Here is a 55,166-nt window from a genome sequence, read left to right on the forward strand (position 1 = left end):
CGTTCATGCTTTCTCCTGTTGGATTCGGCTGATCTCGGAGAGGACTTTCTCCGTATGCGGGCGCACCTGAGCCCGCAGTTCGTCGCTCCAGGTCTCCTCGGAGTAGCGACGGTTGAGATAGAGATCCCTGGCGTGCTTCAGGACGGGCCGGTGTTCCGGCGGGAGCCGGGCGAGAGCCCAGTCGGCTGCGGTGTCCTTCGGTGCGATCTCGCCGGTGACGAGCGTGGTCCAGATACGGGCGAGGGTCAGTACGACGTTACGGGTGTCGTCCTCCAACTCCTCGAGCAGATCGGGAATACCCGCAGTGCTCGCTCGCGCCAGGTCCCTGTGCGGTACGGGGTCGATTACCCGCGCGGGCGGCGGACCGATGAGGGGGCGGTCTCCGGCCAACACCGTGGTGAGCAACAGGGCCAGATCCGGCGCCGGCTCCGGGTGAGGCACCTCGCCGGCCTCGAACGCGTCGCGTAGCCACTCGCCGTACAGGAAATCGCCGGTCGGCGGGAATCGCCATGGGCGGATCTCGGACTGGACGACGACGCTGAGTTCGACCGGTCGGCGGGACTCGTCCGCTGAATCCACTGAGGCGGAGATCCCGAGCAGTCCTTCGGCAAGCGAGTGCCGCTCCCGTTCGTCCATGGTTCGCCGGGACAGGACGAGGAGGTCGATGTCGCTGGCCGGCCGGAGGCCTCCGAGTACGGAGGAGCCGTGGAGGTACACGCCGATGGCCGTGGAGCCCAGTACGCCTTCGACCAGTTCCACGGCCTCCTGGAGCTGACTCATCCCCGTGGCGTCCTCACTCGGGCGGGCGGTCAGGGCTTGGGGCGCGCCGGCGGCTCGGCTTCGCCGAGCTGCGGCCACCAGGCGTGTGCCTGTGCCTCCGAGCGCAGCAGGGCCAAGGTCGGCATGCCCGTCGGCTCGCCGTTGACCAGGAGGTCGGGCAGCTGGGGGACTGGGGCGACCGCCGCGGCGTTGTGGAGGATCAGGGAGAGTGGTGGGTCGAGCCGGCCGGCGGATGACCCTGCGGCCATGCGGCGGCCGTGCTCGACCACGCTTGCGGTGAGAGCCGTGAGGAGCGGCATCGTGCCAGGGGCACGGCGCGGGTCCTCGACGGTTTCGCCCACGACGTAGAGCGTTCCCCATTCGGCCGCAAAGGATTCCAGGGCGGCCGAATCCGTGCGCGGAGCCGTGCACGCGTTGCGGATGTGGAGTTGGGACAGGCAGGACAGGGCGCTTCGGACGGTGCGGACGGCGGCGTCCCGGCGCTCGGGGTGGGCGATCAGAGTCGCCTCCAGTTCGCCCGCCGCGCCGGACGCCGCCTTGGGGTGCGTACGCAGGATCCGGACGGCTTCCGAGGAGGATCCCTCCGGGGCGTTGGCCCAGCGGTGGACCTGGCGGAACGGCTCGCCGGCCACGGCGGCGGCGTGGAGCCAGCAGCCCAGGAGCGTCTCGGCGGCATCGTGGACGGCAGCGTCAGCCCGTGCGGGGCTGCGTACGGGGGCGAGCAGGGCCGCGGCCCGCCCGGCGGCGGTACGGCGGTCGTCGCAGCCGTGGTGGGGCGACCAGCGCAGCCGCACGGGGGCGTCGGTGAGCTGCCCCGGGTCGTAGACGTGGACGGGGCCGAGCTTGGCGCGGGCTCCCGCGGTCTCCGCCCACAGGGCGGGGTCGGCGGTCACGACGAGGGCGGCCCCGGGGGCGGCGCGCAGGGCGTCGGCGGCCCGGACGGTGTGAAGGGCGCCGTACTCGACGCCCGCGGGAGGGCCGGAGAACGCCTCGGGGACGGGACGGGCCCGTACGGCCGAGGGGGCCTGTACGAGCTCCCGAGGGGGCGCGGGGGCCACCTCCTCGGGGGGCGCGGCCTCCTGGGCGTCGGAGGCACCGGCGAGGGCTCTGCCGCCCTCGGGCGCTGCGGGAGAGGTGAGAGGCGTCGCGGCCGTCCCGTGGGGCGCGGGCGGGGTGTCCTTGTACGGGGCCGTCTGCCGGGCGGCCCGCCGCGCGGCGCGCAGGGCGCGGCGTCGGGCCACGGCGCCGGCGGCGAAGAAGCCCAGGACCGTCAGGACCATCGCCTGGCTGATGAGGATCCCCCAGAACAGGCCCGGCCCCGGCAGGGTTTCGGCCTGCGCGCCGGGCCAGGCGGCGGCCAGGTCGCCCGGTTCGGAGACCAGCGCGCGCATGGCCGCCGGGGTGCGGGTGAAGGTGACGCCCTGCGGCCATGCTCCGTGGGCGAGGAGGCCGGCCAGCCCGGCTGCCGTCCAGCACAGGACGGTGACGCCCAGCAGGAGGCCCATGAGGCCGAGCAGGAGGCCGTCGGGGATGCCCCTCCGCGGCGGGGCGCCCGTGCCGTCGCCCTGCGTTCCCGGTGCTCCGCCGTGGCCCCGGGCCACCGTCAGGCCACCGTCTCGTCGGCGCGTGCGAGCCGCTCCATCGCGGCGGCCCGGGACTCGGTCTCGGCGTCGAGTTCGTCGGCCAGGGTGTCCTTCACCGGCGAGTGCGGGGAAGGGGCGGGAGGAGACCCGGACGGGGAGTCCGGCGCGGAGGATTCGGTCATGGCGCGGTCGGTGAACACCAGCGGGCGCTCGGCCTCGGTGACCAGGTGTTTGACGACCTGGACGTTGCCGTTGACGTCCCAGACGGCGATGCCGGGGGTGAGCGTGGGGATGATCTCCACGGCCCAGCGCGGCAGGCCCAGCACCTTTCCGGTGGCCCGTGCCTCGTCGGCCTTCTGGGCGTAGATGGTGCGGGTGGAGGCCATCTTGAGGATGGCTGCCGCCTCCCGGGCCGCCGCTCCGTCGACGACGTCCGACAGATGGTGGACGACCGCGACGAACGACAGGCCCAGGCGCCGGCCGAACTTCAGCAGGCGCTGGAAGAGCTGGGCGACGAACGGGCTGTTGATGATGTGCCACGCCTCCTCGACCAGGAAGATGCGCTTCTTGCGGTCGGGGCGGATCCAGGTGTGCTCCAGCCAGACGCCGACGATGGCCATCAGGATCGGCATGGCGATGGAGTTGCGGTCGATGTGGGAGAGGTCGAAGACGATCAGGGGAGCGTCGAGGTCGATGCCCACCGTCGTCGGGCCGTCGAACATGCCGCGCAGGTCGCCGTCGACCAGGCGGTCCAGGACGAGGGCCACGTCCAGGCCCCAGGCGCGCACGTCCTCCAGGGCCACGTTCATCGCCTCGGCCGACTCCGGCTCCGGATGGCGCAGTTGCTCGACTATGTCGGTGAGGACGGGCTGGCGTCCGGTGACGGTGTCGTTGACGTAGGAGTGCGCGACCTTCAGCGCGAAGCCGGCGCGCTCGTCGAGACCGTGGCCCATGGCGACCTCGATGATGGTGCGCAGCAGGGCGAGCTGGCCGGTGGTGGTGATGGACGGGTCCAGCGGGTTGAGGCGGATGCCCTGGTCGAGGGCGGCCATCGGGTCCAGGCGGACGGGGGTGACGCCCATCTGCTCGGCGATCAGGTTCCACTCGCCCACGCCGTCCTCGCCCTGGGCGTCCAGGACGACGACCTGGCGGTCGCGGAAGCGCAGCTGGCGCAGGATGTACGTCTTCTCCAGCGCCGACTTTCCGTTGCCGGACTCGCCCAGCACCAGCCAGTGGGGGGCCGGGAGCTGCTGGCCGTAGAGCTGGAAGGGGTCGTAGATGTAGCCCTTGCCGCTGTAGACCTCGCGGCCGATGATCACCCCGGAGTCGCCCAGTCCGGGCGCGGCGGTGGGCAGGTAGACGGCCTGGGCCTGGCCCGTGGAGGTGCGCACGGGCAGGCGGGTGGTCTCGGTCTTGCCGAAGACGAAGCTGGTGAAGGCGTCGGTGACGGCGGTCAGCGGATCGAACGCGGCCATGGTGTTGCGCCTCCTCAGCGGCGGATGCCGGTCGCGAACGGCAGGGTGTTCACGAACGCACGGTGATGCTCCCGGTCGCACCACTCCAGCTTCAAGTAGCTCTTTCCGGCCGATGCCCGGATCGTGCGCTTGTCGCGCGCCAGGGCGTCGGGGTTGCGGGAGGAGACGGTGATGTAGCCGACGAGGTTGACGCCCGCGGCGCCGGAGGCGAGGTCCTCGCCGCGCTGGTCGACGCGGCTGTGGGCGGCCACGTCGCGCGGGTCGACGGTGCGGTTCATCTTGGCGGCGCGGCTGGCCTCGGCGGCGTCGTTGGTCTTCTCCGTCAGCATGCGCTCGATGGCGACCTCTGTCGGCTCCAGGTCCATGCAGACGGCGACGGTGCGGATCACGTCGGGGGTGTGGACCAGCAGCGGGGCGAGGAAGTTGACGCCCACGGGGGTCATCGGCCACTCCTTGACCCAGGCGGTGGCGTGGCACCAGGGGGCGCGGGTGGCGGACTCGCGGGTCTTGGCCTGGAGGTGGGTGGGCTCGGAGGCGTCCAGCTCGGCGGGCCAGGCGTTGCGGCGGCTCATGGCCTGGATGTGGTCGATGGGGTGGTCCGGGTCGTACATGGAGTGGATCAGGGACGCCATGCGGGACTGGCCCAGCGGCTGCCGCACCCGGATGTCGGCCTCGGCGAGGCGGGCGCAGATGTCGGTCAGTTCGCGGGCCATGACGACGGCCAGGCCCTCGTCGCGGGTGAGGCGGCGGCCCGTGGAGGCGCGGGTGGCCTTGGCGATCGCGGTGGCCTCCGCGGCCAGGTCGCGGGTGTAGTGCATGCAGGCCACCAGATAGGCGCGGTGCTGTTCGCTGGAGGTGGAGACCATCGACAGCAGCTGCTCGTAGGAGTCGCGCAGCCAGGGCGCGGCCCGCTCGTCGCCGCGCTGCGCGACGTCCTTGGCGTGGGCGTCGGGGTCGGCGGGGAGGGTGCGGGCGAGCATCTGGAGGCGGGTGACGAAGCCGTCGCCGTTGGCCACGTGCTTGAGGAGGGTGCCGAAGCGGTCGACGAGGGCCTCCTGGTCCTCGCTGTCGCGCAGGCCCACGCCCGGTCCCTCGATCTCGATGGCGGCGGTGACGGTGCGGCGGTCGGCGTGGAGCAGCACGGCGATCTCGTCGGGCCCGAAGGGTGCGGACAGCCAGTTGACCCGGCCGACGCCGGGAGGCGCGGGGACGTCCACCTCGGTGCCGTCCAGCCGGGTGCCGGCCTCGGCGGCGGCGGAGCGGTAGGTGGTGCCGCGGCGCAGCAGACGCCGGTAACTGCGTTTGATCTCGAACCACCTGTAGTACGTCCGGCCGTTGTAGGGGACGTACACCGCGGCCAGGGCGAGCAGCGGGAAGCCGACCAGCAGGGCGATGCGCAGCGACAGGACGGGGACGAGGAGCCCGCTCATCATGCCGAGGAAGGCGCCCGCGACGATCAGCGCGATCTCGCCCGTCTCCCGGTTCCTGCCGACGACGGCGTTGGGACGGGCGCGCCCGATCATGTACGTGCGGCGCGGAGCGACGGTGTGGGACGGGGTCGTCATCCGCGATCACCTCCGGTGCGGTTGCTGGTGGTGCCGCCGCCGCTGCCCGTACGGGGCGGGGGCGGCGAGGTGGGCCGGGAGGAGGCCCGGTCGCCGCGCGAGGCGTGGGCGGCCACACCGCCGGAGACCGGGTTGGCGGGCCGGGCGGCGGCGCCGGACTGCCCGCCGCCGCTGCCGCCCTCGGCGCCACCGCGGGCGCTGTGGGTGGTGATGCCCTGGCGGAGCATCGCGGCGGGGGAGGAGACCACGGCGGCGGCCGTACGGGAGGCGGGGTCGGCGCTGGCGTTGCGCTGGCGGACGATCTCGTCGCCGAAGCCGGGGACGAAGCGGTAGATCATGGCGCTGGCGAAGATGGCGAGCAGGATGATCGCCAGACCGGAGACGATCGCGGAGAAGGCGTTCGGGCCCTCGTCGGAGGCGAGCGCCCCGGCGAGGCCGAGGACGATGACGATGACCGGCTTGACGAGGATCACCGCGATCATGATGCCCGCCCAGCGGCGTACGTGGCCCCACAGGTTCTTGTCGACGAGCCCGGCGTAGACGACCGTGCCCAGCAGGGCGCCGACGTACAGCAGGGCGGCGCGGATGACGAGTTCGAGCCAGAGGACGCCGGCGGCGAGGACGGAGACGAGGGAGACGACGATCAGCATGATCGGGCCGCCGCCGATGTCGTCGCCCTTCTTCAGGGCCTCGGAGAAGGAGCCGAAGAACTTGTCCGTGTCGGATCCGGTGCCCGCGGCGATCACGTCGGTGACGGCGTCGGTCGCGGTGACCAGGGTGTAGAGGATCAGGGGGGTGAAGGCGGAGGCGAGGACCGTCAGCCACAGGAAGCCGATGGCCTCGGTGAGGGCCTCGGTGAGGGGGATGCCGCGCACGGCGCGCTTGGCGACGGCCAGCAGCCACAGCACGAGGGTGAGGATCGTCGAGGCGGCGAAGACGACGGCGTACTGGCGCAGGAAGGCGGGGTTGGTGAAGTCGACGGTGGCGGTGGAGGAGACGGCCTCGGAGAGCTTGTCGACGATCCAGGCGGCGGCCTCGGCGCAGCCCTGGGCGAGGGAGGCGAGGGGGTCGAGGGTGGACAGTGGGTCGGAGTCGGCGCCGCCGGAGCCGTCGGTGTCGCACAGCTCCCTGGCGGGGGTGTCGAGTTCCTCGCAGGGGTCCGGGCTCGCGGTCGGTGTGGGTTCGGCTGCCGCGCGGGCGGCCAGCCAGATCCCGGCGGCCTGCAGGCCCGCCAGGAGTCCGGCGAGCGACAGGGCGCGGCGGCCGGCTCGGTCAACGGGCATAGGTGAACCCTCCGTACTCCTCGACGGCCCTGCTGATGTCCTCGGCTGTGGAGGCCCGGAGGTCGCCCGGTACGGGGGCGGGGCCGTCCTTCTGGGAGTCCTCGGTGATCTTCCAGTCGGATCCGGCCCACCTCAGCCGGAAGGTCCAGGTCTTCCAGGTGGTGGTCACGGGGATGGTCGACTCCTCGCCGGCCATGCCGATCAGACCCGTGTACCAGACCTCGACGGTGGCGCCGTCCTCGGTGTACTCCGTCACGCTGGTGCCGACGGGGACGGTGCGTGAGACGAAGGTCGTGCCCTCGGGGGCCTCGCCCTCGGGTGTGAGCCCTATGCGCTCGAAGAGGGCCTCCGAATAGGCCCTGTCCTGCCGCTCCTTGACGCGTGCGGCGGCTTCGGGGGTGTAGAGGGTGTCGACGAGCATGTGCCGGTGCTCGGTCTCGAACATGCCCGTACCGCCCAGCGCCACCGCGTAGTTGGCCGCGGCGCTCTGCGCGCCCTGCTCGGTGCGGGGGAAGTCCGAGGGCACGCCGTTCGACCGCCCGGTGACGGGGCGTTCGCCGGTGGGGGCGGTGGGCCGGGCGTCCTCACGGGCCTGCGGGCCGCCGCCGCCCGGAGGGGTTTCGCCACCGCCTCTGTTGGCGAAGGCGATGGCGGCGATCAGCAGGACGACGACGCCCACCACCGTCACCATGCTGCGGCCCACCCGGACGGGCTGCCGCCGGGGCTCGTCGTACGCGTCGACGACGTCGTCCTCGTAACCGCCATCGCCGCCGATGCTCATCGTGCGCGTGCCCTCTCGGTCGCCCGGGCGCCGCCCGGTTGTCGTCGTGCCCTGCCCTTGACGTTAACTCCGCCGCGGCGGTTGTGGGACCGGTGTGTGCAGGATCGCTTCCGCACCGTGAGCGGTGGATCACCGGCCCCGGCCCTGCGGCGCCGCCCCGTGCCCTCCGGTCGTGTTCCGGTAGGGGAGGAGGGGGACCGGCCGGGGCGGGTGCGGATTCTGGGCTGGTGCATCGCTGCGGTGCTCTTTTTCCTGGTGGGGGGAGCGGTTCGACGGCTGCGGCCTTCGGGGGCGGTCGGGCCGGCGCCGGTGGTGTCCGCCTTCGGCCGCCGGTGCGGTGCCCGGTGGACGGGGGTGCCCGGCGCCACGGGTCGTTTTCGCCCGCGGCCGCGGGCGTGACGGTTCTCACGGGGCGTCAGACGCCCGCCGAACGGGGCGTGTACCGCCGACCGGCGGTGTAAGGGACGGTCCGGTCCGGTCCGCCCGCCGGGCACGCGGGCGCGTCCGGGAGCCGGACACCGGTGCCCGGGGGCCGGAGGGGAGGCGGGACGGCGCGCGGTTACACGGCCATGCCGTAGACGATCGTGAAGAGCGTGCCGAGGGATCCGATGATGAAGACCCCGGTCAGGCCCGCCACGATCAGCCCCTTGCCCTGTTCCGCGCTGAAGGTGTCGCGCAGCGCCGTGGCGCCGATGCGCTGTTTGGCCGCGCCCCAGATGGCGATGCCGAGGCAGAGGAGGATGGCGACGGCCATGACGACCTCGATCATCACGCGGGCCTCGTTGCCCAGGGATCCGAACGGGCCCCAGTCGGGGGCGATTCCGCCGATGATGGTGGTGATGTCGCCCTTTTCGGCTGCCAGAAACATGCTGTGTTCACCGCCCCGGTGAGGGTTGTCGAAAGTTGCGCTTCACTTGGATTCTGACACGGTTGCGGCCGAATCGGCAGTGAACTCCTTTCGGATGGGGGAGGGTTGAGGGGTGCGGAAGGCATGGGTGGCGATCGGGGTCGGTTTCGGGCTCGTCATGTGCTTGCTGGCGTTGCTCGTGGTGGGCACGTACAGCGCCGCGTCGAACCTGTTCGGGGGGAGGGGCGGTGCGGTCGCGCTGGCGAAGAACGCCGTGCCGGCGGCGTACCGGCCGCTGGTGCAGAAGTGGGGCAACTACTGCCCGGCACTCAACCCGGCGCTGCTGGCGGCCCAGCTCTTCCAGGAGAGCGGCTGGAACCCGAGGGCGCGCAGCCCCGCCGCGGCGCAGGGGATCGCCCAGTTCATCCCCGGCACCTGGGCGGTCCACGGCGTCGACGGCGACGGTGACGGCGACCGCGACGTGTGGGATCCGGCCGACGCGATCCCGTCGGCGGCCAAGTACGACTGCACGCTGGCGAAGAACGTCCGGGGGGTGCCCGGCGATCCGACGGACAACATGCTGGCCGCCTACAACGCGGGCCCGTACGCGGTGATGAAGTACGGCGGGGTGCCGCCGTACCGCGAGACGCAGAACTACGTGAAGGTCATCCGGAAGCTGGAGAAGAGCTTCGCGGCGCCCGCCGGGCGGCTGTCGCCGACGAAGCAGGCCGCCGGGGCGATCGACTTCGCGCAGAAGAGGCTGGGGACGCCGTACCTGTGGGGCGGGGACGGCACACCGGAGGACGGCGGGCGGTTCGACTGCTCGGGTCTGACGAAGGCGGCGTACGCGAGCGTGGGCATCGAGCTGCCGCGTGTCGCCAACGACCAGTGGAACGCCGGCCCGCACCCGAAGCGCAGCGAGCTGCTCCCGGGCGATCTGGTCTTCTTCGCGCACGACTTGACCGATTCGCGGTCGATTCACCACGTGGGGATCTACGTGGGCGGTGGCTATATGATCGACGCGCCGTACACGGGTGCGGTGATCCGCTTCGACCCGATCGACTCCCCCGACTACTTCGGGGCGACGAGGCCCACGGCATCGTGAACCCCGGGGTGGTAGCCGCCCCGGTGGCGCGGTGCGCGGCCGCGGTTCCCGGGCGCGGGTCACCCTCCGGTAACGTCCGGGTGATCGTTCGGTGGAGGTCGGAACGTACGGCCGGGGCAGGGCGTTTCCTTGTCCGGAACGAGCATTCCGCTACCACGGGGGTCGGCAGCGAAGAGTGAAGGGCAGCATTGCGATGGCCGAATGGGACAACCCCGACGTCGAGCTGCTCTACGACATCAACGGATTGGCCAGGGAAGCCCCCGACTGGGCCGACCACCTCATGGAGTACGTCGGCGAGTACGGCACGATCGTGGCGCTGGCGGTGCTGGGCCTGTGGGCCTGGTGGACGGCGCGGCGCCGCCCGGACGCGGTTTCGGCGGTGGCCGGGCTGGTCTGGGCGCCGCTGGCGGCCGGGGTGGCGGTGCTGGTGAACGTGCCGATCCGGGAGTTCGTGGAGCGGCCCAGACCCTTTCTGACCCATGACGGGCTGGAAGTGCTGGTGGAGGGGAAGAGGGACTTCTCGTTCGTCAGCGACCACGCGACACTGGCCATGGCGCTGGCCGTGGGGATCTTCATGGTCAACCGGCGGCTGGGCCTGGTCGGCATCCTGGTGGCGGTGTTCGCCGGGGTCTGCCGTATCTACATGGGGGTGCACTACCCCACCGACGTGGTCGGTGGTCTGGCGCTGGGCACGGCCGTGGCGCTGCTGCTGGCGCCGCTGGCGCTGGCGCTGCTGATGCCGCTGATGCGCGCGATGGCCGCTTCGCCGCGGATCGGCCGGCTGGTGAGCGTCTCGCCGGAGTCGGAGTCGGAGGCGCGGGCCGGGGAGCCGGACGCGGAGCGGCAGCCGCGGGACCGGGACCTGGTCGCCTGAGGGCGTCCGAGGAGGCTCACGGCCGCCGGGGCACACGCCCCGGCGGCCGTTCGCCGTCCTCGGCGCCGTCTTCCCGCCGGGCCTCACGCCCCGAGGGACCTCAGGCCTCCCGACGGGTCCTCACGTCTCCTGGTGGGCCGCGGCGTCCGCGCGGGCGCGCCCCCGGGCGCGCCGGGCCGGACCGCGCCACCCGCAACTGCAGGCGGCGCTGCAGAACGGACCCTTCTCCACGGTCGAGATCAGATGCTCCTGCGGTGGCGCCGGCCGCTGGGGCGGCACCCCCTGGCTGTCGTCCTGCTGCACACGGTCACGGTACCGGCCGTGACGGGGGCCCGGGGGCGTCGTTAGTCGGAACGGGTTCCGATACGCGTGCTTGGGGGTCGTCAGGCGATGGTGGTGCAACGGGGGCGGAAGGGCAGGACCGCGGCGGTCGGCGCGGTCTGCGCCGGGACGGCACTGGCTGTCCTGGCCGCGGCGGGCTGTTCCGGGCGGGGCGCCGCCGCCGCCGACGTGAGCGCCGCCGAGGCGCGGGCCGCCGTCCGGGAGGCGGCCGGGGCGCTGGCCGGATCGGGCACCTCCCGGACGCGTACGGCGGTGGAGATGACCAACGGCGGCACCCGGGTCACCATCCGGGGCACGGGCGTCTTCGACTACGGGAGGCGGACGGGGCGGCTGAGGGTGGTGCTGCCGGGTGAGGCCACCGGCGAGAGCGGGCGCCGCCGGGTCGTGGAGCTGGTCACGCCGGGCGCGCTGTACATGCGGAACAGGGGCGCGGGCGTGCCCGACGGCAAGTGGGTGCGCGTGGACACGGCGACCCTCCCCGACGGGAACCTGGTCACGGGCGGCGCCACCGACCCGGTCAGCGCCGCCGAGCTGCTGCGCGGTGTGCGGTCGGCGTCGTTCCGCGGCGAGGAGCGGCTGCACGGGGAGACGGTGCGGCACTACCGGGGCACGGTGGACCTCGCGGTGGCGGCGAGGGAGGCGGAGCCGCGCTCGCGCGGGCAGCTCGCCGCGGCGGCGGAGGGGCTCTCGAACCGGACGGTGGTCTTCGACGCGTACGTGGACGAGCGCGGGCGGCTGCGGAAGATCCGGCACCGCTTCTCCTTCCCGCGGGCGGCGGGCGCCCCGGGCGGGGAAGAGGACGCCGAGGTGGTCTCCACCACGTCGCTGTACGGCTTCGGCGTGCCGGTGGAGGTCGAGCTGCCGGAGCCGGAGGACATCTACACCGGGAGGATCGCCGCTCCGTAGGGAGTGCGGGAGCGCGGGAGCGCTGGGGTACGCCGGAGCGTAGCCGGGAGCGGCGGCGCGAAATGGTCCGGACGTGCCATGCGCGCGGGACGCGCTTCTTCCTACTCTGGAGTTCGGTTGCGTCGGAGGGGAGGCCGGAGGTGGTGGTGGGTGTGTCCGGGGAGCAGGGCGGTCCACTGACCGAGGACCACGTGGCCCTCGACGAGATCGAGCTCTACGGGGAGCTGATGATCGCGGCTTCGGCCGCGGTCGAGGACCGGCTCAGTCCCGCCCGCATCGACGAGGTGCTGCGGGTCGGGCGCGACCACGAGCGGAGGGGCCGGGGCCGGCCCTGACCGATGCCCGGCGGTCGTCCGCCGGCCTCCCGGACATGGCGGTGCGGGCGTCAGGTGCGCAGCAGCCGGGCGATGGCGGCCGTGGCCTCCTCCACCTTGGCGTCGACCTCCTCGCCGCCCTCGGTGGCCGCCTGGGCCACGCAGTGGCGCAGGTGCTCCTCCAGCAGTTGGAGGGCGAAGGACTGCAGGGCCTTGGTGGACGCCGAGACCTGGGTGAGTATGTCGATGCAGTAGACGTCCTCCTCGACCATGCGCTGAAGGCCGCGGATCTGGCCCTCGACGCGCCGCAGCCGTTTGAGGTGGGCGTCCTTCTCCTTGGCGTAGCCGTGCGGACCGTGGACGGTCTCTGGACGGGCGTCGGTGGTCGTCATACGGTCCTCCCGTGGTCGCCGTGAGGATCAATACCCCCACTGGGTATATGGTACCGAATTTTCCGTTCTGTGGTGATGGGGGCGTGGATCCCCGGGTACGGAGCGTGTGGTCCGATGGGTGACACTGAAGGACGCCGGTTCGATGGGACCGGATGATGCGCCTAGCATCATGAGACCGACAACGATGCACCTCGAGGAATCCCAGTGCGCTTTCGTCTGACCCCCAGGGAGACGAGCTTCTACGACATGTTCGCGGCCTCCGCGGACAACATCGTCACGGGCTCGAAGCTCCTGATGGAACTACTCGGGGCGGAGCCCTCGGCCCGGGCCGAGATCTCGGAGCGCATGCGTGCCGCCGAACACGCCGGTGACGACGCGACACACGCGATCTTCCACCAGCTGAACTCCTCGTTCATCACCCCGTTCGACCGTGAGGACATCTACCGGCTCGCGTCGTCGCTCGACGACATCATGGACTTCATGGAGGAGGCCGTCGACCTCGTCGTCCTCTACCAGGTCGAGGAGCTGCCCAAGGGTGTCGAACAGCAGATCGAGGTCCTGGCCCGGGCGGCCGAGCTGACCGCCGAGGCGATGCCGAACCTGCGGACGATGGCCAACCTCACCGAGTACTGGATCGAGGTCAACCGGCTGGAGAACCAGGCCGACCAGATCCACCGCAAGCTGCTGGCCCACCTGTTCAACGGCAAGTACGACGCGATCGAGGTGCTCAAGCTCAAGCAGATCGTGGATGTCCTGGAGGAGGCGGCCGACGCCTTCGAGCACGTGGCGAACACGGTGGAGACCATCGCCGTCAAGGAGTCCTGAACCACGTGGACACCTTCGCGCTCGTACTGACCGTCGGGGTCGCGCTCTTCTTCACCTACACCAACGGCTTCCACGACTCGGCGAACGCCATCGCCACCTCCGTCTCCACCCGCGCGCTCACCCCCCGGGCCGCGCTGCTGATGGCGGCGGTGATGAACCTGGCGGGCGCCTTCCTGGGCAGCGGAGTCGCCAAGACCGTCAGCGAGGGGCTGATCGAGACCCCGCACGGCCAGAGCGGGATGGCGATCCTGTTCGCGGCGCTGGTCGGGGCGATCACCTGGAACATGGTCACCTGGTACTTCGGCCTGCCGTCCTCCTCCTCGCACGCCCTGTTCGGCGGCATGGTGGGCGCGGCGCTGGCGGGCGGCATCGCGGTGTACTGGTCCGGGGTGTTCTCGAAGATCGTCATCCCGATGTTCGTCTCGCCGCTGGTCGGCCTGCTGCTCGGCTACCTGGTGATGGTGGCCATCATGTGGCTGTTCCGCAGGGCCAACCCGCAGCGCGCCAAGCGCGGCTTCCGCATGGCCCAGACGGTCTCGGCCGCGGGCATGGCACTCGGCCACGGCCTGCAGGACGCGCAGAAGACCATGGGCATCGTGGTGATGGCCCTGGTGATCGCGGACGTCCAGGACCACGGCCAGATCCCGGTCTGGGTCAAGGTCGCCTGCGCGCTGATGCTGTCGCTGGGCACGTACGCCGGAGGCTGGCGGATCATGCGGACGCTGGGGCGCCGGATCATCGAACTGGACCCGCCGCAGGGTTTCGCCGCCGAGACGACGGCGGCCTCGGTGATGTACACCGCCTCGTTCATGTTCCACGCCCCGATCTCCACCACTCATGTGATCACCTCCGCGATCATGGGTGTGGGCGCCACCAAGCGGGTCAGCGCGGTGCGCTGGGGGGTGGCGAAGAACATCGTGCTCGGCTGGTTCATCACCATGCCGGCTGCCGCGTTGGTGGCGGCGGTGAGTTACTGGGCGGTGCGGATGGTCGCGGGCTGAGTCCGCGTTCCGGTGTTGCGGGGGTGTCGGCCGGGGGTCCGGGGGTTGTCCCCGGGGGATGCTGCCTGGGCGGTGCGGATGGTCGCGGGCTGAGTCCGCGTTCCCGCGGCCCGAACGTGGGACGCCCGCCCCCCGGGAGCCGGGGGGCGGGCGTTTCGTCTTGCGGTGGCACCGCCATGCAGCACCGCAGACGGTCTGGACGGGCCGGGGCCGGCCGGATCAGCCGAAGCGGCCCGAGATGTAGTCCTCGGTGGCCTGGACCGAGGGGTTGGAGAAGATGCGCTCGGTGTCGTCGATCTCGATCAGCTTGCCGGGCTGGCCGACCGCCGCAAGGTTGAAGAAGGCTGTGCGGTCCGACACCCGCGCGGCCTGCTGCATGTTGTGGGTCACGATGACGATCGTGAACCGCTCCTTCAGCTCGGAGATCAGGTCCTCGATGGCGAGGGTGGAGATCGGGTCGAGCGCGGAGCACGGCTCGTCCATCAGCAGCACCTGCGGCTCGACCGCGATGGCGCGGGCGATGCACAGCCGCTGCTGCTGGCCGCCGGAGAGGCCGGAGCCGGGCTTGTTCAGGCGGTCCTTGACCTCGTTCCAGAGGTTGGCGCCCTTGAGGGACTTCTCGACGACGTCGTCGAGCTGCGCCTTCTTGTAGGAGCCGTTGAGCCGCAGGCCCGCCGCCACGTTGTCGTAGATCGACATGGTGGGGAACGGGTTCGGGCGCTGGAAGACCATGCCGATGGTGCGGCGGACGGAGACCGGGTCGACACCGCCGGCGTACAGGTCCTCGTTGTCGAGCGTCACCTTGCCCTCGACGCGTCCGCCGGGGGTGACCTCGTGCATGCGGTTGAGGGTGCGCAGGAAGGTGGACTTGCCGCAGCCGGACGGGCCGATGAAGGCGGTCACGGAGCGCGGCTCGACGGACATGGAGATGTCCTCGATCGCCTTGTGGGAGCCGTAGTACGCGGTGAGGCCGCTGACGTCGATGCGCTTGGCCATGGGAATCACTTCTCTTCTGCTCGTGCGGCCGGTCAGCGGCCGGTCTTCGGGGCCTTCCAGCGGGCTATGCCGCGGGCCACCAGGTTCAGGATCATCACGAAGGCGATCAGCACGAGGGCCGCCGCCCAGGCGCGGTCGTAGGAGGCCTCGTTGCCGTTGGCCCACTGCTCGTAGACGTAGTACGGCAGGGAGGACTGGGCGCCCTCGAAGGGGTTGTTGTTGATCGACTGGGCGCCGAACACCAGCAGCAGGATCGGCGCGGTCTCACCGGCGATACGGGCGACGGCGAGCATGACGCCCGTGGTGATGCCGCCGATCGCGGTGGGCAGCACGACCTTGAGGATGGTGCGCCACTTGGGCACGCCCAGCGCCAGGGACGCCTCGCGCAGCTCGTTCGGGACGAGCTTGAGCATCTCCTCGGTGGAGCGCACGACGATCGGCATCATCAGGATCGCCAGCGCCATGGCGCCGGCGAAGCCGGAGTAGCCGAAGTCCAGGATGATGATCCAGAAGGATAGGACGAACAGGCCGGCCACGATCGAGGGGATGCCGGTCATGACGTCGACGAAGAAGGTGACGGCCGTGGCGAGCTTGCCGCGCCCGTACTCGACCAGGTAGATCGCGGTCAGCAGGCCGATCGGCGCCGCGATCAGGGTGGCGATGCCGACCTGCTCGATGGTGCCGATGATCGCGTGGTAGATGCCGCCGCCGGGCTGGAGGGTGATCACACCGCTCATGGAGTGGGTGAGGAAGTACCCGTCCAGGACCTTGGTGCCGCGTGCGATCGTCTCCCAGATCAGGGAGGCCAGCGGGAGGACGGCGACCAGGAAGCTGACCCAGATCAGGCTGGTGGCCAGCCTGTCCTTGGCCTGGCGGCGGCCCTCGACGGCCGTGGTGAGGGCGTAGGTGGCCGCGACGTAGACGATCGCGGCGATCAGGCCCCACTGGACGCGGCTGGCCAGACCGAACGCCAGGCCGGCTCCGGCTCCGGCGCCTGCGGAGAGCAGGGCGAGGCCGGCGGGGGCCCAGCGCGGCAGACGGGGCTGCTTGAGGGTGTTGCCGGAGGGCGGCACGGTGACCGGGGGCTTGTCCATGACTGCGTTGCTCATCAGGCGTTCGCCCCCGAGTATTCCTTGCGGCGGGCGATGATCAGCCGGGCCGCGCCGTTCACCAGAAGGGTGATGACGAACAGGACGAGGCCGGACGCGATCAGCGCGTCACGGCCGATGTCGCCGGCCTCCTTGAAGCCCGCGGCGATGTTCTGGGCGAAGGTGCCGCCGCCGGGGTTGAGGAGACTGGCGTTGATCAGGAAGTTGGGGGACAGGACGGTGGCGACCGCCATCGTCTCGCCCAGCGCGCGGCCGAGACCGAGCATCGAGGCGCTGATCACACCGGAGCGGCCGAAGGGCAGGACGGCCATCCTGACGACCTCCCACCGGGTGGCGCCGAGCGCGAGCGCGGCCTCCTCCTGCATCTTCGGGGACTGCTTGAAGACCTCGCGGCTGACGTTGGTGACGATCGGCAGGATCATGATCGCCAGCAGGATGCCGACGGTGAACAGCGAGCGCGGGGCGCCGCCGTTGTAGGCGAAGACGCCGGTCCAGCCGAAGAACTGGTCGAGCCACTCGTACAGGCCGGTCAGGTGCGGCACCAGGAACAGGGCGCCCCAAAGGCCGTAGATGATGCTGGGGACGGCGGCGAGCAGGTCCACCACGTACGCCATCGGGGTGGCGATCCGGCGCGGCGCGTAGTGCGAGATGAACAGGGCGATGCCGACGGCCACGGGGACGGCCAGGACCATCGCGATGATCGAGCTGACGATCGTGCCGTAGGCCAGGACCGCGATGCCGAAGACCGGCGGGTCGGCGTTGGCGCTCCACTCGAAGGTGGTGAGGAAGTTGCCCTCGTTCTCGGCGAGGGCGACCAGGGTGCGCCAGGTGAGGAAGACCGCGATGGCGGCCATGATCACCAGCAGCGCGATGCCTGAGCCCCGGGAGAGGCCGAGGAAGATCCGGTCACCCGGACGGGTGGCGGAGTCCTTGCCGGAGGGGCCTTTCGGTGGTGGGTTCTTCGGCGCTGCGGAGGCGGTGGGTGCTATGTCCATGGTTTCTCCGGTCTGGTTAGGGGTGTCATCCCCTGGCGGCGGTGCACCGGATGGGTTGGTCGCGTGCGGAGCGGTTTTGTGTGCGGACGCGGCCGGGCGGCCGGCCCCGCTGGGGTGCGGGGCCGGCCGCCTGCTGCGTCAGGAGAGGGAGGAGATGGTCTCGCGGACCTTGGTGATGATCTCGTCGGGGATCGGGGCGTAGCCGGCGTCGGCCAGCGCGCTCTGGCCGTCCTCGCTGGCCGCGTAGGTCAGGAAGGACTTGGTCAGGTCCAGGGACTGCTTGTCGTTGCCCTTGTCGCAGACGATCTCGTAGGTCACCAGGACGATCGGGTAGGCGCCGTCGGCCTTGGTGGCGTAGTCCAGCTCCATGGCAAGGTCGTCGCCCTCGCCGACGACCTTGCCGGCGGCGATGGCCGCGGAGGCGTTGTCGACGGTGGCCTCGACGGGCTCGGCGGCGCCGGTGTCGAGCTTCACGGTCGGGATGCTGTTGCCGGTGGCGTAGGACAGCTCGAAGTAGCCGATCGCGCCGTCGTTGTTCTTGACGTTGGTGGCCACACCGGAGGAGCCGTCGGCCGACTGGCCGCCCTTGCCGGCCCACGCCTTGGCGGGCTCGTACTTCCAGGCGTCGGGCGCGGCGGCGTGCAGGTACTCGGTGAAGTTGTCGGTGGTGCCGGACTCGTCGGAGCGGTGGAAGGCCTGGATCTTGGTGGACGGCAGCTCGGCGTCCGGGTTCAGCTTCTTGATCGCCTCGTCGTCCCACTGGGTGATCTTCGAGTCGAAGATCTTGGCGATGGTCTCGGCGTCCAGGACCAGGTCGTCCACGCCGGCCAGGTTGTAGCCGACGGCCACCGGGCCGCCGACCATCGGCAGGTTGATGCCCTGGCCGCCCTCGCAGACCTCCTTGGACTGCTCGACCTCGTCCTCCTTCAGGGCCGAGTCGGAGCCGGCGAAGCCGGTCTTGCCCTGGAGGAACTCCTGGATGCCCGCGCCGGAGCCGGTGGGCTTGTAGTTGACCGCGGAGCCCTCGCAGGCCGCCTGGTAGTTCTTGACCCAGATGTCCATCGCGTTCTTCTGGGCGCTGGAGCCGGACGCGAGGAGGTTGCCCTCGCCGTCGCACTTGATGTTGCTGGCGGCCTTGGTGCCGCCGGCCTCGTTACCGCCCCCGGTGTTGTCGTCCGAGCCGCAGGCGCTCAGGACCAGTGCGCTGGAAACCACGGCGGCGCCGACGGCGAGCGTGCGGAGCCGGTTGGTGGGCTGAAGCTTCACTTCGTTCAGTTCCTTCCTGGGGCCCGCCGGTGGGGACGGCAAGCGGTGAGGTTTGTCCGGGTCTCGTGTTCAGCATGTGGGGCGGTCCGCGTCCGCCGGCGACCGGGCGCGCTCCCCATGAGGCCGAAATTAGGCAGGACAGGTGAAGCGCCCGACGGCCGAGGGTGAACGAGAGGTGAACCTCGGCGGACGGTGCAGTTGACGCGGCCGCCGACGCGCCGCGGGCGGGACGGCGGCCGTGCCCTCTGTCGCGGGAGTGGCCGACGTGGCACCATCCCCGGCTGTGGCTCGTTACGCGCGGGTAGGGGCCATGTGACGTGCGTGGACGCGCGGAAGGGAGAAGCGTGGAGCGGCAGGGGGGCGGCGCCGGTACGGCACGCCGTGGAAGGCCGTCGGCGGGCGCGGTGTCCGTGGGGGCGGCCGTCTGCGCACTGGTGTGCGCGCAGTTCGCGCTGCTGGTGGCACCGGCGGGAGCGGCCCGCGCGGAACCGGGCGGGCCGGGTGCGAAGGCGAAGGGCGGCGTCCGGACCTCGCCCGCGGCCCCCGGGCCCGGGAAGACGGAGGAGCCCGGGAAGACGCAGGAGCCCGGGGCGGCGGGAGGACCGGACGAGGCCGCCGGTGAGGACCCCACCGCGCGCCTGGAAAAACTCCGCAGGAGGATCGAGAAGCTCCACGACAGCGTGGAATCGGCCACCGAGGAGTACAACGCGGCCGATGAGAGGGCCGCGAAGCAGCGGCGCGAGATCGTACGGCTGGCCCGGGCGATCGTGCGGACCCGGGGGCAGCTGGACGATCTGAGGGACAGGACCGGGGCGATGGCCCGCGCGCAGTACCGCGGCGGCGGTCTGCCGCCCTCCGCGCGGCTGGTCCTCGGCGACGACCCGGAGGACTTCCTGCGCGACCTCGGCCTGCTCCACAAGGGTGACCAGGCGGCCAAGGGGCTGATCGCGAAACTGCGGACGGCCAACGAGGACCTCGGCGAGTACGCGGACGAGGCCACCGGCCGGTGGGCGAAGCTGGAGTCGGACCGCGAGCGGAAGGCCGAGGCGAAGAAGGACATCGAGGCCGAGCTGGCGAAGGCCGAGAAGCTGGAGTCGCGGCTGGAGGCCGACGAGCTGGAGCGGCTGCGGGAGCTGGAGGACGAGGCGGCCTGGGCCCGGCAGGCGCGCTGGCTGGAGTCGGGCGTGCTGGAGGAGATCGGCCGGCGGGCGTCGGCGCGCGGCAGGAAGGCCGTCGGGTACGCCATGGCCCAGATCGGCAAGGACTACGAGTGGGGCGCGGAGGGCCCGGGGACCTTCGACTGCTCGGGGCTGACACTGCGTGCCTGGGAGGCCGCGGGTCTGCGGATCCCGCGCACCTCGCAGGAGCAGTGGAGGCTGCTGCCGAGGGTGGAGATCACCGACATGCGCCCGGGCGACCTGATCGTCTACAAGGGTGACGCCAGTCATGTCGGCATGTACGTCGGCGACGGGGTGATGGTCCACGCGCCGCGGACCGGCCGGCAGATCACCACCGCGGGCGCGGGGTCGCTGCCGATCCTCGGGGTGGTGCGGCCCGACGCGTAGACTGCCTCGGCCGGTCACCCGTCGGCCATTTGGCATATGCCACAAGGCATTCCGTGCAGGGCCCCGGGCGGCTATGGTCGCCCGGGGCGTCTCCACCCTGACGCCTGTGTGCCCTCGGGGGGAGGGAAGAGGAATTCTGGCATGCCCGTATCGATGGGCGACGAGGTGATGACCGTGGCACTGCCGCGGCAGTCCACCGGCCCGAAGGCCGGTACTCCCGGGTCCCCCGGATCCGCGGGCGGGCTGACCCTGCTCGTCGTCGAGGACGACCCGGCGGGCTCCCTTGCCATCCCCGAGCTGCTCGACGCCTCCGGGGGCCGGGTGAGGGTCCGTACCGCCCGCAACCTCACCGAGGCCGAACGGCTGCTCACCGACGACGTCCACTGCATCCTGCTCGACCTGGCGCTGTCCGACGGCACCGCCGCCGCGGACGCCCAGGAGGAGAGCGGGGACGAGCTGGACATACTGCGCCGGGTGCTGCGGATGGCCCCCCGGCACGCGGTACTGGCGCTCACCGCCGAGGACGACGCCGAGCGCGCGGCCGAGGCCGTACGCGTCGGGGCGCAGGACTTCCTCTTCCGCGACGAGCTGGACGGACGGGTGCTGAGCCGGGCCGTCCGCTACGCGGTCGAGCGCAAGCGGGCGGACCTGGCCCAGCGCCAGCTCACCGAGTCACGGCTGCGGGCCCAGGAGAACGCCCGGCTGGAGCGCGGACTGCTGCCGACCCCGCTGCTGGGCGGCTCCGAGCTGCGGTTCGCCGCCCGCTACCGGCCCGGACGCTCCCGGGCGCTGCTCGGCGGCGACTTCTACGACACCGTGCGCACCGCGGACGGGACCGTCCACGCCATGATCGGCGACGTGTGCGGGCACGGCCCGGACGAGGCGGCGCTGGGAGTGGAGCTGCGGATCGCCTGGCGTGCGCTGACCTTCGCCGGGCTCTGCGGCGACCAGCTCCTGAGCACGCTCCAGCGGGTGCTGGAGCACGAGCGCTCCAGCGACGAGATCTTCGCCACGCTGTGCACCGTCGACATCGCGCCGGACGGCCGGCGGGCCGGGCTCTGCCTGGCCGGGCACCCCGCGCCGCTGGTGGCGGGCGGCGGGCGCGGGCCGCGGCTGCTGCCGCACCACCAGGAGGGCGGCGGCCCGGCGCTGGGCGTCCTGCCCAACGCCCGCTGGCCGCGCACCCAGGTGGAGCTGGGCGGTTCGTGGAGCCTGATGATGTACACCGACGGGCTGATCGAGGGCCGGGTCGGCCAGGGTGAGCACCGCCTGGGCCAGGAGGGCATGCTCGGGATCGTCGGCAACCGGATGGCCGCGGGGCTGCACGGCGAGGAGCTGCTGGACGCCGTACTGGCCGAGGTGCGCGAGCTCAACGGCGACGAGCTGACGGACGACGTGGCGGTGATGCTGCTCGACCGGGGCTGACCCGGACGAGCGGCGGCCGGGCCACACGGCCCGGCCCTGTGCCGGCGCCCCGATCCGCCCGGCGGCTCAGCGGCCGCCGTTGTACGGGCCGTAGGGGCCGTCGCTGCTGCTGCCGCGGCGGAAGCCGCCCTGGCCGCCCCTGCCGCCCCCGCCGACCTGGATGAGCGCGGGCCGCACGTCGACCATGTAGACGATGTTGGCGATCAGTCCGGCGATGGTCAGGAACAGCATCCCGAGGAAGAGGTTCACGGCCACCGTGATGCCCAGGATGATCAGCCAGAAGCCCTTGGTCTTCTTGTCCGCGGCACGGTAGGCGTCCTCACGGCGCAGTACCGCGTCCACGAAGCAGAAGATGCTGAAGATGAGCAGGCCCAGGAACACCCAGGACATCAGCCCGTAGAAACCGTCCAACAGCACGCTGGCCACCATCCTGTCCATGAGCCGGTCGTCGGCCCTCCACGCTACCGGCCCGGGGACCGGACACGAAGTGCGTGCCCGGTCCCGGCGGCGCTCACTCCTGCGGCTTGTCCGCGGGCAGCTTGTCCGACGGCGACGCGGCCTTCTGGGAGGAGGACTGCTTCGCCGCGGTCTTCCTGGCGGCGCTCTTCTTCGCGACCGTCTTGGGGGTCTCCCCGGCGGCGGCCTTCCTCGCGGCGCCGGCCCTGGAGGCCGTCTTCTTCGGTGCCGCGCTCTTCGATGCCGTGGTCCTCGTGGCGGAGGCCCTGCCGGGGGTGGCCCGGCGGGTGTCGCCCATCTTGGGGCGAGGCTTCTCCTCCTTGCCGCCCGCCTCGACGGTCACGGCCTCGCCGACCTTGCGCGCGCTCTTCACCGGGAGCCCGTGACCGGCGCCGGCGCCGGTCTTCTCACCGCCGTTCTTCTCGCCGCGCCACGTCCCCACCGCGCCGCGGCCGCGCTCGGCCAGCTCGCCGTATCCCTCGCGCGCCTTGACGGCGTACTCGGCGGCGAGCCCGACGCCCTGGAGTGCCAGGTGCTGGGCCTGCTCGCGCAGCTTCTTCAGATCGGTGTCGAGACCGGACAGCGCGGTGGTCAGCCGCGACTGGGTCTGCTTGGCCTGCTCGGCCAGGCGCTCCTGCACGGCCTTGTGGTCGGCGGCCTTGTCCTTGACCGCGGCCAGGCGCTCGGGCGCCGTCTCGCGGATCTTGTCGATCACGCCCGCCGCGAAGTACAGCGGGGTGGGGTCGGTCAGCGCCTTGCGGAGGTCCGCGGTCCTGTTGGCGGCCTCGTCGGCGGTCTTCTCGGGCATGAGGGTCCCTCCTGGGTTACGGGATCTTGGGCTTCGCGCCGGCGGAGGGGGCGTCCTCGGCCTCCGGCCCGGAGGCGTCCTCGGTGTGTCCGTCCTCGCTGTGTCCGTTCTCCTTGCGGAACGACCCGTAGATCTGGAGCAGCACCTGCTTCTGCTGCTCGCTGATCGACGTGTCGGCCAGGATCGCGCTGCGCACCTCCAGCCCCGCCTGCTCCTTCTCGTCGAGGATCCCGGCGCGGACGTAGAGGGTCTCGGCGGAGATCCGCAGCGCTCTGGCGAGCTGCTGGAGGATCTCGGCGCTGGGCTTGCGCAGTCCCCGTTCGATCTGGCTGAGGTACGGATTCGACACCCCGGCGGCATCCGCGAGCTGCCGCAGGGACAGCTGCGCGCTGCGCCGCTGCTCCCGCAGGAACTCGCCGAGATTGCCGACATGCAGTGAAGCCATGCCTCCACAGTGCCTCCCTGCGCTAACTTTTGCAAGCAAGTGCTTGCAGGAGTGTCGCCCTGTGTGTCCGCCGTATGCGGGAGCATGGGGCATGCGACCGGATGACCGGCACCTCACCGAAGACGTCGACGACTTCCTCACCCGGGCCGGGGACTTCCTGCGCTCCCGGCCCGCACGTCATGCAACTGACATGGGCCGAGAGAGTGCGAGTGCGCGGGAGCGCCGCGTTCGGCGCCGAGGCTCCCCTCTTCGGGGCGCTGGAGCGAGCCGGCGGGACCGTCGCCACCTTCTACCGCATTCCGCTCCGTGCTCTGGGCCTCTCCCCGCTCACGCCCGGGCAGGCGGACTCCCCCGCCGCCCGCCCGGCGCGCCTGGGGCAACCCCTCTCCCGCGTCGGCGCGGACCACGGCACCGCCACCGCCTTCGCCGAGGCCTGGCGGCGGCATACCGGCGCGGCGCCGTGGCTCCGCGACACACGGCCGCGTCTGTACGGCCTGGGCAAGCTCACCCCGCCGGATCCACTGCCGGAGGGCCGAAGCCGCGTCCTGGGCGAGCAGGACCTGGAGGAGACCGCGTTCTGGTGCGCGGAGTTCGCCGGGGCCGTCGGAGAGGACGTCCGCGTCGACGTCGAGTCCTGGGCGAGCACGCGCTACGCCGACAAGCGGTACACGCTCTGGGAGAGGCCGGACGGCGCCCCCGTCTCCATCGCGGGCATGAACCCGCTGATCGGCGGCCAGATCCAGGTGGACGTCGTCTACACCCCGGCCCGCCTGCGCGGCCGCGGATACGCGGGGGCCGCGGTGGCGGAGGTGAGCCGGGCCGCGCTGGACGCGGGCGCGGGGGACGTCGTGCTGTTCGCGGACCTGTCCAACCCCGCCAGTAACGCCCTCTACCGGCGCCTGGGCTACCGCACGCTCACCGACTGGTCCGTGTACGACTTCCCGTACGCCGCGCCGGCGGCCGGTTGAGCGCCGCGCGACTATCCGGTGCGGGGCACCTGCGGCGAGACCGCACGACCGGCCGCCACGTCCACGACGCCCTCCGGGCGGCCGCGCCCAACCGCGCCCCTTTCGCGGTTTCAGGCCCCTGACGTGCCGCTGCGTGCCACCATGAGGGCGGGACGAAGGGGACCATGGCGACCGGACGAGTCTGGCTGGACGTTCCGTTCTCCGAGAAGAACGAGGCGAAGCGGCACGGGGCCCGCTGGGACCCGTCGGCCGGGCGCTGGTACGCGCCGCGCCCCGGCATGGACGCACTCGGGCGGTGGGCGGCCGCCCCGGACGTCCCCGACCTGCTGCCCGGCGAGGACCGGACCCTCGGCAGCGGCCTCTTCGTCGACCTGGTCCCCAGTACCTGCTGGTTCACCAACGTCCGCTCCTGCGTGGCGGAGAGGGACTGGGAGCGGCTCCGGCGGATGATCACCGGGCGGGCCGGGCGGCGCTGCGAGATCTGTGGGGCCGCGGAGGACCGCGGGGCGGGGCGGTGGCTGGAGGCGCACGAGCGCTGGGTCTTCGACGACGAGAGAAGGGTGCAGACCCTCGGGCGGCTGATCTGCCTGTGCACCGACTGCCACACCGTCACGCACTTCGGCCACGCGCAGGTCCGCGGTCTCGAGGCGCGGGCCTTCGCGCACCTGAGGGCGGTCACCGGGATGACCGAAGCGCAGGCCCGGCGGCACGTCGAGGCCGCCTTCGAGGTGTGGGAGCGGCGCTCGCGGTTCACCTGGAGCCTGGACCTGGGAATCCTCACCACGGCCGGCGTCGCCCTCGCCCCGCCGCCCGGAGCCGAGGATCGGGTCCGTGTCCCCTGGGAGGCCCTCCGCCCCGCCGGGAAGCGGCCCGACCGGGGCAGGCGGACCCGCTGACCCCCGCGTGGGCGCGGCACCGTCCGTGCCCGTCCCTCGGGAGACGCCGAGGGGCGGGGAGGACACCGGCGGTGTCCTCCCCGCCCCTCGAAAGGCGCCTCGGCCTGTCTCAGCCCTCGGTGTCCTGCCGGGGCGGCACCGCGCCGGCGTACGGCTGAGCCCCGGCGCGGTGGCGGCCGCCCGCGCCGTCGGGCACGGCGGCGGTCTCGGCCGCGCGCGCCGCCGCCTCGCGCCGGTTCTTGGTGATGTGCTCGGCCACGGCGAACCCCGCGACCACGACGAAGCCCAGCGCCGCGAAGCCGATCGCCGCGCCGAGCTGGTCGTCGGGGGCGAGGAGGGCCCGGTCCTCGTCCTGCCAGGGCCACAGCGCCCGCAGGCAGCCCGCCACCACACCGGTGAGGACCACCAGGGTGATGCGCTGCCGGTTCTCCAGCAGCCACTGCATCAGCTTGACGAAGGAGGCCAGGCCCAGGAGAGCGCCGAGCGCGAACAGGCCCAGGTAGCCGAAGTCCCGCTCGTTGACGGCGGAGAGGGTGCGCTCGTACAGCCCGAAGGTCAGCAGCAGGAACGAGCCGGACAGGCCGGGCAGCACCAGCGCGGAGACCGCGATCGCCGCCGCGGCCACGATGACCAGCGGGGTGGCCTCCACCTCGCCGGGCGGCAGGCTGACGATCACGAAGGCCGCCGCCGCGCTCACCAGGGCCACCAGGATCTCGCCCGGCCGCCAGGGGGAGGAGGCGCCGTTGGGCAGCGGCGCCCGCGAGGCGAGGGAGAACGGCACCCACAGCGAGGCCAGCACCAGTCCGAAGAACAGGGCCCGGCTGTGCACAGGCTGCTCCTCGACCCAGCCCTCGACCAGCCCGGCCATCAGCACCAGCGCGGCGAACATGCCGACCAGCAGCGGGACGATGACGCGCCACTGGACCTGGCGGACCTCGTGGAGGGCCCGGGAGAGCCCCCGTCCCCGGGGGAGGTCGGCCAGCGCCAGCCGGACGCCGGTTACCAGGCGGCTCGCCGAGCCGATGGCCGTGTCGTACACGCCGACGACCAGGGCCACGGTGCCGCCGCTGACGCCCGGGACGGTCTCCGCGGTGCCGATCAGGGCGCCGCGCACCAGGTTGAGGCCGTGTGCCGGCCAGGACGACTGCTTCGCCGCCCTGTGTCGCTGGGTTTCCCCCACCAGAGCTCCTTCGGTGCTGGTCGAGTGCTGTGGGACTGCCCGCGCGCCGGTTCCCGGGAGTGCCGGGGCGGGCGTGGCAGACACATTGTTCCCGATGCCGTATCCCATCGGTCTCCGGAGGGTCGTGGTCCTTCCCGGGGCGGTACGGACCGGGCCGGACCGGGCCGGAGCGGAGGGGAGACGGGAGGGGAGACGGGAGGGGACGGGCGACTGGTTCCAGGCGATCGCCGGTGCCCAGGCGGCCTGGAGGTGCGGGGGTTGACCGGCCAGGGGGGGGTGAAACCCGCCGCGGGCCGCGGGATGCCCCCGCGCGCCACCGCGCCACCGCGTCGTCGCAAATCGGGTGAAAAGTGTGGAAAGGTGCATAGAGTGGCGATCGGCAGACGGTGAACCGAACGCGCCGCGCCCGAGCGGCCGCCGGCGCGGGCTAAGGAGTCGGAACCAGATGAGCGATGTCAAGCTGTCCGTGATCTACTACTCGTCGACCGGCACCATCCACAAGATGGCCAGGCGCCTGACCGAGGCGGGGAAGCAGGCGGGTGCGGAGGTGCGGCTTCGGCAGGTCGCCGAGCTCGCCCCGGAGGAGGCCATCGCCTCCAACGCGGCGTGGAGCCAGCACTTCGACGACACCAAGGACGAGCCGAAGGCCACCGCCGACGACGTCGTGTGGGCCGACGCCGTGCTGTTCGGCACGCCCACCCGGTACGGCAACGTCGCCAGCCAGCTCAAGCAGTTCCTCGACACCCTCGGCCCGCAGTGGCAGCAGGGGCTGCTCGCCGACAAGGCGTACGCCGGCTTCACCGCCTCCCAGACCGCCCACGGCGGCCAGGAGTCGACGCTGCTGACCCTCTACAACGTCCTCATCCACTTCGGCGGCGTCCTGGTGCCGCCCGGCTACACCGACCCGCTGAAGTTCACCGACGGCAACCCCTACGGCGTCTCCCACGTCACCGGGCCGAACAACGACGCCCCGCTCACCGACGCGGAGTACGCGGCCCTCGACCACATGGCGCAGCGCGTGGTGCGCATCGCCGGCCGTCTCAAGGGCCAGGGCTGACGGCGCGCCGCACGGGCGGGTGAACCGGGTGGGGGCGGGTGACGGGCCGCCCCCACCCGGCCGCGCCGGGCGCGTCAGGCCCGGTGGACCTCCAGTGCCGCCCGTACCGCCGACTCCAGGGCGCCCTCGATCCACGCCGTCCTGATCGAGGTGTGGTCGCCCGCGAAGAACAGCGGCCCCTCGCGGCGGCCCAGCAGCGGGAACAGCTCGGTGTGCTGGCCCGGCAGCAGCACGGCCGCCTCGCCGTACGCGTACGGGTCGCGCTGCCAGCTCTGGGTGCGCCCGGCGCCGGTGTAGAAGACCTCCACCCGCTGCCCGTAGACCTGCTGCACACCGCGCAGGGCGTACGGGTAGCGGGCCTCGTCGTCCAGGCAGTCCCAGCGCCGGGCGTCGTCCGCCCAGCTGTAGGAGGCCAGCAGGACGCCGCCCTCGCTGCCCTCGACCCGGTGCGAGGGGTTGAACATGAACCGGTTGGGGTTGTCGCACACCGACCCGCCGCCGGTCACGCCCGCCGCCTCCGGCTGGTCCCGGGAGATCCAGCGGCAGGCGGTGTAGTGCACGCGCTGGGCGGGGGTGATGTGACCGGACGGCACGGACGGGTGCGCGCCCAGCAGGCTGCCGTCGTCCGGCGCCCTCCCCAGGCGGTAGGCGTCGTACAGCCCAGGCCGCACCCGCTCCAGCTCCCGCTTCCAGTCGGCCTCGTCGAACTCCCACCAGCGGCGGCTGAACTCCAGCAGCACCTTGGTGGCGCTGTCGTAGTGCAGCTCGGTGACGGCCCGCCGCTTGCCGTACGACAGAGGCGGGGCGACCTGGATCTGCCGCAGCCCCGAGAAGGGGACGGTGAGGACCGCCCAGTCGCCGGTGAACTGCTCGCGCACCACCGCGCCGTCGCGGCCCTCGGAGACGGTGTCGATCCACACCGCCGGGTCGCCGGCGCCGATGTGCGGGGTGTCGTCACCTCCGCCGCGCCCGTCCCCGCGGTACTCGACGCGGGTGGCGCGGCGGTCGAAGCGCACCGGGACCTTCAGCTCCCCGAGCTCCTTCAGCAGCGCGTCCACCAGGGTGGCGGTGCCGCCCTGAAGCTCCCAGAAGACGGTGCCGGGATTGATCAGGGACCAGCCGATGAAGCTGTGCAGGAAGGACAGGGGCAGGCGGGAGGTGAGGTTCTCCAGAGTTCCGATCAGGTCGATCGTGCGCTCGTCGAATCCGGCGTGCTCGGTCAGGAAGCGGTGCATCGACCAGCCCCCGAACCTCTGAACCACCCTGGCCCAGCCCTCCAGGCACTGGGGCAGCGGCTTGTTCACGCGCTTTCCGTCCGGCCCGGCGGTGCTGTACTCGTCGCGCACCGGGTCCAGGGCCCGGCCCAGGATCTTCGCGGCGGGGACGTCCAGGTACTTCTCCGGCACGCCGAAGGAGCGGTTGACCGCCCGCGGGTCCTTCGCGTAGTCGGCGCGGCGTGTCCGGACGCCGTTGACGGCGATCCAGGTGCGGTACGCGGGCCTGCCGCCGTCGTCCACGTCCACCAGGTGGAAGCGGCGGCGCTTCAGCCCCAGCTCGTCGATCAGCCCCATGACCAGCGGGTGGCTGCCGGGGATGCGCATGGCCCCGGCCTCCGCGTACTGCTTCGGGTCGGCGAAGGGCTGTTCCGCGCCCTCGTGGCCGCCGGAGCGGAAGGTCTTGATCCGGCCGCCGGCCCGGTTGCCGTTGGCCTCGACGACGGTGACGCGGTGACCGGCGCGGCCCAGCAGCAGCGCGGCGACCAGCCCGGCCGGACCCGCGCCGACGACCAGAACCTCCTTGCCGGGTGTGCCGGGTGTGCCGGGTGTGCCGGGTGTGCCGGGTGTGCCGGGCGCGCCGGACGTGCCGGGCGCGCCGCTCCCCGCGGCGCCGGAGCGGGGCAGGCCGCCGCCGCGCAGGATCTTCTCGTACCGGGGAGTGAGCTCCGCGCCGTCCTCGTCCAGCAGGAGGATGGCACGGGCCACCGCCAGGCAGGCCTGCCGGTCGGCGGCGCCCGGGGGCTCGGGGGAGCCCTCGGGGAGGGGTTTGCCGTGCGGGACGGCGGCGGGTGCGGCAGGGGCGGCGGCGAGCCCGGCGACGGCGGCGGCCGTCGTGGCTCCGGCGGCGAACCGTCGCCGCGACAGCGACGGGACGGCTTCGGCGGTGTGATGGTCTTCGTGGAGGGCCATGGCTTCTGATTAAGGCCGCGCCGCCCCGGTGGGCCGTCGGCGCACGGCACGACCTGCCGGATTCCCCCGTACGGGAGCGGCTTTCGGGTGTGAAAAGCCGTTGGGGAGCGGCGCGTGTCTCGGGCAGTGTGCCCCCCATGGATCTCATGAGCCCCGCCCACGTCGTCCTGCGCCGCCTGGACGAGGCGCTGCTGGACGCCCTGGCGGCCACGGCCGCCGCCGACGCCGACCCCGGCGAGGTGATGCCGACGGCCGGGGAGGACGGACCCGGCTGGACGGCCGCCCGGCGCGAGGCGTTCGTCCGCTTCCACCGCTCGCGCTCCCTGGGCGCCGACCCGGCGGAGACCGTGTACGCCGTCCTCGTCACGGAACCGGGCCCGGACGGCCGCCCGCGGGAGGCGGTCGCCGGGGCCGCCCGGCTGGCCCCCGACCCGGAGCCGGGCGCGGCCGAGGCCGGGCTGTGGCTCGGCCGCTCCCACCGCGGCCGGGGCGTCGGCACGGCGGCGCTGGCCCTCCTCCTGGACGAGGCCCGCGCCGCCGGCGCCACCCGGCTGCTCGCCCGTACGGACGCGGCCAACGCCGCCTCCCGCCGCCTGCTCGCGGCAGCCGGAGCCGGCCTGGAGACCGGCGGGGACGGGACGGTCACGGCGCGGCTGCCGCTGACCGGTCGGCGTCGGCCGGCCTGATGTTGCGGTTGAAGCGGAAGAGGTTGTGCGGGTCGTGGGCGGCCTTGAGGGCCGCCAGCCGCTCGTAGGTGCCCGGGTCGTAGCCCGCGCGGGTCTGGGCCTCGCCGGCCCGCTCGCCGTCCCCGTGGAGGAAGGCCGGGCTGTGGCCCGGCGTCCAGGGGGCCAGGGCCTCGCGCAGCAGGTCGAACCGCTCGCGGACCTGCCGGAGGCTGTGCCCGGTGCCGCCGGGCGGGGGGCCGGGGAAGGCGATGGCGCGCACGATGTACCGCGCCTCCCGGTGGTCCACGGCCACCCCCGCCGGGCCGCGCCTGCCCAGCGCCCCGCCGAGGTGGCGCACATCCGTGACGCAGGGGACCGGCGAGCCCGGCCCCACGGTGTCGAGCACCGCGCTCAGCGCCTCGGGCGGCAGCTCGCGCAGCAGGGCGTTGGTGGCGGTGTAGGGCTGCGGGAAGGGCGGGTCGCGGTGGATGGAGTCGCACTCGGCGTACGGCATCTCGCGCAGGTCGTCCACGAGCCGCTCGCCGACCGCCCGCAGCGGCGCCACCAGCCGCTCGCCCTCCCCGGCCGGGCCGCTGTGGACGATCCGGAACGAGGCGGCGTACCGGCCGCGCAGCGGCGCGGGGACCGTCGGCAGGTCCGGGTAGGAGAGCAGGGCGACGGAGGAGGTCAGCGTCTCGGGCACGTCCGCCGTCCAGCGCCGCCAGACCTCCAGGGCCCGTTCCATCGGCGGGGCGCCGAAGACGAGCTGCCCGCCGTAGAGCGCGGGCACGGGGAAGAGGTCGATCTCCATGGCCGTCACCACGCCGAAGTTGCCGCCGGTGCCCAGCAGGGCGCCGAACAGCTCGTCGCCGGGGACGGTGCGGCGCGGCCGTCCGTCGGCGGTGACGACCTCCAGGGCGCGCACGTGGTCGGCCGCGTAGCCGAACCGCCGGGCCAGCAGCCCGATGCCGCCGCCCAGGGTGTAGCCGACGGCGCCGACGGTCGGTGAGGAGCCGTTGAGCGGGGCCAGGCCGTGGGCGGCGGCCGCCGCCACCACCGTGCCCCAGCGTGCGCCGGCGGCGACGCGCGCGGTGCGGCGCTCCGGGCCGACGCTCACGCCCGCCATCCGCCGGGTGCCGATCAGCACCCCGCCCCCGGCGGCCACCGACAGCCCGTGCCCGGTGGCCTGCACCGCCACGGGCAGACGGCGCCCGGCCGCGTACGCCACGGCCAGCCGTACGTCCTCGGCGTCCGCCGCACCGACGACCAGGTCGGGGCGGTGGGTCCAGGCCGTCTGGAAGCCGGAGACCTCCTCGTCGTAGCCGGGGTCGCCGGGCCGGAGGACCGGTCCGGTGGTGGCGGGGAGGTCGTCGGCGTCGAAGATGCCGCCGGTGCCGGTGCCGGTGCCGGTGTCGCTGTGCGGTGTGCGTTCCATGACCTCCAGGGTGGTGACGGAGAATCCATAAGTCCAAGATCTGATCTGTATCGGAACTAGAATCAGCGGTTATGGAGATCAGGCAGCTGCGCTACCTCGTCGCCGTGGTCGAGGAGGCGGGCTTCACCCGCGCCGCCGAGCGCCTGCACGTGGCCCAGCCCGGTGTCAGTGCCCAGATCCGCCTTCTGGAGAGGGAGCTGGGCCAGCCGCTGCTGGACCGGTCCGGCCGTACGGTGCGCCCCACGGAGGCGGGCGAGGCGCTGCTGCCCTACGCGCGGGCCGCGCTCGCCGCCGTCGAGGGCATGCGGCGGACCGCGGACGAGTTCACCGGCCTGCTGCGCGGCCGGGTCACGGTCGGGCTGTTCTCGGCCGCGGCCACCCACGACCTCGACGTCGTCCCCGTGCTGGCCGGCTTCCACGACGACCACCCGCACGTCGAGATCACCCTCACCGAGGACGTCTCCGACCGGATGGTCACCGCGCTCCAGCGCGGCGAACTGGACGTGGCGGTCATCGGGCTCACCGGCGAGGAGCCGCCGCCGGGCGTTGAACTCCAGGTCGTCGTGGACGAACCGCTGGTCGCGGCCGTCCCGCCGGACGACCCGCTGGCCGGACGCGCGAGCGTGGCGCTGGCAGCGCTCGGCGAGCGCACCCTGATCAGCCTGCCGCACGGCACCGGCCTGCGCGCCGTGCTCGACCGGGCCTGCGCCGCGGCCGGCATCCGGCCCCGCGTCGGCTACGAGGCCGCCGCGCCGCACGTCCTGGCCGAGCTCGCCGCACGCGGCCTGGGCGTCGCCGTGCTCCCGGCGGGCTCGGCGGCGGAGGCCGGGGACCGGCTGCGGGCGCCGGAGATCGTACGGCCGCGGCTGCGCGGCCGGATCGCCCTGGCCTGGCGCGCCGAGGGCCCCTCCGGACCGGCGGCCCGGGCCTTCCTGGCCCGGCTGCGCGAGGCGATGCCGGTACCGGCGGCCGCTTCGGAACGTTCCTGAGCCGGGGCCCGGCCGGCCGGGCCGGGAGCGTCAGCCGTGTGTCCGCGCCGCGACGATCACGTTCCCGTACGGATCGGCGAAGTGCAGCGAACCGCCGTCCGCGCCCTCCCGCAGGTCCCACATCCGTACGCCGTGCTCGCGCAGACGGGCGGCGACCGTGCCCAGATCGTCGGTGTAGAGGACGAGCAGTGGCTGTCCGCCGGTCTGACGCCCGACCAGCCGGCGCTCCTCCTCGCCGGTGGCGGGCATCAGCCACAGACCGGTCCCCTCCTGCCCGGGGACGCCCAGGTGCAGGTACCGGTAGCCGTCCACCGTCCGGTCGTGCAGCACACGCAGTCCGAGGACATCGCGGTAGAACGCCAGGGCGTCGTCCGGATCGTCGACGAGAACGGTCAGGCGGCCGAGTGCGGAGAACGGGCTCCGGCTGTGCTGGGAAGTCATGGCGGGACCGTAACCGCCCCCACCGACAATGCGGCCGGGCCGGGCCGGGCCGCCGGACGCCACGGCTGCCGCCGCGGGGCGGTTCACGGCACCGGGGGGCCGCCCAGGTAGGTGCCGTCGGTGTCGTAGGGCCAGGCGTTGGCGACACAGCCCTTGAGCCCCTTGATCTGCTGCGTCATCGCGGGCGCGGGCCGCCCGGGGCCCGGGCAGGTCTCGTGGCCGTGGCCGATGCGGTGGCCGATCTCGTGGTTGACGATCAGCGCCCGGTACTCGGTGACGGGACCGGCGAACTGCGGCGAACCCAGCACCCAGCGCTTGAGGTTGACCACCACGGTGGGGCCGACGGCGCAGTTCAGCTCGCCGCGGGTGTTGAGCCCGGCGGCCCCGCAGATGGCGTCGGCGGTGCCGGGGGTGGCGATCTTGACGGTGAAGTCGGCGGGGCCGCCGGCCACCAGGCGGAAGCCGTTGACACCGTCGTTCGTCCAGCCGCGCGGATGGGCGAGGATCGCGGCGACCTCCTGCGCGGCCTGCCGGGCGGAGAGCTCGATGCCGTCCTCCACCTGCACCCGGTAGGTGCGGATGGTGCCCTGCCCGACGGCCTCGCCCGAGGCCTGCGCGGTGGTGAAGGTGCCCGGCCCGGTCGCGGGGACCGGGATCGCCGACGGTTCGGCCGATTCGGCCGTCTCCCGCGTGGAGGGCGACGGCGAGGGCGAGGGGGACGGCGGCTCGGAGGCCGGGGCGGAGGGGGAGGGCGAAGGCGAGGGCGACGGCGGTACGAACACCGCCTCCTCCGAGGCCCGCAGTTCGTCCGGATCCTGCGGCGTGGCCATGGTCCGGGACTCCGCGGAGTCCTGCTGGGCGACGAGTAACCCGCCGAGGGCGAAGGCCCCGACGGTCGCCATGGAGGCCAGTACCCGTATGTGCGGGCGCCTCCCGCGGCGGGCGCCCCGGCGGGCCCGGCTGCCCCGTCCGTCCTGACGTCCCCGGCTGGCGGCACCGCGGCGGGCGGTGCCGGTGCGCCGGTCGTTGCGGCGGCGGCTCAAGATGCACTCCCCCCGTGGTCCGGCGTACGCGAACGTGCCGAACGCGCGGTCTGCGCCTCGTGGGGGGACGGTCAAGATCACCGTAACACCGCCGTACGACAGGCCCGTGGCGGGACCACCGACCGCCGCTTCCCGGGACGAGCCCCGCGGCGCACGCCGCGCCGCCCTTCCCGTGTCACACCGCGGCGAGCGCCCGCTCCCCCGGCTCGCAGGCCTCCCGCAGCGCCTCCAGCTCGTTCGGCGGCAGCCGCAGCGAGGCCCCCCGCCTGCCCGCGTCGAGCATCGACCGGCCCGCCGCCAGCCACTCCCCGTCGGGCGCCACACCGGCGAACTCGGCCAGCCGTGACAGCTCCCGCTCCGGCGCGTCCAGCAGGTCCTCGTACGACAGGCTCGTCCGGGCCGCCTCCGGCACCCGGGACAGATGCTCCATGCACTCGGTCACCAGCCGCGACCACAGCTCCCCGAACCGGGCCACCGGCATCACCCGGTCGGACACCAGCCGGGGGTCGAACGGGTCCCGCAGGAGCCCCGCCAGGTCGGGTGGGAGCTCGCGGGCGTGCTCGGGCGTCAGCTCGGCGCCGAACTCCAGGCCCAGCAGCGCGTACATCTCCTCCAGCATCGAGATCATCCGGAAACCGGTGTGCCGGCTCATCGACAGCGCGCAGTCGGGGCCGCCCCGGTGGAGGTGGACGAACCCCGCCTCCGGGAAGCCCGCCCGCAGTCGCGGCACCCACCGCACCGAGAAACCCGAACGCTCCACCACCGCCCGCCGCCCGAACCGGACGCACAGCAGCCCGAACAGCTCCCGGTACTGCTCCTCGACCGGGCGGCGCGGCCAGGCGCGGACCTGCGGGGCGAGCTCGTCCAGCAGGCCGTCGGGGTCGTCGGTGAGGTGCGGCAGCACCATCAGGGACAGTTTGGGAATGCCGGTGGTGTCGGCCGAGAAGCGCCCGGGGCGGCGCGGGTAGAGTAACTCCGGAATGGGCGCGCCGCTGCGGATCATCCTGTCGAACGTCGGGCTGGGCTCGGCCAGCAGACGCCAGAACTCCGCCCCCTCCAGGGCCCCTTCGGGCATCCCCTCGGATCCGACCGAGGCCAGCAGCTCGTTGAGGCTGAGGACCTCCCGGTGCAGGTTCAGCACGCGCGACAGCGCGGTCGAACCGCTCCGCCCGGTGCCCACCACGAACGTCAGCGGCCGCGCTCCCATGTCTCCCACCCCAGTGCCCTCCCGCTCCCGCGCCCGGTCCGGCCGCGGCTCTGGTGCCGGTCGGTGATCTCCGTCCCGCAGCGTACGGACCCGGCCGCGGTGTGCGGCAGGGCGACTTCCGGCCAGAACGGGCCCGGGGGCCGCCCGTGACGGCGGCGCGGCGACGGCCCGCGCGGAGTGCCCGCCCGTTCGCCGGTGAGGGCCACCGGATGGCAGGGTGTGGGTATGACGGAGGCAAACGGAAACAACAACGGCGGGAGCGGGCCGGGGAACGGCGATGTCGCGGTGGGCATCGCCGTCGGGACGGCGATCGGGGTCGCCCTGGGCCTGGTGGTGTTCGACGACATCGGCGTCGGGATCGGTGCGGGCATCGCACTCGGCGCCGCCTTCGGTTCGGCCCGGCGGAGCCGCCGGGAGCGTCCCGGTGGCTCCGGGGGCGAGGGCTGAGCCGCTCCTCCCCGGCCACGGCGGTGGGGGCCGCGGCGCCGGGCCCGGTCACGGCAGGGTCCGGAGACCACGGGCGTCGTGCCGCTCGTACGCGGTGAGCGGCCGGATGTCGTCCGGCCCCGCGTCCCACTCCCGCCCGCCACCGACCGGGCGCGGCCACACCCGCCCGGGGTGGACGTCCATCACGTCTCCGGTCCGCCCGTCCCGCAGGTCCCGTGCCACCGAACCGACCGTGAGCGCGGGCAGTTCGTCCCGCTCGTCCGCGCTCACCGCGCCGCCCCGGCCCGCGGCACCGCCACGGCCTTCCCGGGCGGCCCGTCCGGCGGTGCGGCCGGCGCGGAGTCCGGCGCGTGCGCGGTGTGTGCGGGCGTCGGTGTCCACCGGAGACCTCTGCCGTCGGCGGAGATCGCCCGGGAGTGGTGAGTTCGGGATTCCATCGCGCTCCGTGATAGGTCGGCGCCCCCCGAGGGGCGACTATCACTTTCCGTATCCAGATCCTCTCCTTCCGAAGTCGGTGTCGGCGGATTCTTCACCGTGACCTCACGCAGGCCACGGGAAGGGGAACGGACTGTGACGGCGGGGTGCGGAGCCGGGTGCGGCGCGCCGCCGCGGTGGCGGGGTTGACCTCAAGTCGGCTTGAAGTCCTAGGTTCTCGGTCACGGCCTCGCGGTGGGGCCGTCACGGAAGTGGACGGAAGTGGACGGGAGAACGAGATGACCGCAGCGGCACAGCAGGACCAGTACCGCCTCGCCGTGATCCTGGGGAGCGTGCGCGAGGGGCGATTCGTGACCACGGTGGGGGAGTGGTTCGCCCGGCAGGCCGGGCGGCGCGACGACGTGAAGCTCGACGTGATCGACCTGGCGCGGCCCGACGGGGACGCGAGGACGTTCGGCGAGCGGATCGACGCCGCCGACGCCGTCGTGGTCGTGGTGCCCGAGTACAACCACAGCTTCCCCGGCGAACTGAAGGCGGCGATCGACTCCCTGAAGCCCCAGTGGCGCGCCAAACCGGTCGGGTTCGTCTCCTACGGCGGGCGGGGCGGGGGGCTGCGGGCGGTGGAGCAGCTGCGGCTGGTCTTCGCCGAGCTGCACGCGGCCACGATCCGGGAGACCGTCAGCTTTCACGACGCCTGGCGGGAGTTCGGGCCGGACGGCGAGCCGCGCCGGGCGGGCGAGGCGGCCGGGGCCGCGAACGCCCTGCTGGACCAGCTCGCCTGGTGGGCACCGGCCCTGCGGCGGGCGAGGGAGGAACTGCCGTATCCGGTGTGAGGGACGGCGAACGCGGAACGGCCGGCCGGGACACCCGTCCCGGCCGGCCGTTCCGCACCGCGGCTCACTCCGCGCCGAGCAGCTTCAGCAGCTTGTGGCGGCCGAACATCCGCGCCGTGTCGATGGCCGACGGATCGCCCGCGGCCGGGTCGGCACCGGCCTCCAGCAGCAGCCGCACCATCTCCTCCTGGTCCTTGAAGACCGCGCCCCCGATGGGCGTCTGGCCGCGGTCGTTGACCCGGTTGGGGTCGGCGCCGCGCTCCAGCAGGGCCCGCACGGCGGGGGTGCGGCCGTAGTAGGCGGCGAGCATCAGGATCGAGTCGCCCTTGTCGTTGGTCAGGTTGGCCGGCACACCCGCGTCCACGTACGCCGCCAGGGTGTCCGTGTCGCCCTCCCGGGCGAGGTCGAAGACCTTGGCCGCGAGCTGGAGCACCTCCGGGTCGTGTGCGGGCTGGGAGGTCTCGGGGGTCGGGGCGTCGGACATCGGGTGCCTCCTCGTCGTACCGTCTCGCCGCCGCGGCGGCCGATCGCTTGCAGCCTACGTATGCCCGTTTTCCGGCCGGTGCCGCCGCGCTCCCGCCGGCCGCGTACCGGATGGCTGCGGTCCGGCCGCGGTGGTGCGGGCGGAAAGGCGGTACGAGGAAGACGCCCGGGACCACCGGGCGTGCCGCCACCCGCACCGCCGCGGCCCCGGCCGCTCAGAGCTTGATGACGACCAGGGCCGCGTCGTCGGCGGTGCCCCGGTTCATGCCGAGGTCCTCCAGGAGGTTGTCGGCGATCTCCTCCGGGCCCAGGTCGCGGTGCCGGGTCAGGCTCTCCGACAGCCGCTTCAGCCCGACGTCGATGGACTCCTCGCGGCGCTCGACCAGCCCGTCGGTGTAGAGGACGAGGGTCGAGCCCGGCACATAGGTGGTGATCGCCTGCGGCCGGTGCGAGGGCCTGCTCCGGGCGGCCAGGGGCACGTCGGTGGCCTGGTCCAGCAGCTCGGTGAACCCGTCGGGGTGGCACAGCATGGGCGGCAGGTGGCCGGCGCTGCTGTAGGTGAGCGTGTGGGTGTGGGTGTCGATGTCGAGCTTGACGGCGGTGGTGGCCAGCGCGCCGTCCAGGGAGCGCGCGTACAGGTCCAGGCCGTACAGCGCCTGCGCGGGGCCGTCGGCGACCCGCATGGCGGCGCTGAGGGCGCTGCGCAGCTGCCCCATCACGCTGGCGGCCTCCAGGCCCCGGCCGACGACGTCGCCCACGGCCACGGCGAAGCGGTCCTCGCTGAGGTTGATCATGTCGTACCAGTCGCCGCACACGTTCAGCGAGCCCTGGGCGGGCCGGTAGCGCACGGCCGCGTTGCGGCGCTCCAGGGGCATGTGCGTCGGCAGCATGGCCCTCTGCAGGGTGAGGGCCACCTCGTGCTCGCGGGCGTGCGCCTGCCGCAGCCGCTCGTTGTGCTCGTACAGCTCCCGCGCGCGGGCGTACAGCTCGGCCTCGGCGATCTTCCCGGCGACCGCCCGCAGGCCGTCGCCGGCGCCGGACAGGCTGCTGGGGCGGGCGAGGCTGTCGCGCACGTACGCGGTGGCGTCCTCGACGCGGTTGACGATCAGCCGCACCGAGCCGTCCTCGCCGAGGACGGGGGTGTTGACCGGGCTCCAGTACCGCTCCTCGTAACCGCCCCCGGCGCCGGGGCGGGGGATGTCGTACCGCTGGAGGATCATGGTGTCCGGCTTGCCCGTCTCCAGTACGCGCCGGAACGAGGCCAGCAGGTTCCTGGGGCCGTCGGCGTTCGGGTCGTCCGGGTTGGCGGGGAAGACGTCGAACAGATGGCGGCCGATCAGCTCGCCGTGGGAACGTCCGGTGATCTCCAGGTAGGCCTGGTTGGCCTCCACGAAGACGAGGTCCCGGTCCAGTACCGACAGGGGGGTCGGGACGGCGTCGAACAGGGCGGCGTAGTCGACGTCGCCGCTCACCTCGCTCATGGCCCCTCCCCTCTGCGCGGTGCCGGCCGGTGCCGGAGACCGCTCCGTCATGGTGACACGCACCCTCTGTCCGTCTCGAACACTACCGCGCGGCTCGCGGCGGCAGCAGCCCGCGAACGGAACGCCGGTACCGCCTTCCGGCCGGGCACACCGCGGGCGGGCGGACGGCCCACCCGGGGTGGAGAGGGCCGATTCGGCCGTTGAGCACATCTTTTGTGTAATTGTGCACCCGCCTGGGCGGGTGTGTGCCGCACCGGGGCGGCGAGCCAAGACCGTACCCGATCTTGGGAGGACGTGTGGCGGGTTCCACAGCCTCTCCACACCCCGCGCGGGGGCGGCCGGGCCCGGCCGGGGGGCTCCTCCCCGGAGCGGAAGCAGCGCCGGCCGAACCGGAGGACCCCGTCGCGGGGCTCGGCGAGCTCGCCCGGCCGTCCGGTCCGGGGAGCACGTGCCGGACGCGGCGGTGTTTCCGGAAGGCGGAGGGGTGGGCCACCGGTGCGGTTCCGGAGTCCTTCGGTGCGCGGGCAGGCATGCCGAGGGCGGGGCGGGCGGCGCCCGGTACAGCGTCCCGTACCCGTGCCCCCGTACCCGCGCCCGCGCCGGGTGTCAGAAGACGTCCGGCGCCCAGGGCCTGCGGCCCGTGCGCAGCAGGGCGTCCGCCAGGGCCGCCGCGCCCGGGCGCTCCTCGTCGAGCTGCCCCAGTTCCCGCAGCCGCGAGGCGGACTCGTCCCCCAGGTACATCGAGCTCAGCGCGCCCACCCCCGTCGAGAGGTCGGCCGGGCGCGTGGTGGGCGCGCAGGTGGCGCCCTCGGGGGAGGCGTCCAGCAGGAAGCGCCCCCCGGCGATGCCCATCGGGTCCTCCAGCTCCAGCACCAGCGTGCCGGGGACCGGGTACGTACGGGCCCGGAGCAGCGCGGGGACGTCCAGCGGGCGCAGCCACAGGAAGTCCGCGTGGGAGGTGATCCGGGCGGCGCGCGGGTTCGGCAGCAGCCGGGGCATCAGGCAGTCGGGGGCGAGCCGGCGGCAGTGGACGGTGGCGACCCAGTCCATGGAGAGCAGGAAGTGCCACAGGGCCCGCTCGGCGGCCGCGTCGGCGGCGATCAGGTCGCGGACGCGGGCGTTCAGGCGCGGCGCCTTGTTCTCCCAGTGGTCGTCGGCGGTGTACGTCAGAAGCCCCCGCACATCTCCCGCGGCGTCGCGGTACACGGCGTGGGAGGCCTGGGTGAAGCCGCTGCCGGGCCAGTCGATCGCGCCGGTGTTCAGCTTCCACCAGCGCTCGGTGCGATCCGTCATGCCCTGCCGGTCGGGCAGCGCGCGCACCCGCTCGTGCAGCGCGGCGCCCAGGACGCGCGCTTGGGCGGGCTCCACCAGGTCGATCCGGGCGCCCTCCTCCTCGGGGCGCGACCAGCGCGGGTCCAGCCCGGCGCGGGCGGCGTCCACGGTCCAGTCGGTCGACCAGGTGGCCGGGCCGTAGCCGTAGCGGCCGTAGATCGGGTACTCGGCGGAGTCCAGAGTGGAGCAGACGTCCCCGCGCTCGCGCCCGTCGGCCAGCGCGTCGCGCATCATCCGCGTCAGCAGCCCGCGGCGGCGGTGGGTGGGCAGGACGGAGACGTTGGTGACGGCCAGGGAGTCCACCGCCGCGCCCCCGGGGACGGTCAGCCGCTGCGGCAGCGTGCGGAAGGTGGCGACGCAGCGGCCGTCCTCGAAACCCCCTTGCGTGCGGTCGAGTTCGATCGCGCCGCGCCGGGCGGCCAGCTCCTCGGCGGTGAGTTCCGCGGAGTGCAGGAAACCGGCGCGCAGGGCGCGCAGCCAGCCCGGGTACTCGTCCTCGGCGATGGTGCGGATGTCAGGGGCGTTCGAGTCCATGGGGGGTTACGTTAGGGCCGCCCCCTCAGAACGTCGCGCGGATTTCCCCCACCCGCCGCCCGCCGCCCAGCAGCGGGGCGTCGCCTATCTCCGCCAGCGCCGGGGACTCCACGCCCATCCGCGCCAGCGTCCGGGCCAGGACCGGGCCGAGCGCCCGCAGCCCGCCGTCGTCGATCTTGATCGCCAGCGCGCGGCCGTCGGGCAGGGCCACCGCCTGGACCGCCTCGGCGCCCACCTTCGCCAGTGCGCCCGGCACCCCGCGCATCAGGTGGGTGTCCTCGCGCCGGGTGCCCGCCACGTACTCGGGGTGGGCTCGCATGGCGTCGGCGACCCGGCGCTCGGGGGTGCCCGCCCCGGCCAGCACGAAGGAACGGAAGGCGCGGGCCAGGCCGGTGAGGGAGATCGCCATCAGCGGGGCGCCGCAGCCGTCGGTGCCGGTGTGCGCGACCGGCTCGCCCGCCGCGGCCTCGATCCGCTCGCGCACCAGCGTCTGGAGGGGGTGGCCGGGGTCGAGGTAGTCGGCGCCGGACCAGCCGTTCACCCGGCAGGCGGCGAGCATGGCGGTGTGCTTGCCCGAGCAGTTCATGGCGGTGCGGGAGGGACGCGAGCCCGCCGCCAGGAACCGGTCGGCCTCCTCCCGGTCCAGCGGCAGGTCGGGCGGGCAGCCCAGGTCGTCCTCGGCCAGCCCGTGCTCGGCGAGCATGGTGCGCACCAGCTCCAGGTGGAAGGGCTCGCCGGAGTGGCTGGCGGCGGCCAGCGCCAGTCGCTCGCCCGACAGCTCCAGGCCGGCGTGCAGCACGGCCGCCGCCTGCATCGGCTTGTTGGACGAGCGGGGGTAGACCGGCGCGGCCACCTCGCCCAGCGACCACTCCACGCCGCCGTCCGGCCCGAGCACCACCACGGAACCGCGGTGGCCGCCCTCGGTGAACCCCGAGCGCACGACCTCGGCGAGGACGGGGAGCCGTGCGGAGGGCGCTCCGGCGAGCGGCCCGGGCCGCTCGCCGGGAGCGGGAGCGGGGGTGTTCGCGGGCGGGGTGGTGCTGGCGGACATGGGCGGCCTTCCCTGGGTGTAGGGGGGACGACCGCCCCCGGGGTCAGGGCAGCAGGTCGTCCACGTGTGCTTCGCCCTCACGGTACCTGCGCGCGATCTCGGCGCTGCACCCGTTCGCCGTCCGCTGGAGCGCCCGGCGGCGCAGGGAGATCCGGTGCTCGTGCTCGCCCAGCCGCGCCATGGCGGCGTGCAGCTCGGCGTCGGTGCGGGCGGTGAGGTCGGACAGCTCGACCTCGGCGAGCACCTCCTCGGCCAGCCGCCGGTACTCCTCGCTGCGCGGGGTGCGCAGCGTCACATGGCGGGCCGAGCGGGCCGGGCCCCGGCCGGGCGGGGGAGCGTCGGCGAGGATCTCCGCCAGCCGGTCGATCAGGGGCACGTCCGCGGCGCTGCGGCGGGCCAGTTCGGCGCGGAGGATGTCGACGCGGCCCTGGACCAGCCGCCGCACGTAGCTGAGGTCGGCCTCCTCCTGCTGCGCCTGGCGGCGCAGCTCGCGCAGCTGGGGCAGGCGCAGGCCGGTCAGCTCGAAAGGCCCGGTGTCGTGCGGGACCGCCGGGGGCGCCCCGCCCGCGGCGGCGGCACCGCCGGCCTCGGCGGGCGGCCCCGCCGGGGCGGTCCCCGCGGCGCCCGCCGGGTCGGCGGAGCCGGTCGTGGAGGTGGTCGTGGAGGCGGCCTCGCGGGCCGCCGGTACGGCTCCGGGCGTCCGCCCGGTTCCGGCAGTGCTCATCTTCTGTGTGCCCCTCATCCCCTTCGCCGTGGACCACAACGAGGTACCACGGCCCGTCACGGATACGCCGCAGGCCACCGTGCGCACCGTGCTGCACGCATCGTGCCACCGCGGGCACCCTGCGTGCAGTCCGGGCCACCCATCCGGCGGCGGTCGGCGGGCGCACGACCGGGGCGGCATGATGGTCGGCATGCGAGCTGTGGTGCAGAGGGTCGACGGCGCGAAGGTCGTCGTCGCGGGAGAGACCGTCGGCGAGATCACCGGGGAGGGGCTGTGCGTGCTGGTCGGGGTGACCCACGACGACACCCCCGACAAGGCCGGCCGGCTCGCGCGCAAACTGTGGGGCCTGCGGATCCTGGAGGACGAGAGGTCCTGCTCGGACACCGGCGCCCCTCTGCTGGTCGTCAGCCAGTTCACCCTCTACGGCGACGCCCGCAAGGGGCGCCGCCCCACCTGGCAGGCCGCCGCCCCCGGTCCGGTGGCCGAGCCCCTGGTCGAGGAGGTGTGCGCCGGGCTGCGGGCGCTGGGCGCGCGGGTGGAGACGGGCCGCTTCGGGGCGAAGATGGAGGTCTCGCTCACCAACGACGGCCCGTTCACGGTGCTGCTGGAGGTCTGAGGGCCCGTCCCCGGAGGTCTCGGGGCCCGCCCCGCGGTCCGCACGGGTCCGCGCAGGTCCGTACGGTCCGCGGGGCGGTCGCCCGGCCCCTGCCGCCCCCCGTGACGGCGGCAGGGACCGCTCACGGCCCCCCGTTCACCACCCCCGTTCACGCCCCCCGCCGCGCGCGGTCACTTCACCGATCCCGCCATGACGCCCTGCACGAAGTGCTTCTGGAAGGCGAAGAACACCACCAGCGGAACGGCCAGCGACAGGAAGGCGCCGGGCGCGAGGATCTCGATGTTGCTGCCGAACTGCCGCATCTCCGACTGGAGCGCGACGGTCAGCGGCTGCGAGTCGCTGTCGGCGAAGATCAGCGCCACCAGCATGTCGTTCCACACCCACAGGAACTGGAAGATGGCCAGGCTCGCGATCGCCGGCCTGCCCACCGGCAGCACGAGCCGCGTGAAGATCCGCCACTCCCCGCCGCCGTCCATCCGCGCGGCCTCCAGCATCTCCCGCGGGATCTCCGCGAAGTAGTTGCGCAGCAGGAAGACCGCGAACGGCAGCCCGTAGGCGACGTGGAAGAGGACCACGCCGGGGACCGTGCCGAACAGCCCGACCGCGCCCAGCATCTTCGCCACCGGCAGCAGACCGACCTGGACCGGCACCACCAGCAGTCCGACGACCACCAGGAAGATCCAGTCGCGGCCGGGGAACTCCAGCCAGGCGAAGGCGTATCCGGCCAGCGCGGCGACCACCACCACGGCGACGGTGGTGGGCACCGAGATCAGCACGGTGTTCCAGAACGCCTGGGTGATGCCGGAATCCGCCAGCAGGGCCGTGTAGTTGTCGATCGACAGCTGGCCCGGCTCGGTCAGCGCCGTCCACCAGCCGCTGGCGGAGTTGGCCTCCTCCGACCGCAGCGAGGACAGGAACAGCCCCAGCGCGGGGGTGATCCACACCAGCGCGGTGACGACCAGGAACACCTGTACGGCGGTCCTGCCCAGCCAGGCGCCGATCCGCGCGTCGGCGGACCGCCGCGCCCGCCCCGCGCCCGGGGGGTGGTGCCCGGCTCCCGCGGCCGCCGCCGCGGCCGCGGGAGCCGGAGCCTGTGCGGCCGCTCCCTTCCCGGCGGGCTTCCCCACCGGGCCGTCGACGGTGCCGTGGGTCATGACTGGCTCCTGCGGAAGCGTCGGATGTTGAAGACCATGGCCGGGACCACCAGGAGCAGCAGCAGGACGCCGATGGCGCTGCCCAGTCCCTGGTTGTTGCCGCCGCCGAAGGACACCAGCCACATCTGCATGGCCAGCACGTTGGCGTCCTGGAGCACCGGGCCGGGGGCGATGATGTAGACGAGGTCGAAGACCTTCATCACGTTGATCACCAGCGTCACGAAGACCACGGTCAGCACGGGCGCGAGCAGCGGCACGGTGATCCTGCGGAAGATCTGCCACTCGTTCGCGCCGTCCATCCGCGCGGCCTCCAGCACGTCCCGGGGCATCGCGGCCAGTCCGGCGCCGATCAGCACCATCGAGAAGCCGGTCCAGATCCACAGGTAGGCGCCGATGATCGCCGGGGTGACCAGGGCGGGGCCGAGCCAGGAGATCCCGCCGTAGGGCTCGGCGAAGTTGGACGCCGGCAGCCGCAGGGCGTACGGGCCGCCGTCCAGGCCGGTGATGCGGAACGAGCCGTCGGCGGCGGTGGTGGCCCCGCCCACCGCCTTTCCGTCGCGCACCGCCTGGACGGTCATGCCGGGCAGGCCGCGCTCGCCGGGGTCGATCCGGCCCGGCTCGCCGCCTCCGCCGGGGGTGAAGTCCAGGTAGACCGTTCCGGCGAGCACGCCGTCCCCGGCGCCGGATGAGCCTTCGGGCGCGGTGGCGGGCTCGGCGCCGGAGGGCACCTCCTTGGGGGGCACGCCGACGACACCGAGCGAGACGGTGCGGCCGGGCGTCAGGTCGGCGGCGGTGCCGTAGGAGCCGTCCCGGCCCCTGGCCAGCGGGGTCTCGCCGGCGTCCTCCCTGCCCCGGGCGCCGGGGTAGGCGGGGCGGTCGGCGAAGACGTCGTGGACGCCGACGGCGACGGCGTTGAGGACGCCGCGGTCGGGGTCCTGCTCGTAGGTGATGCGGAAGATGATCCCGGCGGCGAGGAAGGAGATCGCCATCGGCATGAACATCAGCAGCTTGAACGCGGTCGCCCAGCGCACCTTCTCGGTGAGCACGGCCAGTATCAGGCCCAGGCCGGTCAGCAGGGCGGGTGCGACCACGACCCAGATCGCGGTGTTGCGGACGGCCTTGAGCGTGGTCGGGTCGCGGAACATCTCGACGTAGTTGTCCGCGCCGACGAAACGGGTGCCGGAGGCGTCGAAGAGGCTGCGGCCGACGGAGAACAGGATCGGGTAGGCGACCAGCGCGCCGAGCAGCAGCAGCGCGGGCAGCAGGAAGGCGGCGGCGACGAGCCTGCGGCGGCGCGCCGCGCGCCTGCGGGGGTCGTCGCCCCGGGCGGGCGCCCCCCGCGAGGGGGAGGCGCCGCCCGGGGTGCCGCCCGCTTTCGCGGGCGGCACGGCGGGTGCTTCGGCGGACATCGGTGCCTCTCGCCTCAGCTCTTCTTCCAGGCCTTGGCCGCGGCGGCCTCCAGCTTCTTCGCGGTGCCCTCGGGGTCGGAGGGGTCGCGCAGGAAGTCCTGGAGCAGCTTCCACTCGCCGGCGCCCTGGGTGCCGCCGAAGGCGGCAGGGGCCTGGTCGGACATGTCGAACCGCACGCCGTCGCCGGCCTCCACCAGGGACTGGGCGATCTGCCGGGTGGTCTCGTCCTGGTACGCGTCCAGGTTCAGGGCCTCGTTGGGCGAGATGAAGCCGCCGGCCCCGGCCCACACCTCGGCGGCCTCCGGGGTGGCCAGGAACTCCACGAACTTCATCCCGGCCTCGGTGTTCTCCCCGTCCTTGAGGACGACCGCCGCGTCCCCGCCGCCGACCACCGGCGGCTCGCCGCCGTCCACGGCCGGGAACGGGAAGAACTTGGCCTCCTCGCCGACCTTCTTGCCGAACTGCCCGCTGATCAGGCCCGCGACGAAGTCGCCCTCGTAGACCATGCCCGCCTTGGGGTCGTCGCCGAAGACCTTCTCGACGGACTCGGGGAAGTCCGTGCGCAGCGCGCCCGCGCCGCCGCCCTCCACCAGCTCCTTGTCGCCGAAGAGTTCGCCGAGGGTGGTCAGGGCCTTGACGACGGACGGGTCGGTCCAGGGGATCTCGTGGGCGGCGAGCCTGTCGTACATCTCCGGGCCCGCCTGGGAGAGGTAGACGTTCTCGAACCAGTCGGTGAGCGGCCAGCCGGCCTCGCCCGCCACGGAGAAGGCGGCCACACCGGAGTCGGAGAGGGTCCGGCCCGCCTCCAGCATCCCGTCGTAGTCCTTCGGCGGGGTGACGCCGGCCTGCTCGAAGGCCTCGGGGCCGTACCAGACGGTCGACTTGTTGGACGCCTTGAAGTACAGGCCGTAGAAGACCTCGCCGATCGTGCCGTACTCCTTCCACACCGGGGCGAAGTAGTCGCGCGCCCGGTCGTCGGCCTTCTTCGACAGCGGCTTGAGCCAGCCCTTCCCGGCGAACTGCTCGAGCACGCCGACCTGCGGGACCATCACCACGTCCGGCGCGTTGCCGCCCTGGATCTTGGAGCCGACGACCGTGGAGACGTTGTCGCCGGTGGAGACGAACTTCATCTCGGCGCCGGTCTTCTCGGTGAAGGCGTCCATCACCTTCTGGAAGTTCTTCTGCTCCACACCGGTCCACACCCCGGCGACCGTGACCGTCTCGCCCTTCAGCTCCTGGCCGCCCTTGTCGCCGCCCTCGGCGGTGTCACCGCCGCCGCCGCAGGCGGAGGCGGTCAGGGCGAGGACGAGCGCCGCCGCGCCGGCGGTCGCGGTGCGTCTGGTGGTGCTGCCTGTGTTCATGGCTGTCCCTCTCGGGGTCGGCCGGCCCGGGGGCCGGAGGGTGGATGGTGTGGGGAGTCCTGTGAGGTCCGGGGATTTCCGGGAGATCAGCGGGGTGCGGGCGCGGGGTCGGCGACCCACCAGGCGGCGGTGGAGCCGGGGAGCGTCCCGTCCGGGCACTCGCCGCTGGCCAGCAGCGGGGTGCCGGGCACCGGGGCGGGCACGGGGGAGGTGCCGAAGTTGACCGCGCAGACCAGCCCGTCGCCGCGTTCGAAGGCCAGGACCTGCGGCGGCGCGTCCAGCAGGCGCAGCGTCCCCTCGCCGAGCTGGGGCAGATCGCGCCGCAGCTGGAGGCCGTCGCGGTACAGGTGCCAAAACGAGCGGGTGTCGGCCAGCGCCCGGTCGGTGGCGTGCTCGGCGAACCACTCGGGCTGCGGCAGCCACGGGCGGGCCTCCTCCGCACCCGAACTGAAGCCGAAGGGCGAGGCGTGGCCCGACCACGGCAGGGGGACGCGGCAGCCGTCGCGGATGCGGCTGCGGCTTCCGGTGCGGCGGAAGATGGGGTCGGTGAGCACCTCGTCGGGCAGGTCCACCACCTCGGGCAGGCCCAGCTCCTCGCCCTGGTAGACGTAGGCGGCGCCGGGCAGCGCCAGCATCAGCAGCGCGGCGGCGCGGGCGCGCGCGGCGCCCAGGCCGGGGTTGCCCGGTCCGCTCCCCTCGCCCGCGTAGCGGGTGACGGTCCTGACCTGGTCGTGGTTGTTGAGCACCCAGGTGACGGTGGAGCCGGTGCCCGCGATGTCCCGCAGCGCCTCGTCGATGACCTTGCGGAAGGCGTCCGCGTCCCAGGGCGCGCCCAGCAGGTGGAAGAAGAACGCCTGGTGCAGTTCGTCGGGCCGTACGTACTCGGCGTGTTCGCGGGCGGTGGGCACCGACACCTCGCCCACCAGCAGCCGGTCGTGGCCGTCGCGTTCGGCGTACTCGTCGCACAGCGCGCGCCAGCGGCGCCACACGCCGTGCACCTCGGGCTGGTTCCAGGCCAGCGGGTTGACCGAGTCGCGGGTGCGCTCGTCGGCCTCCGGGTCGGGGGAGTCGGGCAGTTCGGGGTGCTTGAACAGCCCGGCGGCGACGTCGACGCGGAAGCCGTCCACGCCCCGGTCCAGCCAGAACCGCAGCACCTGGTCGAAGTGCTCGGCGACGGCGGGGTGGCGCCAGTTGAGGTCGGGCTGCTCGGGCGTGAACAGGTGCAGGTACCACTGGCCCGGTTCGCCGCCGGGTTCGGTGACGCGGGACCAGGCCGGGCCGCCGAACATCGCCCGCCAGTTGTTGGGCGGCAGCTCGCCGCTCTCGCCGCGTCCGTCGGCGAAGTGGAACATGGCGCGGTGCGGGCCGCCCGGCCCCTCGGCCAGCGCGGCGCGGAACCAGGGGTGCTCGTTGGAGCAGTGGTTGGGGACGATGTCGAGGACGACCTTCAGGCCCAGGCGGTGGGCGGCGGCCACGAGGCGGTCGAACTCCTCCAGATCGCCGTAGACCGGGTCCACGTCGAGGTAGTCGGCGACGTCGTAGCCGTGGTCGTGCTGCGGGGAGGGGTAGACGGGACTGAGCCAGATGCCGTCCACGCCCAGTTTCCGCAGGTACGGCAGCCCGGCGCGGACGCCGGCCAGGTCGCCGATGCCGTCGCCGCTGCTGTCCAGGAAGCTGCGGACGTAGACCTGGTAGACCACCGCGTCCCGCCACCAGCTCCGGGACGTGCCGGGGGAGGAAGCGGGCGGCGCGGTGCGGGGCGAGACGCCGTGGTCGGTCGTGGCTGTGAGCATCCCTCGTGATCCCGTTCCTGCTCGCGGAGCACATGGTTGGTGAGCCGCTGTTCGCGGACCGCTGTTATGCATGCATGTTATGTACGGGTGTCATCGAGGTGTCAACGAGCGGTCGTGAAACCGCCCTCATATGACCTGGTATGTCTGAGCTGGGGATGCCGGATGAGGCTCGCCTGTACATAACAGGTAATTACTGGATGGGTGGGTGGGAGAGCGTGAAGCCCGCGGACCGTTCAGCCTTCGCGGGAAGGCCCGCCACCCTGGCGCGCGAGGGACCGCAGCTCGCGCGCCAGCCGCGCGACCGCCTGCCGCGGGGTCTGCCGCCCCGCCATCGCGTCGTGCACCACCGCCTGCACCACCAGGCTCACCTGGTCGTAGCGCGGGCTCTTGGGACGAGGCTCGGCCGCCAGCACGCTCTTGCGCAGGGCCGGCAGATGGGGGAAGGCGCGCACCAGCTCCGGATCGGAGTACAGCGACGCCCGCACCGGGGGCAGCGCCCCCTCGGTGAGCACCCGGCGCTGCACCTGCTCACCGGTCAGGTACGCGATCAGGTCGGCCGCCGTCTCCGGGTGCCGGGACAGGGAGCTGACCGCCAGGTTGGAGCCGCCCAGCACGCTGACACCCGGACCGTCCGGCCCGGGCAGCGGCACCGCCCCGAACCTTCCGGCCACCTTCGACCCCTCGCCGCCGGCCAGCGCGTACACGTACGGCCAGTTGCGCAGGAAGAGCAGCCGGCCGTCCTGGAAGGCCTGCCGCGACTCCTCCTCCTTCCAGGTCAGCGACTCCTTCGGGATCCAGCCCTCGCGCACCCCGTCGGCCAGGAAACCCAGCCCCTCCACGGTCGCCCCGGAGTCGGCGGTCACCGTCGCGCCCTCGTCGCCCAGGAGCGAACCGCCCGCCGAGCGCACCGCCTCGGTGGCGTTGGCCGTCAGCCCCTCGTACGGCAGGAACTGGCCCGCATAGCCGTCCAGTCCGTGCCGGGGGGCGACCTCGCTCGCCAGCCGCTCCAGCTCGGCCCAGGTGCGCGGCGGCCGCTCGCCCTCCTTCGCCAGCACGTCCGAGCGGTAGTACAGCAGCCCGGCGTTGGTCACGTACGGCACCGCGTACAGCCGCCCGCCGAAGGTGGCGGTGTCCACCACCGGCGGCAGGAAGGCGTCCAGCGGGAAGCGGCCGGGGTCCACCGGGGCGATCCAGCCCGCCGCCGCGAACTCCGAGGTCCAGGCCACGTCGATGTTGAGCACGTCGAAGCGTGAACTGCCCGAGCGCAGACCGGTGACCATCTGGGCGCGGGTCTCGTCGGCGGAGTCCGGCAACTCCACCAGCGTGGCCTCCTCGCCCGGGTGTGCGCGGTTCCAGTCCTCCAGCACCGGGTCGAGGTAGTCGGTCAGATCGCCGGCGGTGACCAGGGTGACGGGGCCGCGCCCCCCGGCGTGCGCGACCGGACCGGCGGCCGGCGAGCCCAGTCCGGCGTAGCCCGCCAGCACCACGGCGGCGGCCAGGAGCCCCCTTCCCGCGGCCCGCGTCCACCGCATAGGTCCCTCCCCAGCGCACCGGTCGTGCGCGGCCTCACCGTCGAGCACCGGACGCCCATATATACCCGTTGGGCATGGGCGATACTAGACGCCGACCGACAGACAGCCGGTGCACCGCCGACCGGGCCGCCGCCGCCCGGAGGGGCCGCCGGCCCGGCACCGGCCCGGCACGGGACGGGGAGGAGGAGTGCGCGCGTGCGTCTGCCGCTTCTGGCCCTCCTCGCGGCCGGCCCCGCCCACGGATACGAGCTCAAAGGAGCCCTTGAGAAGCTGCTGGGCGCCGCGTACCCTCAGCCGAACGTCGGGCAGATCTACGTCACGCTGGGCAGGCTGGAGAAGTCGGGACTGATCCAGGGCGAGGACGTCGCCCAGTCCGCCCGGCCCAACAAGCGGATCTACCGGCTCACCGACGCGGGGCGCGAGGCGGTGCGGGCCTGGTTCGAGGAGCCGACCGACGAGCCCCGGGTGCGCGACGAGTTCTTCATGAAGCTCGCCATCGCCCCGCAGACCGGTCTGGCCGACCAGATCACGCTGATCAACAAGCAGCGCCGCCAGTACCTCAACACCATGCGCGAGCTGTCCCGGCTCGCCGCGGCCGAGGACCGGGACAACCGAGTGGCGCAGCTGCTGATCGAGGGCGCGATGCTGCACCTCCAGGCCGACCTCGACTGGCTGGAACGCTGTCAGGAGGAGTTGGAATGAGCCGTTCCCAGGCGCCGGCCGACCAGGGCCCCGCCGCACCGGCGAAGGCGCCCCCTCTCCTGCGGGCCGAGGGCCTGGTCAAGACCCACCACGGCGAGGGCGCCCCCGCCAGGGCGGTACGGGGAGTGGACCTGACCGTCTCGCGCGGCGAGTTCGTCGCCGTCACCGGCCCCTCCGGCGCGGGCAAGTCCACCCTGCTCCACCTGCTCGGCGGGCTCCAGAAGCCGGACGCCGGCAGCATCTGGTTCGACGGCACCCGCCTGGACTCCTACGGCGAGTCCCAGTGGGCGGTGCTGCGCCGCCGCCGCATCGGCATCGTCTTCCAGTTCTTCAACCTCGTCTCCAACCTCACCGTCGCCGACAACGTCGAACTGCCCGCCCTGCTGGCCGGAAGCAGCCCGAAGGGAGCCCGCGCCGACCGCGCCGAACTCCTGGCCGAGCTCGGCCTGGAGGGCAAGGAGCGCAGCATGCCCGGCGAGCTGTCCGGCGGCGAGCAGCAGCGCGTCGCCCTGGCCCGGGCCCTGGTCAACCACCCCGACCTGCTGCTGGCCGACGAGCCCGCCGGCAGCCTCGACAGCCGCGGCACCCGCGAGGTGCTGCGCCTGCTCTCCCGCTTCCACGGCCGCGGCCAGACCATCGTGCTGGTCACCCACGACGCCCGGATGGCCAGCGCCGCCGACCGCGTCATCAGCTTCTTCGACGGCCGCATAGCCGACGACGCCGCCCTGGACGCGGACGGCCCGGGCCCTCGGCGGCGCGGCAAGGGCGTGGCCGGCGTACTGGAACTGAAGGACTGAGACGACGTGCGCGCCACCTTGCGCTGGGCCCACGCCGACCTGCGGGCGCACCGCGGCGAGGCGCTGTTCACCGTCCTGGCCACGGCCGGGATCGTCGCCTCCCTGCTGCTCGCCGGCGCGCTGTTCTCCTACACGGCCGACCCCTGGCAGCGGGTCTTCACCCAGTCCGAGGGCGCGCACGTGTGGATCCACACCCGCGACGGCGCCCAACCGGAGCGACTGCGCGACCTGGAGGGCGTCACGGGCCTGTCCGGCCCCTTCCGCACCGCCCGCACCACCGTGGAACTGGGCGGCGCCCGGGCGACCGCGGAACTGCGCGCCACCGGACCCGAACCGCCGAAGGTGGGCCGCCCTCTGGTCACCGCAGGCCGCTGGCCGGCGGCCGGCGCCGCCGACGAGATCGTCCTGGAGGGCTCCCTCGCCCGCGCCCTGTGGGCCGAACCCGGCGACACCCTCACCGCGCGGGGGGCGCGCGGCACCGAGCACACGCTGCGCGTCACCGGCGTCGCCGACACCGCCGAGCCCCGCTACGCCCCCGGCGACACCCCCGGCATCGGCTGGCTGCCGGAGAAGGCGCTGGAGACGCTCCAGCCCGACCCCGAGCGCACCGGGCAGACCGTCGGACTGCGCCTGACCGACCCCGGCGACACCGACTTCATGGTCCAGCGCGCCGTCACCGCCCTCGGCGCCGACCAGGTCTCCCAGGTCACCCGCTGGCAGCAGGCCCGCGCCGACGCCGCGGGCGAGGGGCGGCTGCTAGGCCTGCTCCTGGCCCTCTTCGGACTCGGCGCGCTGCTGGCCGCCGCCCTGGCGGTCGCCGGGGCGATCAGCACCCGCGTCCACGGGCATCTGCGCGACATCTCCGTGCTGAAGGCAATCGGCTTCACCCCCGCCCAGGTCGTCCGCGTCTTCCTCGTCCAGCACCTGGGCTTCGCCCTCCTCGGCGTCGCCGGCGGAGCGGCCGTCACCGAACTGCTGGGCGCGCGCATCCCCGGCCGCATCGGCGAGGCGGTGGAGGTGTGGCGGCAACTGCCCGGCCACGCCTGGACGGTGCTGGCCACCACCGGCGCCTCCGTCCTCTTCATCGCCACCGCCACCTCGCTGGCCGCCTGGCGCGCCGGCCGGGTGCCGCCCGTGCCGGTGGCGCGTACGGCGGTGCCGCGCGGACTGGGCCCGCTGACCCTGCCCGAGCGGCGCGCCCTGGGCCGGGACGCGCCGCCCGCCCTCGTCCTCGGCTGGCGCGGAGCGTTCCCCGGCCGGGCCCGCTCGCTGGCCGCCGTCGGGCGCCTGGCCGTGCCGCTGGCGATGATCACCGCCGCACTGGGCGCCTGGGCCACCGTGGACCGCTTCCACGAACATCCCGAGGAGATCGGCCTGCCCGCCGCCCTCACCGTGCGCGACGGCTCCCCCGACAGTTCCCCCGACGGCGCCGCCTCCGGGGCCGGCGGCCGCGCCCGCACCGAGCGGCTGCTGGCCACGCACCCCGACGTCACCGCCGTCCACCCCGGCACCGAGGTCGAGGCCCTCGTCCCCGGCCAGACCGCCACCATCACCCTGCGCGGCCTGGGCACCGACGCCGACCCCTACCCCTTCGCCCTCGCCGAGGGCCGCCTCCCCGACGGCCCGGACGAGGCCGTCGCCGGGCAGGGGCTGCTCGACCTGCTGGACGTACGCGTCGGCGACTGGGTGCGGATGACCGTCCAGGGCCGCCCGCAGATCCTCCACATCACCGGCCGCTCCATCGAACCCGAGGACGGCGGCCGGGTGATCTCCACCTCCCTGGACAACCTCGACCTGGGCGACGGCCCGGGCCCGGCCGCGCCCGACGTCCACCACCTCGTCCTGCGCGAGGGCGCCGACGCCGGGGAGGTCGGCGCCGAACTGGCCGCCTCCTTTGGCGGACGCCTGGAGGTCCGCGAACCGGCCAACCCCGCCGACGAACTGGTCGGCGTGCGCGGCGTCCTCGCCGGACTGATCGCCGTCCTCGCCCTGATAGGCCTCACCGAACTGTCCACCGTCCTCGGCGCCCGCGTCCGCGACCGGGGACGCGACCTGCTCGCGCTGAAGGCCATCGGCCTGACCCCGCGCCAGATAGCGGGCGTGATCACCGTCTCCACCGCCTTCACCGCCCTGGCCGCCGCCCTGGCCGGCACCGTGCTGGGGGCCGCCGCCGGACGGTGGCTGATCGACGCGCAGGGCCGCTCCAGCGGCATCGGCGCGGGCATAGCCCAGACCCCGCCCCCCGGCGTCCTGCTGCTGGTGGCCACCGCGGCCGTGGTGGGCGCGGTCGGGGTCTCGGCCGTCCCCGCCTCCCGCGCCTCCCGCCGCCGCATCGCCGACACCCTCAGCGAGACCCTCTGACCGGCAGGGCACGACCGGCCGGGGCCGATCGCCCGGAGCCGGAAACGGGTCCTCCCCGCTCCGCCGAGGCGGAACGGGGAGGACCCGGAGGAAGAGACCGCTGTCGGAGCGGACCGCCGTCAGAACGGGCCGCGCGGGATCAGACGCCCGCGATCGACTGGATCCAGGAGCGGTAGGCCGTCACGTTGGTGTAGGCCGTGGTGGTCTGCCGGTCGCTGGTGGACGCGACGCCGACCTGGACACCGTTCGCCATCATCGGGCCGCCGGAGTCACCGCCCGCGGTGATGCCGTCGCCGCGGCGGGCGCAGATCGCCGAACCGTAGTAGGCGTCATAGCAGCCGCCGGTCACGATCACGTTCGCGACCTTCAGGTACCGCGACTGGCAGTTGGCCTCCGAGCCGCACCGGGAGGTGGCGCCCCAGCCGTAGACCTGCACGGTCTGGTTGACCCGCACCGAGCCCGGCTGCCCCAGGCGGGCGTAGGTCGCCGAGACCGAGCGGTCCAGGCGGACCAGCGACAGGTCCGAGGAGGAGTGGTTGTAGATCTGGGTGCCGTTGGCGACGGTGCCGCCGCTGTGCTGGTCGAGGCTGCCGATGCGGAACGACAGCCCGCCGCCGCTGACGCAGTGCCTGGCGGTGAGGATCCAGGTCGGCGCGATGATCGTCGCGGAGCACGTCTCACGGCCGTTGGAGAACAGCCGCGCGGCCCAGGGCGCGTTCTGCGCGTAGCCGCCGCCGATGATCGGCTGCGGACCGCCGCTGCCGGGCGCCTCCTTGGCGGACGCGGCCGGGGCCAGCACGAAGAGGGAGAGAACGGCGGCCATGGCCGCGATCAGGGCGGGGACGAGCCTGGTTATTCGCAAGGGATTCCTCGCTTCCGGAGACACGCGATGGTTCGCGTGTGACCTGTGGGGAGG

Annotated in this window: 52 protein-coding genes and 1 pseudogene; 19 read left to right on the plus strand and 34 right to left on the minus strand. The window is 73.4% G+C overall.

Annotated elements, in window-relative coordinates; all coding sequences use genetic code 11:
* Positions 1-3 precede the first annotated feature (3 nt).
* From IQ279_RS02850 to IQ279_RS02880, 7 genes are all read right to left on the minus strand, one after another.
* Entirely contained in the window at positions 4-780 is a 777-nt protein-coding gene (locus IQ279_RS02850; RefSeq protein ID WP_206346696.1) for an aminoglycoside adenylyltransferase family protein, read from the minus strand.
* Positions 781-809: 29 nt separating this feature from the next.
* The gene (locus IQ279_RS02855; protein ID WP_307792101.1) at positions 810-2,381 is read right to left on the minus strand and encodes a type VI secretion protein; all 1,572 of its coding nucleotides are present in this window, start codon (positions 2,379-2,381) and stop codon (positions 810-812) included.
* Positions 2,382-2,383: 2 nt separating this feature from the next.
* Positions 2,384-3,838: an ATP-binding protein gene (locus tag IQ279_RS02860; protein WP_206346697.1), complete on the minus strand. Its 1,455-nt coding sequence runs from the start codon at positions 3,836-3,838 to the stop codon at positions 2,384-2,386.
* A 14-nt stretch (positions 3,839-3,852) separates the two neighbouring features.
* Complete coding sequence (locus tag IQ279_RS02865) at positions 3,853-5,403, minus strand: SCO6880 family protein (protein ID WP_206346698.1); 1,551 nt, start codon at positions 5,401-5,403, stop codon at positions 3,853-3,855.
* On the minus strand, positions 5,400-6,686 hold the full coding sequence (locus IQ279_RS02870; protein ID WP_206346699.1) for a hypothetical protein: 1,287 nt from the start codon (positions 6,684-6,686) through the stop codon (positions 5,400-5,402). Before IQ279_RS02870 ends, IQ279_RS02865 begins: the two co-directional genes overlap by 4 nt.
* The gene (locus tag IQ279_RS02875) at positions 6,676-7,467 is read right to left on the minus strand and encodes a DUF8175 domain-containg protein (RefSeq protein WP_206346700.1); all 792 of its coding nucleotides are present in this window, start codon (positions 7,465-7,467) and stop codon (positions 6,676-6,678) included. The genes IQ279_RS02870 and IQ279_RS02875 overlap by 11 nt, the downstream gene beginning before the upstream one ends.
* A 559-nt stretch (positions 7,468-8,026) precedes the next feature.
* Positions 8,027-8,335: a DUF8827 family protein gene (locus IQ279_RS02880; protein WP_093658653.1), complete on the minus strand. Its 309-nt coding sequence runs from the start codon at positions 8,333-8,335 to the stop codon at positions 8,027-8,029.
* A gap of 157 nt (positions 8,336-8,492) precedes the next feature.
* Between IQ279_RS02880 and IQ279_RS02885 the strand changes: the two genes are divergently transcribed.
* A complete protein-coding gene (locus IQ279_RS02885; protein WP_241027577.1) occupies positions 8,493-9,419 on the plus strand; it encodes a C40 family peptidase in 927 nt (308 codons plus the stop codon).
* Between the two features lie 193 nt (positions 9,420-9,612).
* Complete coding sequence (locus IQ279_RS02890) at positions 9,613-10,293, plus strand: phosphatase PAP2 family protein (RefSeq protein WP_206346702.1); 681 nt, start codon at positions 9,613-9,615, stop codon at positions 10,291-10,293.
* Positions 10,294-10,413: 120 nt separating this feature from the next.
* Here the strand turns inward: IQ279_RS02890 and IQ279_RS02895 are convergent, their stop codons facing one another.
* On the minus strand, positions 10,414-10,596 hold the full coding sequence (locus IQ279_RS02895; RefSeq protein ID WP_206347217.1) for a hypothetical protein: 183 nt from the start codon (positions 10,594-10,596) through the stop codon (positions 10,414-10,416).
* Between the two features lie 87 nt (positions 10,597-10,683).
* Here IQ279_RS02895 and IQ279_RS02900 point away from each other — a divergent pair, with 87 nt between their 5' ends.
* A complete protein-coding gene (locus IQ279_RS02900) occupies positions 10,684-11,541 on the plus strand; it encodes an SCO4651 family lipoprotein (RefSeq protein ID WP_206346703.1) in 858 nt (285 codons plus the stop codon).
* Between the two features lie 152 nt (positions 11,542-11,693).
* Positions 11,694-11,876, plus strand: coding sequence for a hypothetical protein (locus tag IQ279_RS02905; protein WP_241027682.1), 183 nt, complete (start codon positions 11,694-11,696; stop codon positions 11,874-11,876).
* 50 nt (positions 11,877-11,926) lie between these two features.
* Here the strand turns inward: IQ279_RS02905 and IQ279_RS02910 are convergent, their stop codons facing one another.
* Positions 11,927-12,247: a metal-sensitive transcriptional regulator gene (locus tag IQ279_RS02910; protein WP_206346704.1), complete on the minus strand. Its 321-nt coding sequence runs from the start codon at positions 12,245-12,247 to the stop codon at positions 11,927-11,929.
* A 204-nt stretch (positions 12,248-12,451) separates the two neighbouring features.
* Between IQ279_RS02910 and IQ279_RS02915 the strand changes: the two genes are divergently transcribed.
* Both IQ279_RS02915 and IQ279_RS02920 read left to right on the plus strand, forming a co-directional pair.
* Entirely contained in the window at positions 12,452-13,072 is a 621-nt protein-coding gene (locus tag IQ279_RS02915; protein WP_206346705.1) for a DUF47 domain-containing protein, read from the plus strand.
* Positions 13,073-13,077: 5 nt separating this feature from the next.
* On the plus strand, positions 13,078-14,073 hold the full coding sequence (locus tag IQ279_RS02920; protein ID WP_206346706.1) for an inorganic phosphate transporter: 996 nt from the start codon (positions 13,078-13,080) through the stop codon (positions 14,071-14,073).
* 219 nt (positions 14,074-14,292) lie between these two features.
* On the opposite strand, the gene pstB is transcribed toward IQ279_RS02920, so the two are convergent.
* From pstB to pstS, 4 genes are all read right to left on the minus strand, one after another.
* Entirely contained in the window at positions 14,293-15,069 is a 777-nt protein-coding gene (pstB, locus tag IQ279_RS02925; protein WP_206346707.1) for a phosphate ABC transporter ATP-binding protein PstB, read from the minus strand.
* A gap of 32 nt (positions 15,070-15,101) precedes the next feature.
* Positions 15,102-16,178: a phosphate ABC transporter permease PstA gene (pstA, locus tag IQ279_RS02930; protein WP_206346708.1), complete on the minus strand. Its 1,077-nt coding sequence runs from the start codon at positions 16,176-16,178 to the stop codon at positions 15,102-15,104.
* Positions 16,178-17,173: a phosphate ABC transporter permease subunit PstC gene (gene pstC / locus IQ279_RS02935; RefSeq protein WP_206346709.1), complete on the minus strand. Its 996-nt coding sequence runs from the start codon at positions 17,171-17,173 to the stop codon at positions 16,178-16,180. The genes pstA and pstC overlap by 1 nt, the downstream gene beginning before the upstream one ends.
* A 138-nt stretch (positions 17,174-17,311) precedes the next feature.
* On the minus strand, positions 17,312-18,439 hold the full coding sequence (pstS, locus tag IQ279_RS02940; RefSeq protein ID WP_206346710.1) for a phosphate ABC transporter substrate-binding protein PstS: 1,128 nt from the start codon (positions 18,437-18,439) through the stop codon (positions 17,312-17,314).
* 344 nt (positions 18,440-18,783) lie between these two features.
* Here pstS and IQ279_RS02945 point away from each other — a divergent pair, with 344 nt between their 5' ends.
* Positions 18,784-20,004, plus strand: a complete 1,221-nt coding sequence (locus IQ279_RS02945) for a C40 family peptidase (RefSeq protein WP_307792106.1) — start codon at positions 18,784-18,786, stop codon at positions 20,002-20,004.
* 141 nt (positions 20,005-20,145) lie between these two features.
* Complete coding sequence (locus IQ279_RS02950) at positions 20,146-21,429, plus strand: PP2C family protein-serine/threonine phosphatase (protein WP_241027534.1); 1,284 nt, start codon at positions 20,146-20,148, stop codon at positions 21,427-21,429.
* A gap of 66 nt (positions 21,430-21,495) precedes the next feature.
* On the opposite strand, the gene IQ279_RS02955 is transcribed toward IQ279_RS02950, so the two are convergent.
* The 3 genes from IQ279_RS02955 to IQ279_RS02965 all read right to left on the minus strand — a co-directional run bounded on the left by IQ279_RS02955 (position 21,496) and on the right by IQ279_RS02965 (position 23,138).
* A complete protein-coding gene (locus tag IQ279_RS02955; protein ID WP_173915025.1) occupies positions 21,496-21,846 on the minus strand; it encodes a DUF2516 family protein in 351 nt (116 codons plus the stop codon).
* A gap of 94 nt (positions 21,847-21,940) precedes the next feature.
* The gene (locus tag IQ279_RS02960; protein WP_206346711.1) at positions 21,941-22,693 is read right to left on the minus strand and encodes a hypothetical protein; all 753 of its coding nucleotides are present in this window, start codon (positions 22,691-22,693) and stop codon (positions 21,941-21,943) included.
* Between the two features lie 16 nt (positions 22,694-22,709).
* On the minus strand, positions 22,710-23,138 hold the full coding sequence (locus IQ279_RS02965; protein ID WP_206346712.1) for a helix-turn-helix domain-containing protein: 429 nt from the start codon (positions 23,136-23,138) through the stop codon (positions 22,710-22,712).
* Between the two features lie 91 nt (positions 23,139-23,229).
* Between IQ279_RS02965 and IQ279_RS02970 the strand changes: the two are divergent.
* A pseudogene (locus tag IQ279_RS02970) lies at positions 23,230-24,106 on the plus strand (GNAT family N-acetyltransferase).
* A gap of 164 nt (positions 24,107-24,270) precedes the next feature.
* Positions 24,271-25,002 (plus strand): DUF5710 domain-containing protein, encoded by a 732-nt coding sequence (locus IQ279_RS02975; protein WP_206346713.1) that lies wholly within the window; start codon positions 24,271-24,273, stop codon positions 25,000-25,002.
* A gap of 109 nt (positions 25,003-25,111) precedes the next feature.
* Here the strand turns inward: IQ279_RS02975 and IQ279_RS02980 are convergent, their stop codons facing one another.
* Positions 25,112-26,182, minus strand: coding sequence for a DUF368 domain-containing protein (locus tag IQ279_RS02980; protein WP_206346714.1), 1,071 nt, complete (start codon positions 26,180-26,182; stop codon positions 25,112-25,114).
* A 445-nt stretch (positions 26,183-26,627) separates the two neighbouring features.
* Here IQ279_RS02980 and wrbA point away from each other — a divergent pair, with 445 nt between their 5' ends.
* The gene (gene wrbA / locus IQ279_RS02985) at positions 26,628-27,239 is read left to right on the plus strand and encodes an NAD(P)H:quinone oxidoreductase (protein ID WP_206346715.1); all 612 of its coding nucleotides are present in this window, start codon (positions 26,628-26,630) and stop codon (positions 27,237-27,239) included.
* A gap of 74 nt (positions 27,240-27,313) precedes the next feature.
* On the opposite strand, the gene lgoX is transcribed toward wrbA, so the two are convergent.
* Positions 27,314-29,425 carry an L-glutamate oxidase LgoX gene (gene lgoX / locus IQ279_RS02990; protein WP_206346716.1) on the minus strand — a complete coding sequence of 704 codons (2,112 nt, stop codon included), beginning with the start codon at positions 29,423-29,425 and terminating at the stop codon, positions 27,314-27,316.
* A gap of 137 nt (positions 29,426-29,562) precedes the next feature.
* Here lgoX and IQ279_RS02995 point away from each other — a divergent pair, with 137 nt between their 5' ends.
* Positions 29,563-30,111, plus strand: a complete 549-nt coding sequence (locus IQ279_RS02995; protein WP_206346717.1) for a GNAT family N-acetyltransferase — start codon at positions 29,563-29,565, stop codon at positions 30,109-30,111.
* On the opposite strand, the gene IQ279_RS03000 is transcribed toward IQ279_RS02995, so the two are convergent.
* A complete protein-coding gene (locus IQ279_RS03000; RefSeq protein WP_206346718.1) occupies positions 30,068-31,525 on the minus strand; it encodes an FAD-binding oxidoreductase in 1,458 nt (485 codons plus the stop codon). The two genes, IQ279_RS02995 and IQ279_RS03000, sit on opposite strands and share 44 nt — an antisense overlap.
* A gap of 71 nt (positions 31,526-31,596) precedes the next feature.
* Between IQ279_RS03000 and IQ279_RS03005 the strand changes: the two genes are divergently transcribed.
* Positions 31,597-32,514 carry a LysR family transcriptional regulator gene (locus IQ279_RS03005; RefSeq protein WP_206346719.1) on the plus strand — a complete coding sequence of 306 codons (918 nt, stop codon included), beginning with the start codon at positions 31,597-31,599 and terminating at the stop codon, positions 32,512-32,514.
* Between the two features lie 30 nt (positions 32,515-32,544).
* Here IQ279_RS03005 and IQ279_RS03010 read toward each other — a convergent pair whose 3' ends face one another.
* The 3 genes from IQ279_RS03010 to IQ279_RS03020 all read right to left on the minus strand — a co-directional run bounded on the left by IQ279_RS03010 (position 32,545) and on the right by IQ279_RS03020 (position 35,205).
* Entirely contained in the window at positions 32,545-32,955 is a 411-nt protein-coding gene (locus IQ279_RS03010; RefSeq protein WP_206346720.1) for a VOC family protein, read from the minus strand.
* Between the two features lie 83 nt (positions 32,956-33,038).
* The gene (locus tag IQ279_RS03015; protein ID WP_241027536.1) at positions 33,039-33,998 is read right to left on the minus strand and encodes a DUF3152 domain-containing protein; all 960 of its coding nucleotides are present in this window, start codon (positions 33,996-33,998) and stop codon (positions 33,039-33,041) included.
* A 175-nt stretch (positions 33,999-34,173) separates the two neighbouring features.
* On the minus strand, positions 34,174-35,205 hold the full coding sequence (locus IQ279_RS03020) for a sulfotransferase family protein (protein ID WP_206346721.1): 1,032 nt from the start codon (positions 35,203-35,205) through the stop codon (positions 34,174-34,176).
* Positions 35,206-35,430: 225 nt separating this feature from the next.
* Here IQ279_RS03020 and IQ279_RS03025 point away from each other — a divergent pair, with 225 nt between their 5' ends.
* Positions 35,431-35,652 (plus strand): glycine zipper domain-containing protein, encoded by a 222-nt coding sequence (locus IQ279_RS03025; RefSeq protein WP_206346722.1) that lies wholly within the window; start codon positions 35,431-35,433, stop codon positions 35,650-35,652.
* 48 nt (positions 35,653-35,700) lie between these two features.
* On the opposite strand, the gene IQ279_RS03030 is transcribed toward IQ279_RS03025, so the two are convergent.
* Complete coding sequence (locus IQ279_RS03030; protein ID WP_307792108.1) at positions 35,701-35,922, minus strand: hypothetical protein; 222 nt, start codon at positions 35,920-35,922, stop codon at positions 35,701-35,703.
* A 443-nt stretch (positions 35,923-36,365) separates the two neighbouring features.
* On the opposite strand from IQ279_RS03030, the gene IQ279_RS03035 reads away from it, so the two are divergent.
* Positions 36,366-36,920 (plus strand): NADPH-dependent FMN reductase, encoded by a 555-nt coding sequence (locus IQ279_RS03035; protein WP_206346723.1) that lies wholly within the window; start codon positions 36,366-36,368, stop codon positions 36,918-36,920.
* Positions 36,921-36,984: 64 nt separating this feature from the next.
* Here IQ279_RS03035 and IQ279_RS03040 read toward each other — a convergent pair whose 3' ends face one another.
* The 5 genes from IQ279_RS03040 to IQ279_RS03060 form a co-directional block, all read right to left on the minus strand.
* Positions 36,985-37,404 (minus strand): ankyrin repeat domain-containing protein, encoded by a 420-nt coding sequence (locus IQ279_RS03040; RefSeq protein WP_206346724.1) that lies wholly within the window; start codon positions 37,402-37,404, stop codon positions 36,985-36,987.
* Between the two features lie 214 nt (positions 37,405-37,618).
* Positions 37,619-38,884, minus strand: a complete 1,266-nt coding sequence (locus IQ279_RS03045; RefSeq protein WP_206346725.1) for a PP2C family protein-serine/threonine phosphatase — start codon at positions 38,882-38,884, stop codon at positions 37,619-37,621.
* A gap of 606 nt (positions 38,885-39,490) precedes the next feature.
* Positions 39,491-40,750, minus strand: a complete 1,260-nt coding sequence (locus tag IQ279_RS03050) for a GNAT family N-acetyltransferase (RefSeq protein WP_206346726.1) — start codon at positions 40,748-40,750, stop codon at positions 39,491-39,493.
* Between the two features lie 25 nt (positions 40,751-40,775).
* Positions 40,776-41,801 (minus strand): asparaginase, encoded by a 1,026-nt coding sequence (locus IQ279_RS03055; RefSeq protein WP_206346727.1) that lies wholly within the window; start codon positions 41,799-41,801, stop codon positions 40,776-40,778.
* Between the two features lie 43 nt (positions 41,802-41,844).
* Complete coding sequence (locus IQ279_RS03060) at positions 41,845-42,525, minus strand: RsiG family protein (protein WP_206346728.1); 681 nt, start codon at positions 42,523-42,525, stop codon at positions 41,845-41,847.
* A 190-nt stretch (positions 42,526-42,715) separates the two neighbouring features.
* Between IQ279_RS03060 and dtd the strand changes: the two genes are divergently transcribed.
* On the plus strand, positions 42,716-43,141 hold the full coding sequence (dtd, locus tag IQ279_RS03065) for a D-aminoacyl-tRNA deacylase (RefSeq protein WP_206346729.1): 426 nt from the start codon (positions 42,716-42,718) through the stop codon (positions 43,139-43,141).
* A 170-nt stretch (positions 43,142-43,311) separates the two neighbouring features.
* Here the strand turns inward: dtd and IQ279_RS03070 are convergent, their stop codons facing one another.
* The 5 genes from IQ279_RS03070 to IQ279_RS03090 form a co-directional block, all read right to left on the minus strand.
* Positions 43,312-44,295 (minus strand): carbohydrate ABC transporter permease, encoded by a 984-nt coding sequence (locus IQ279_RS03070; RefSeq protein ID WP_206346730.1) that lies wholly within the window; start codon positions 44,293-44,295, stop codon positions 43,312-43,314.
* Entirely contained in the window at positions 44,292-45,704 is a 1,413-nt protein-coding gene (locus IQ279_RS03075; RefSeq protein ID WP_206346731.1) for an ABC transporter permease subunit, read from the minus strand. The genes IQ279_RS03070 and IQ279_RS03075 overlap by 4 nt, the downstream gene beginning before the upstream one ends.
* Positions 45,705-45,718: 14 nt before the next feature.
* Positions 45,719-47,065: an ABC transporter substrate-binding protein gene (locus IQ279_RS03080; RefSeq protein ID WP_206346732.1), complete on the minus strand. Its 1,347-nt coding sequence runs from the start codon at positions 47,063-47,065 to the stop codon at positions 45,719-45,721.
* A gap of 86 nt (positions 47,066-47,151) precedes the next feature.
* Complete coding sequence (locus IQ279_RS03085) at positions 47,152-48,858, minus strand: glycoside hydrolase family 13 protein (RefSeq protein WP_206346733.1); 1,707 nt, start codon at positions 48,856-48,858, stop codon at positions 47,152-47,154.
* Positions 48,859-49,091: 233 nt separating this feature from the next.
* Positions 49,092-50,390, minus strand: a complete 1,299-nt coding sequence (locus tag IQ279_RS03090) for an ABC transporter substrate-binding protein (RefSeq protein ID WP_206346734.1) — start codon at positions 50,388-50,390, stop codon at positions 49,092-49,094.
* 195 nt (positions 50,391-50,585) lie between these two features.
* Here IQ279_RS03090 and IQ279_RS03095 point away from each other — a divergent pair, with 195 nt between their 5' ends.
* Genes IQ279_RS03095 through IQ279_RS03105 form a run of 3 tightly spaced genes read left to right on the plus strand, consistent with a single transcriptional unit; the run spans position 50,586 to position 54,250 of the window.
* Positions 50,586-51,092, plus strand: coding sequence for a PadR family transcriptional regulator (locus IQ279_RS03095; RefSeq protein WP_206346735.1), 507 nt, complete (start codon positions 50,586-50,588; stop codon positions 51,090-51,092).
* Positions 51,089-51,889, plus strand: coding sequence for an ABC transporter ATP-binding protein (locus IQ279_RS03100; protein ID WP_206346736.1), 801 nt, complete (start codon positions 51,089-51,091; stop codon positions 51,887-51,889). The genes IQ279_RS03095 and IQ279_RS03100 overlap by 4 nt, the downstream gene beginning before the upstream one ends.
* Positions 51,890-51,895: 6 nt before the next feature.
* Positions 51,896-54,250, plus strand: a complete 2,355-nt coding sequence (locus IQ279_RS03105) for an ABC transporter permease (protein ID WP_206346737.1) — start codon at positions 51,896-51,898, stop codon at positions 54,248-54,250.
* Between the two features lie 139 nt (positions 54,251-54,389).
* Here the strand turns inward: IQ279_RS03105 and IQ279_RS03110 are convergent, their stop codons facing one another.
* The gene (locus tag IQ279_RS03110; protein WP_241027537.1) at positions 54,390-55,112 is read right to left on the minus strand and encodes a S1 family peptidase; all 723 of its coding nucleotides are present in this window, start codon (positions 55,110-55,112) and stop codon (positions 54,390-54,392) included.
* Positions 55,113-55,166 lie beyond the last annotated feature (54 nt).

It is taken from the genome of Streptomyces verrucosisporus, from assembly GCF_017114865.1.
GTDB lineage: Bacteria > Actinomycetota > Actinomycetes > Streptomycetales > Streptomycetaceae > Streptomyces > Streptomyces fenghuangensis.

Excerpts from the sequence above, each read along its gene's own strand:
- IQ279_RS02850 (WP_206346696.1), bottom strand. The coding sequence starts at position 780 with ATGAGTCAGCTCCAGGAGGCCGTGGAACTGGTCGAAGGCGTACTGGGC.
- IQ279_RS02860 (WP_206346697.1), bottom strand. The coding sequence starts at position 3,838 with ATGGCCGCGTTCGATCCGCTGACCGCCGTCACCGACGCCTTCACCAGC.
- IQ279_RS02865 (WP_206346698.1), bottom strand. The coding sequence starts at position 5,403 with ATGACGACCCCGTCCCACACCGTCGCTCCGCGCCGCACGTACATGATC.
- IQ279_RS02870 (WP_206346699.1), bottom strand. The coding sequence starts at position 6,686 with ATGCCCGTTGACCGAGCCGGCCGCCGCGCCCTGTCGCTCGCCGGACTC.
- IQ279_RS02875 (WP_206346700.1), bottom strand. The coding sequence starts at position 7,467 with ATGAGCATCGGCGGCGATGGCGGTTACGAGGACGACGTCGTCGACGCG.
- IQ279_RS02880 (WP_093658653.1), bottom strand. The coding sequence starts at position 8,335 with ATGTTTCTGGCAGCCGAAAAGGGCGACATCACCACCATCATCGGCGGA.
- IQ279_RS02885 (WP_241027577.1), top strand. The coding sequence starts at position 8,493 with ATGTGCTTGCTGGCGTTGCTCGTGGTGGGCACGTACAGCGCCGCGTCG.
- IQ279_RS02890 (WP_206346702.1), top strand. The coding sequence starts at position 9,613 with ATGGCCGAATGGGACAACCCCGACGTCGAGCTGCTCTACGACATCAAC.
- IQ279_RS02900 (WP_206346703.1), top strand. The coding sequence starts at position 10,684 with ATGGTGGTGCAACGGGGGCGGAAGGGCAGGACCGCGGCGGTCGGCGCG.
- IQ279_RS02910 (WP_206346704.1), bottom strand. The coding sequence starts at position 12,247 with ATGACGACCACCGACGCCCGTCCAGAGACCGTCCACGGTCCGCACGGC.
- pstB (WP_206346707.1), bottom strand. The coding sequence starts at position 15,069 with ATGGCCAAGCGCATCGACGTCAGCGGCCTCACCGCGTACTACGGCTCC.
- pstA (WP_206346708.1), bottom strand. The coding sequence starts at position 16,178 with ATGAGCAACGCAGTCATGGACAAGCCCCCGGTCACCGTGCCGCCCTCC.
- pstC (WP_206346709.1), bottom strand. The coding sequence starts at position 17,173 with ATGGACATAGCACCCACCGCCTCCGCAGCGCCGAAGAACCCACCACCG.
- IQ279_RS02950 (WP_241027534.1), top strand. The coding sequence starts at position 20,146 with ATGCCCGTATCGATGGGCGACGAGGTGATGACCGTGGCACTGCCGCGG.
- IQ279_RS02960 (WP_206346711.1), bottom strand. The coding sequence starts at position 22,693 with ATGCCCGAGAAGACCGCCGACGAGGCCGCCAACAGGACCGCGGACCTC.
- IQ279_RS02965 (WP_206346712.1), bottom strand. The coding sequence starts at position 23,138 with ATGGCTTCACTGCATGTCGGCAATCTCGGCGAGTTCCTGCGGGAGCAG.
- IQ279_RS02975 (WP_206346713.1), top strand. The coding sequence starts at position 24,271 with ATGGCGACCGGACGAGTCTGGCTGGACGTTCCGTTCTCCGAGAAGAAC.
- wrbA (WP_206346715.1), top strand. The coding sequence starts at position 26,628 with ATGAGCGATGTCAAGCTGTCCGTGATCTACTACTCGTCGACCGGCACC.
- lgoX (WP_206346716.1), bottom strand. The coding sequence starts at position 29,425 with ATGGCCCTCCACGAAGACCATCACACCGCCGAAGCCGTCCCGTCGCTG.
- IQ279_RS02995 (WP_206346717.1), top strand. The coding sequence starts at position 29,563 with ATGGATCTCATGAGCCCCGCCCACGTCGTCCTGCGCCGCCTGGACGAG.
- IQ279_RS03000 (WP_206346718.1), bottom strand. The coding sequence starts at position 31,525 with ATGGAACGCACACCGCACAGCGACACCGGCACCGGCACCGGCACCGGC.
- IQ279_RS03005 (WP_206346719.1), top strand. The coding sequence starts at position 31,597 with ATGGAGATCAGGCAGCTGCGCTACCTCGTCGCCGTGGTCGAGGAGGCG.
- IQ279_RS03010 (WP_206346720.1), bottom strand. The coding sequence starts at position 32,955 with ATGACTTCCCAGCACAGCCGGAGCCCGTTCTCCGCACTCGGCCGCCTG.
- IQ279_RS03020 (WP_206346721.1), bottom strand. The coding sequence starts at position 35,205 with ATGGGAGCGCGGCCGCTGACGTTCGTGGTGGGCACCGGGCGGAGCGGT.
- IQ279_RS03025 (WP_206346722.1), top strand. The coding sequence starts at position 35,431 with ATGACGGAGGCAAACGGAAACAACAACGGCGGGAGCGGGCCGGGGAAC.
- IQ279_RS03035 (WP_206346723.1), top strand. The coding sequence starts at position 36,366 with ATGACCGCAGCGGCACAGCAGGACCAGTACCGCCTCGCCGTGATCCTG.
- IQ279_RS03040 (WP_206346724.1), bottom strand. The coding sequence starts at position 37,404 with ATGTCCGACGCCCCGACCCCCGAGACCTCCCAGCCCGCACACGACCCG.
- IQ279_RS03045 (WP_206346725.1), bottom strand. The coding sequence starts at position 38,884 with ATGAGCGAGGTGAGCGGCGACGTCGACTACGCCGCCCTGTTCGACGCC.
- IQ279_RS03050 (WP_206346726.1), bottom strand. The coding sequence starts at position 40,750 with ATGGACTCGAACGCCCCTGACATCCGCACCATCGCCGAGGACGAGTAC.
- IQ279_RS03055 (WP_206346727.1), bottom strand. The coding sequence starts at position 41,801 with ATGTCCGCCAGCACCACCCCGCCCGCGAACACCCCCGCTCCCGCTCCC.
- IQ279_RS03060 (WP_206346728.1), bottom strand. The coding sequence starts at position 42,525 with ATGAGCACTGCCGGAACCGGGCGGACGCCCGGAGCCGTACCGGCGGCC.
- dtd (WP_206346729.1), top strand. The coding sequence starts at position 42,716 with ATGCGAGCTGTGGTGCAGAGGGTCGACGGCGCGAAGGTCGTCGTCGCG.
- IQ279_RS03070 (WP_206346730.1), bottom strand. The coding sequence starts at position 44,295 with ATGACCCACGGCACCGTCGACGGCCCGGTGGGGAAGCCCGCCGGGAAG.
- IQ279_RS03075 (WP_206346731.1), bottom strand. The coding sequence starts at position 45,704 with ATGTCCGCCGAAGCACCCGCCGTGCCGCCCGCGAAAGCGGGCGGCACC.
- IQ279_RS03080 (WP_206346732.1), bottom strand. The coding sequence starts at position 47,065 with ATGAACACAGGCAGCACCACCAGACGCACCGCGACCGCCGGCGCGGCG.
- IQ279_RS03085 (WP_206346733.1), bottom strand. The coding sequence starts at position 48,858 with ATGCTCACAGCCACGACCGACCACGGCGTCTCGCCCCGCACCGCGCCG.
- IQ279_RS03090 (WP_206346734.1), bottom strand. The coding sequence starts at position 50,390 with ATGCGGTGGACGCGGGCCGCGGGAAGGGGGCTCCTGGCCGCCGCCGTG.
- IQ279_RS03100 (WP_206346736.1), top strand. The coding sequence starts at position 51,089 with ATGAGCCGTTCCCAGGCGCCGGCCGACCAGGGCCCCGCCGCACCGGCG.